General features: G+C 38.3%; 56 protein-coding genes and 1 pseudogene (1 of these 57 running past the window's edge). 34 read left to right on the forward strand and 23 right to left on the reverse strand.

What is annotated here, in order from left to right:
- Positions 1 to 68 precede the first annotated feature (68 nt).
- Positions 69 to 326: a hypothetical protein gene (locus tag DSM106972_RS37615; RefSeq protein WP_127085477.1), complete on the reverse strand. Its 258-nt coding sequence runs from the start codon at positions 324 to 326 to the stop codon at positions 69 to 71.
- A gap of 241 nt (positions 327 to 567) precedes the next feature.
- On the opposite strand from DSM106972_RS37615, the pseudogene cobA reads away from it, so the two are divergent.
- Together cobA and coaE are read left to right on the forward strand one after the other, a co-directional pair.
- Positions 568 to 2173, forward strand: a pseudogene (gene cobA, locus DSM106972_RS56000) (uroporphyrinogen-III C-methyltransferase).
- Positions 2174 to 2226: 53 nt separating this feature from the next.
- Positions 2227 to 2826: a dephospho-CoA kinase gene (coaE, locus tag DSM106972_RS37625; protein ID WP_127085478.1), complete on the forward strand. Its 600-nt coding sequence runs from the start codon at positions 2227 to 2229 to the stop codon at positions 2824 to 2826.
- A gap of 17 nt (positions 2827 to 2843) precedes the next feature.
- On the opposite strand, the gene DSM106972_RS37630 is transcribed toward coaE, so the two are convergent.
- The 3 genes from DSM106972_RS37630 to rppA form a co-directional block, all read right to left on the reverse strand.
- Positions 2844 to 3803 (reverse strand): DUF8692 domain-containing protein, encoded by a 960-nt coding sequence (locus DSM106972_RS37630; protein ID WP_127085479.1) that lies wholly within the window; start codon positions 3801 to 3803, stop codon positions 2844 to 2846.
- A 501-nt stretch (positions 3804 to 4304) separates the two neighbouring features.
- Positions 4305 to 5696, reverse strand: coding sequence for a two-component system sensor histidine kinase RppB (gene rppB, locus DSM106972_RS37635; RefSeq protein ID WP_127085480.1), 1392 nt, complete (start codon positions 5694 to 5696; stop codon positions 4305 to 4307).
- Positions 5697 to 5701: 5 nt separating this feature from the next.
- Positions 5702 to 6388, reverse strand: a complete 687-nt coding sequence (gene rppA, locus DSM106972_RS37640) for a two-component system response regulator RppA (protein WP_127085481.1) — start codon at positions 6386 to 6388, stop codon at positions 5702 to 5704.
- A 133-nt stretch (positions 6389 to 6521) separates the two neighbouring features.
- Between rppA and DSM106972_RS37645 the strand changes: the two genes are divergently transcribed.
- The 4 genes from DSM106972_RS37645 (at position 6522) to DSM106972_RS37660 (ending at position 10209) form a co-directional block, all read left to right on the forward strand.
- Positions 6522 to 6716 carry a heavy-metal-associated domain-containing protein gene (locus DSM106972_RS37645; RefSeq protein WP_127085482.1) on the forward strand — a complete coding sequence of 65 codons (195 nt, stop codon included), beginning with the start codon at positions 6522 to 6524 and terminating at the stop codon, positions 6714 to 6716.
- Between the two features lie 157 nt (positions 6717 to 6873).
- Positions 6874 to 9138 (forward strand): heavy metal translocating P-type ATPase, encoded by a 2265-nt coding sequence (locus DSM106972_RS37650; RefSeq protein ID WP_127085483.1) that lies wholly within the window; start codon positions 6874 to 6876, stop codon positions 9136 to 9138.
- Positions 9139 to 9150: 12 nt separating this feature from the next.
- The gene (locus tag DSM106972_RS37655) at positions 9151 to 9669 is read left to right on the forward strand and encodes a cupredoxin domain-containing protein (RefSeq protein ID WP_186538450.1); all 519 of its coding nucleotides are present in this window, start codon (positions 9151 to 9153) and stop codon (positions 9667 to 9669) included.
- A 126-nt stretch (positions 9670 to 9795) separates the two neighbouring features.
- The gene (locus DSM106972_RS37660) at positions 9796 to 10209 is read left to right on the forward strand and encodes a heavy metal-responsive transcriptional regulator (RefSeq protein ID WP_127085484.1); all 414 of its coding nucleotides are present in this window, start codon (positions 9796 to 9798) and stop codon (positions 10207 to 10209) included.
- A gap of 57 nt (positions 10210 to 10266) precedes the next feature.
- Here the strand turns inward: DSM106972_RS37660 and DSM106972_RS37665 are convergent, their stop codons facing one another.
- Positions 10267 to 10752, reverse strand: coding sequence for a hypothetical protein (locus DSM106972_RS37665; RefSeq protein ID WP_127085485.1), 486 nt, complete (start codon positions 10750 to 10752; stop codon positions 10267 to 10269).
- 83 nt (positions 10753 to 10835) lie between these two features.
- Complete coding sequence (locus tag DSM106972_RS37670) at positions 10836 to 13973, reverse strand: efflux RND transporter permease subunit (protein WP_127085486.1); 3138 nt, start codon at positions 13971 to 13973, stop codon at positions 10836 to 10838.
- Positions 13974 to 14083: 110 nt separating this feature from the next.
- Between DSM106972_RS37670 and DSM106972_RS37675 the strand changes: the two genes are divergently transcribed.
- Positions 14084 to 14353, forward strand: coding sequence for a hypothetical protein (locus DSM106972_RS37675; RefSeq protein WP_127085487.1), 270 nt, complete (start codon positions 14084 to 14086; stop codon positions 14351 to 14353).
- 199 nt (positions 14354 to 14552) lie between these two features.
- Here DSM106972_RS37675 and DSM106972_RS37680 read toward each other — a convergent pair whose 3' ends face one another.
- Complete coding sequence (locus tag DSM106972_RS37680; RefSeq protein ID WP_127085488.1) at positions 14553 to 16154, reverse strand: efflux RND transporter periplasmic adaptor subunit; 1602 nt, start codon at positions 16152 to 16154, stop codon at positions 14553 to 14555.
- A 214-nt stretch (positions 16155 to 16368) separates the two neighbouring features.
- Here DSM106972_RS37680 and DSM106972_RS37685 point away from each other — a divergent pair, with 214 nt between their 5' ends.
- Both DSM106972_RS37685 and DSM106972_RS37690 read left to right on the forward strand, forming a co-directional pair.
- The gene (locus DSM106972_RS37685; RefSeq protein ID WP_127085489.1) at positions 16369 to 16611 is read left to right on the forward strand and encodes a type II toxin-antitoxin system RelN family antitoxin; all 243 of its coding nucleotides are present in this window, start codon (positions 16369 to 16371) and stop codon (positions 16609 to 16611) included.
- Positions 16601 to 16966 (forward strand): type II toxin-antitoxin system RelE family toxin, encoded by a 366-nt coding sequence (locus DSM106972_RS37690; RefSeq protein WP_127085490.1) that lies wholly within the window; start codon positions 16601 to 16603, stop codon positions 16964 to 16966. The genes DSM106972_RS37685 and DSM106972_RS37690 overlap by 11 nt, the downstream gene beginning before the upstream one ends.
- A gap of 46 nt (positions 16967 to 17012) precedes the next feature.
- On the opposite strand, the gene DSM106972_RS37695 is transcribed toward DSM106972_RS37690, so the two are convergent.
- Positions 17013 to 17735, reverse strand: coding sequence for a DUF305 domain-containing protein (locus tag DSM106972_RS37695; protein ID WP_127085531.1), 723 nt, complete (start codon positions 17733 to 17735; stop codon positions 17013 to 17015).
- A gap of 285 nt (positions 17736 to 18020) precedes the next feature.
- On the opposite strand from DSM106972_RS37695, the gene DSM106972_RS52795 reads away from it, so the two are divergent.
- Together DSM106972_RS52795 and DSM106972_RS37700 are read left to right on the forward strand one after the other, a co-directional pair.
- Complete coding sequence (locus tag DSM106972_RS52795; RefSeq protein ID WP_186538378.1) at positions 18021 to 18161, forward strand: hypothetical protein; 141 nt, start codon at positions 18021 to 18023, stop codon at positions 18159 to 18161.
- A 132-nt stretch (positions 18162 to 18293) separates the two neighbouring features.
- Entirely contained in the window at positions 18294 to 20552 is a 2259-nt protein-coding gene (locus tag DSM106972_RS37700; RefSeq protein WP_127085491.1) for a PhoX family protein, read from the forward strand.
- 189 nt (positions 20553 to 20741) lie between these two features.
- On the opposite strand, the gene DSM106972_RS37705 is transcribed toward DSM106972_RS37700, so the two are convergent.
- Complete coding sequence (locus DSM106972_RS37705) at positions 20742 to 21575, reverse strand: hypothetical protein (protein ID WP_127085492.1); 834 nt, start codon at positions 21573 to 21575, stop codon at positions 20742 to 20744.
- Positions 21576 to 21912: 337 nt separating this feature from the next.
- Between DSM106972_RS37705 and DSM106972_RS54180 the strand changes: the two genes are divergently transcribed.
- Both DSM106972_RS54180 and DSM106972_RS54185 read left to right on the forward strand, forming a co-directional pair.
- Positions 21913 to 22161: a DUF1206 domain-containing protein gene (locus tag DSM106972_RS54180; protein ID WP_233787012.1), complete on the forward strand. Its 249-nt coding sequence runs from the start codon at positions 21913 to 21915 to the stop codon at positions 22159 to 22161.
- A 69-nt stretch (positions 22162 to 22230) separates the two neighbouring features.
- Positions 22231 to 22446, forward strand: a complete 216-nt coding sequence (locus DSM106972_RS54185; RefSeq protein ID WP_267901206.1) for a DUF1206 domain-containing protein — start codon at positions 22231 to 22233, stop codon at positions 22444 to 22446.
- Between the two features lie 62 nt (positions 22447 to 22508).
- Here DSM106972_RS54185 and DSM106972_RS37715 read toward each other — a convergent pair whose 3' ends face one another.
- Positions 22509 to 23447, reverse strand: a complete 939-nt coding sequence (locus DSM106972_RS37715) for an S-layer homology domain-containing protein (protein WP_127085493.1) — start codon at positions 23445 to 23447, stop codon at positions 22509 to 22511.
- Between the two features lie 310 nt (positions 23448 to 23757).
- Here DSM106972_RS37715 and DSM106972_RS37720 point away from each other — a divergent pair, with 310 nt between their 5' ends.
- Positions 23758 to 24756 (forward strand): DUF2382 domain-containing protein, encoded by a 999-nt coding sequence (locus DSM106972_RS37720; RefSeq protein ID WP_127085494.1) that lies wholly within the window; start codon positions 23758 to 23760, stop codon positions 24754 to 24756.
- Positions 24757 to 24862: 106 nt separating this feature from the next.
- Here the strand turns inward: DSM106972_RS37720 and DSM106972_RS37725 are convergent, their stop codons facing one another.
- Positions 24863 to 25495 carry a hypothetical protein gene (locus DSM106972_RS37725; protein ID WP_127085495.1) on the reverse strand — a complete coding sequence of 211 codons (633 nt, stop codon included), beginning with the start codon at positions 25493 to 25495 and terminating at the stop codon, positions 24863 to 24865.
- Positions 25496 to 26141: 646 nt separating this feature from the next.
- Between DSM106972_RS37725 and DSM106972_RS37730 the strand changes: the two genes are divergently transcribed.
- The 3 genes from DSM106972_RS37730 to DSM106972_RS37740 all read left to right on the forward strand — a co-directional run bounded on the left by DSM106972_RS37730 (position 26142) and on the right by DSM106972_RS37740 (position 28557).
- Positions 26142 to 26792: a peptidoglycan-binding domain-containing protein gene (locus DSM106972_RS37730; protein ID WP_127085496.1), complete on the forward strand. Its 651-nt coding sequence runs from the start codon at positions 26142 to 26144 to the stop codon at positions 26790 to 26792.
- A 367-nt stretch (positions 26793 to 27159) separates the two neighbouring features.
- Complete coding sequence (locus DSM106972_RS37735; RefSeq protein ID WP_127085497.1) at positions 27160 to 27765, forward strand: YdcF family protein; 606 nt, start codon at positions 27160 to 27162, stop codon at positions 27763 to 27765.
- A gap of 270 nt (positions 27766 to 28035) precedes the next feature.
- A complete protein-coding gene (locus DSM106972_RS37740; protein WP_127085498.1) occupies positions 28036 to 28557 on the forward strand; it encodes a PRC-barrel domain-containing protein in 522 nt (173 codons plus the stop codon).
- A gap of 128 nt (positions 28558 to 28685) precedes the next feature.
- Here the strand turns inward: DSM106972_RS37740 and DSM106972_RS37745 are convergent, their stop codons facing one another.
- Positions 28686 to 30296 (reverse strand): mechanosensitive ion channel family protein, encoded by a 1611-nt coding sequence (locus DSM106972_RS37745; protein ID WP_325052255.1) that lies wholly within the window; start codon positions 30294 to 30296, stop codon positions 28686 to 28688.
- Between the two features lie 177 nt (positions 30297 to 30473).
- Positions 30474 to 30845: a response regulator gene (locus DSM106972_RS37750; protein ID WP_127085500.1), complete on the reverse strand. Its 372-nt coding sequence runs from the start codon at positions 30843 to 30845 to the stop codon at positions 30474 to 30476.
- A gap of 263 nt (positions 30846 to 31108) precedes the next feature.
- Between DSM106972_RS37750 and DSM106972_RS37755 the strand changes: the two genes are divergently transcribed.
- Together DSM106972_RS37755 and DSM106972_RS37760 are read left to right on the forward strand one after the other, a co-directional pair.
- Positions 31109 to 33115 (forward strand): ATP-binding response regulator, encoded by a 2007-nt coding sequence (locus DSM106972_RS37755; RefSeq protein WP_127085532.1) that lies wholly within the window; start codon positions 31109 to 31111, stop codon positions 33113 to 33115.
- 123 nt (positions 33116 to 33238) lie between these two features.
- A complete protein-coding gene (locus DSM106972_RS37760) occupies positions 33239 to 35077 on the forward strand; it encodes a response regulator (RefSeq protein WP_127085501.1) in 1839 nt (612 codons plus the stop codon).
- Here DSM106972_RS37760 and DSM106972_RS37765 read toward each other — a convergent pair.
- The 3 genes from DSM106972_RS37765 to DSM106972_RS37775 are packed head-to-tail and all read right to left on the reverse strand — an operon-like array spanning position 35056 to position 37112.
- Positions 35056 to 35691: a cysteine dioxygenase family protein gene (locus DSM106972_RS37765; protein WP_233787213.1), complete on the reverse strand. Its 636-nt coding sequence runs from the start codon at positions 35689 to 35691 to the stop codon at positions 35056 to 35058. The genes DSM106972_RS37760 and DSM106972_RS37765 overlap by 22 nt on opposite strands.
- A 7-nt stretch (positions 35692 to 35698) precedes the next feature.
- On the reverse strand, positions 35699 to 36517 hold the full coding sequence (locus tag DSM106972_RS37770) for an anti-sigma factor (RefSeq protein ID WP_127085502.1): 819 nt from the start codon (positions 36515 to 36517) through the stop codon (positions 35699 to 35701).
- Positions 36510 to 37112 (reverse strand): sigma-70 family RNA polymerase sigma factor, encoded by a 603-nt coding sequence (locus DSM106972_RS37775; RefSeq protein WP_127085503.1) that lies wholly within the window; start codon positions 37110 to 37112, stop codon positions 36510 to 36512. The genes DSM106972_RS37770 and DSM106972_RS37775 overlap by 8 nt, the downstream gene beginning before the upstream one ends.
- Before the next feature lie 309 nt (positions 37113 to 37421).
- On the opposite strand from DSM106972_RS37775, the gene DSM106972_RS37780 reads away from it, so the two are divergent.
- The 4 genes from DSM106972_RS37780 to DSM106972_RS52800 all read left to right on the forward strand — a co-directional run bounded on the left by DSM106972_RS37780 (position 37422) and on the right by DSM106972_RS52800 (position 40987).
- The gene (locus DSM106972_RS37780) at positions 37422 to 37955 is read left to right on the forward strand and encodes a TlpA family protein disulfide reductase (RefSeq protein ID WP_127085504.1); all 534 of its coding nucleotides are present in this window, start codon (positions 37422 to 37424) and stop codon (positions 37953 to 37955) included.
- A 32-nt stretch (positions 37956 to 37987) separates the two neighbouring features.
- Positions 37988 to 38836: a cytochrome c biogenesis CcdA family protein gene (locus DSM106972_RS37785; RefSeq protein WP_127085505.1), complete on the forward strand. Its 849-nt coding sequence runs from the start codon at positions 37988 to 37990 to the stop codon at positions 38834 to 38836.
- A gap of 28 nt (positions 38837 to 38864) precedes the next feature.
- Positions 38865 to 39206, forward strand: coding sequence for a thioredoxin family protein (locus tag DSM106972_RS37790; protein ID WP_127085506.1), 342 nt, complete (start codon positions 38865 to 38867; stop codon positions 39204 to 39206).
- Positions 39207 to 39457: 251 nt separating this feature from the next.
- Complete coding sequence (locus DSM106972_RS52800; RefSeq protein WP_201800840.1) at positions 39458 to 40987, forward strand: spondin domain-containing protein; 1530 nt, start codon at positions 39458 to 39460, stop codon at positions 40985 to 40987.
- A 211-nt stretch (positions 40988 to 41198) separates the two neighbouring features.
- On the opposite strand, the gene DSM106972_RS37800 is transcribed toward DSM106972_RS52800, so the two are convergent.
- From DSM106972_RS37800 to DSM106972_RS37825, 6 genes are all read right to left on the reverse strand, one after another.
- Positions 41199 to 42395 carry an HhoA/HhoB/HtrA family serine endopeptidase gene (locus tag DSM106972_RS37800; RefSeq protein ID WP_127085507.1) on the reverse strand — a complete coding sequence of 399 codons (1197 nt, stop codon included), beginning with the start codon at positions 42393 to 42395 and terminating at the stop codon, positions 41199 to 41201.
- Positions 42396 to 42428: 33 nt separating this feature from the next.
- Positions 42429 to 43004 carry an HdeD family acid-resistance protein gene (locus DSM106972_RS37805; RefSeq protein ID WP_127085508.1) on the reverse strand — a complete coding sequence of 192 codons (576 nt, stop codon included), beginning with the start codon at positions 43002 to 43004 and terminating at the stop codon, positions 42429 to 42431.
- 30 nt (positions 43005 to 43034) lie between these two features.
- Positions 43035 to 43823 (reverse strand): M48 family metallopeptidase, encoded by a 789-nt coding sequence (locus tag DSM106972_RS37810; protein WP_127085509.1) that lies wholly within the window; start codon positions 43821 to 43823, stop codon positions 43035 to 43037.
- Between the two features lie 3 nt (positions 43824 to 43826).
- Positions 43827 to 45470 (reverse strand): AsmA family protein, encoded by a 1644-nt coding sequence (locus tag DSM106972_RS37815; protein ID WP_127085510.1) that lies wholly within the window; start codon positions 45468 to 45470, stop codon positions 43827 to 43829.
- Positions 45471 to 45522: 52 nt separating this feature from the next.
- The gene (locus tag DSM106972_RS37820) at positions 45523 to 46734 is read right to left on the reverse strand and encodes a fasciclin domain-containing protein (protein WP_127085511.1); all 1212 of its coding nucleotides are present in this window, start codon (positions 46732 to 46734) and stop codon (positions 45523 to 45525) included.
- A gap of 509 nt (positions 46735 to 47243) precedes the next feature.
- A complete protein-coding gene (locus DSM106972_RS37825) occupies positions 47244 to 47651 on the reverse strand; it encodes a BON domain-containing protein (RefSeq protein ID WP_127085512.1) in 408 nt (135 codons plus the stop codon).
- Between the two features lie 298 nt (positions 47652 to 47949).
- Here DSM106972_RS37825 and DSM106972_RS37830 point away from each other — a divergent pair, with 298 nt between their 5' ends.
- Positions 47950 to 48966 (forward strand): mechanosensitive ion channel family protein, encoded by a 1017-nt coding sequence (locus DSM106972_RS37830; protein ID WP_127085513.1) that lies wholly within the window; start codon positions 47950 to 47952, stop codon positions 48964 to 48966.
- 115 nt (positions 48967 to 49081) lie between these two features.
- Positions 49082 to 49258 carry a hypothetical protein gene (locus tag DSM106972_RS37835; RefSeq protein ID WP_186538487.1) on the forward strand — a complete coding sequence of 59 codons (177 nt, stop codon included), beginning with the start codon at positions 49082 to 49084 and terminating at the stop codon, positions 49256 to 49258.
- Positions 49259 to 49455: 197 nt separating this feature from the next.
- Here the strand turns inward: DSM106972_RS37835 and DSM106972_RS37840 are convergent, their stop codons facing one another.
- Positions 49456 to 50550, reverse strand: a complete 1095-nt coding sequence (locus tag DSM106972_RS37840) for an AI-2E family transporter (RefSeq protein ID WP_127085514.1) — start codon at positions 50548 to 50550, stop codon at positions 49456 to 49458.
- A gap of 283 nt (positions 50551 to 50833) precedes the next feature.
- Here DSM106972_RS37840 and DSM106972_RS37845 point away from each other — a divergent pair, with 283 nt between their 5' ends.
- The 9 genes from DSM106972_RS37845 to DSM106972_RS37885 form a co-directional block, all read left to right on the forward strand.
- Positions 50834 to 52111 (forward strand): TIGR00341 family protein, encoded by a 1278-nt coding sequence (locus tag DSM106972_RS37845; protein ID WP_127085515.1) that lies wholly within the window; start codon positions 50834 to 50836, stop codon positions 52109 to 52111.
- A gap of 11 nt (positions 52112 to 52122) precedes the next feature.
- Positions 52123 to 52944 carry a potassium channel family protein gene (locus tag DSM106972_RS37850; protein WP_127085516.1) on the forward strand — a complete coding sequence of 274 codons (822 nt, stop codon included), beginning with the start codon at positions 52123 to 52125 and terminating at the stop codon, positions 52942 to 52944.
- Positions 52945 to 53098: 154 nt separating this feature from the next.
- Positions 53099 to 53452 carry a hypothetical protein gene (locus DSM106972_RS37855; protein WP_127085517.1) on the forward strand — a complete coding sequence of 118 codons (354 nt, stop codon included), beginning with the start codon at positions 53099 to 53101 and terminating at the stop codon, positions 53450 to 53452.
- 401 nt (positions 53453 to 53853) lie between these two features.
- The gene (locus tag DSM106972_RS37860; RefSeq protein WP_127085518.1) at positions 53854 to 54672 is read left to right on the forward strand and encodes a hypothetical protein; all 819 of its coding nucleotides are present in this window, start codon (positions 53854 to 53856) and stop codon (positions 54670 to 54672) included.
- A gap of 15 nt (positions 54673 to 54687) precedes the next feature.
- Positions 54688 to 55356 carry a signal transduction histidine kinase LytS gene (locus DSM106972_RS37865; RefSeq protein WP_127085519.1) on the forward strand — a complete coding sequence of 223 codons (669 nt, stop codon included), beginning with the start codon at positions 54688 to 54690 and terminating at the stop codon, positions 55354 to 55356.
- Positions 55357 to 55476: 120 nt separating this feature from the next.
- Positions 55477 to 56046, forward strand: a complete 570-nt coding sequence (locus DSM106972_RS37870; protein WP_233787214.1) for an alpha-glucosidase domain-containing protein — start codon at positions 55477 to 55479, stop codon at positions 56044 to 56046.
- The gene (locus DSM106972_RS37875; RefSeq protein ID WP_233787215.1) at positions 55997 to 56272 is read left to right on the forward strand and encodes a hypothetical protein; all 276 of its coding nucleotides are present in this window, start codon (positions 55997 to 55999) and stop codon (positions 56270 to 56272) included. Before DSM106972_RS37870 ends, DSM106972_RS37875 begins: the two co-directional genes overlap by 50 nt.
- A gap of 14 nt (positions 56273 to 56286) precedes the next feature.
- Entirely contained in the window at positions 56287 to 56895 is a 609-nt protein-coding gene (locus tag DSM106972_RS37880; RefSeq protein ID WP_127085520.1) for a hypothetical protein, read from the forward strand.
- Between the two features lie 162 nt (positions 56896 to 57057).
- Positions 57058 to 57671, forward strand: the 5' portion of a protein-coding gene (locus DSM106972_RS37885) for a patatin-like phospholipase family protein (RefSeq protein WP_127085521.1). The gene runs 568 nt beyond the window's last position; only the first 614 of its 1182 coding nucleotides appear in the window; its start codon is at positions 57058 to 57060; the stop codon falls past the right edge of the window.

A 57671-nucleotide genomic window follows, 5' to 3' on the forward strand; every position in this document is an offset into this window, starting at 1 on the left:
CCGGTTTCTTTTGGTAAAAATTTAAGATTGTCGTGTTTAGTGTTAAAGAAACCGGGTTTCAGGGGTTTTTAAACAAAGCTAGGTATAATCGATTTACACTCACCAACAATAAGAGTAGGTAAACTATCAAGACTATCATTTGGACATAAATAGCCATCAACCTCGGTACCAATTTCTAAAACTTGGTTAGCACGACACCAACAGTATTCGACGATCATTGTCTCAAAGTCTTTCAAATACTGAACATAATAGCTTTTGTCACTACTATATTTCACTAATACTTTGCAACGTTTATACGGTAAAGAAAATTTAATTTGTGCCAACATACCAATATACCTGCCAGTTATTGATTCGCTACTAAACTTATCTAATGGGAGCAAATTAAATCGCTTAAAAAATCAGCAATATCAAGTTTGATCTAAACTCGTGACATTAATAGTTTTATTAAGCCGAGATAAAGGGAACACATTTCAAAGTTATAAGACAAAAGTTTATGAACAGCACTAGTATATATACTGAATTTAAGTAAAGGCGGATATTTGTAAACCCGCCCTACGGTAATATCAAATGGGTAAAGTTTATCTTGTCGGCGCCGGACCTGGAGATGTGGCATATTTAACGGTAAAAGCTTATAAACTTTTACAACATACAGAAGTACTAATTTATGATGCCCTTGTTGACGCGGAGTTATTAGAGTTGGTACCATCAGATTGTTTAAAACTTGATGTTGGTAAACGTGGAGGAAAGCCGAGTACAGCGCAAGCTTCCATCAACGAGTTGTTAGTGCAATATTGTCAACAGGGAAAACAAGTAGTACGGTTAAAATCTGGTGACCCGTTTATATTTGGACGGTGTACTTCTGAAATTGAAGCATTGAAAGCAGCAAATTGCGAGTTTGAAGTTATACCAGGTCTTTCTTCCGCGCTAGCGGCGCCGACCTTAGCAGGCATACCTTTAACCGACCCAGTACTGAGTAGATGTTTTACAGTTTTTACAGCGCATGAACCAGATGCACTGAACTGGGAGGCATTAGCGGCAATTGAAACACTAGTTGTGCTGATGGGTGGTAGTACTCTACCAGAAGTAATATATCGGCTTATAAAATATGGGAAGTCGCGCAAAACACCTATTGCTGTGATACGTTATTGTGGGACACCCCAACAGCAAATCTGGACGGGAACGCTCGAAACAATTCTCGAAATAACAGCAAATATTTCACTCTCACCAGTAGTAATTACAATTGGTGAAGTAGTTCAACTCAGGAAGTATCTTCAAACAGACAATGTAGAGACCGACCAAGCGATAGGTAAGTAGCACTCACCAATTTATGCCTACCAACATCTCTCCCCTTCCACCAACACAAACTCTCCCTCTTGCTGGCAAAACTATTTTAGTAACACGTGCAGCAGGACAATCAAGTCAATTTGCCCAAATGCTGATTGACTGTGGCGCCAATGTTATAGAAATGCCAGCACTTGAAATTTGTCAACCATCTTCTTGGCATTCCTTAGATAATGCGATAGCTAATATAACAAGCTTTGATTGGCTAATCTTAACTTCCACCAACGGAGTAGAATATTTCTTAGAGAGATTATTTGCTACTGGTGGGGATGCACGTTCATTAAGAAATGTAAAAATTGCTGTTGTTGGAGAAAAAACGGCTCAATGTTTACAAACGCGAGGACTACGTGCGGATTACATTCCCCCTAACTTCGTTGCAGACTCATTAATTGAAAACTTTCCAGAAGAACTTACAAATAAAAAGATTTTATTTCCGCGTGTTGAAAGCGGTGGACGTGAAGTCTTAGTAAAAGAATTGGGTGCAAAGGGTGCAGAAGTCATCGAAGTAAGTGCTTATCAGTCATGCTGTCCTAAAAGCATCCCCCCTTCGGCAGAAGTTGCACTCCAAAGTGGTACAGTAGACATTATTACGTTTGCTAGCTCCAAAACAGTGCAATATTTCTGTGAACTAGCAAAACAAGTATTCGGCGATAATTCCATCGAGAATTATTTAGAGAGTGTATGTATTGCCTCAATCGGTCCACAAACATCAAAAAGTTGTCGTACACTTATCGGACACGTAAACATTGAAGCAGTCGAATACACCTTACCCGGATTAACACAAGCCCTTATTCAATGGGGTGTAGAGACGCAACATGTCGTGTCTCCGTAACAGGAGTAAAGACCGTATATGTACGGTCTCTACAATTCATAACCTTTAACTAAATGAAACGCATAATTGGACTAACAGGTGGAATCGCGACAGGAAAGAGTACAGTAGCAAACTATTTAGAAAAAACTTATAAATTTCCTATATTAGACGCTGACATGTACGCACGCGAAGCAGTTGCCGCTAATTCTTTCATATTAAATAAAATCGCACAACGTTACGGTCAAGATATATTATTGAACAATGAATTAAACCGTGCAAAATTAGGCGAAATTATATTTAATAATGGATCAGAACGCCTTTGGGTTGAAAGTCTAATTCATCCTTATGTAAAAGAAAGATTTAATCAAGAAATAATTGTATGTTCTAGTAATATATTAGTTTTAGTCATTCCATTATTATTTGAAGTAGGAATGACTGACTTAACTACAGAAATTTGGGTTGTAAGCTGTTTAGAGTCGCAGCAGCTAGAACGATTAATACAACGTAACAATTTAACTTTAGAGCAAGCGCAAGCTAGAATTAAGAGTCAAATGCCACTTGCTGAAAAAATCGCGCGCGCAGATGTGGTACTAGATAATTCGCATTCTTTAGATACGCTCTTGAAACAAGTGGACATTGTAATTAAAACAGGTGAATACAAGACTTACGCATAAAATCTTATAAACTCGGTTTATGCAACGTAAGTTCTATTTCGATGGGGAATTTGAATTTTCAAAAATGCGTCTTTAGTATAAAAACTAATATGTGATAAAAGTCCGTATATAAATATAGCTACTCCTAACTGTTCTAACAACTCTTCTAAAGTAACCTCAAATATATAAAAGATAGACTGTTTCGTGTACACGCTAACAATATAGCCCCCTACTAATTCACAACCTATTGCACCAGCAATGAATGTTGCACCAGCTATCAAAAATAAGTTTCTGGTGTTTGCATTCAGATTAGTTATAAATTTCAAGAATACTAGTAAAAAGATTAATACACCAATGCCTGCGGGAATGACCCAAGCGAAATATAAAAAGCCACTAGTTCCAAGGGCTGTCCGTACTGGTCCTACCATGCGTTCATGCAGACTAGCTATTTCATCGAAAGACAGGAAAGCAAATATAAATGATAGTCCTCCCCAGTAAAGAGTGTACGAATCATGTCTATTCTTTTTAATGTAAGTTATGAAACTTAAAATGATTGAGCAAAAGAGTAATGCCGATGCTGAGTAGAAAGCGGGTATGTTCATTTCTCCATCAAGATCAAAGGCAATAGCAAAAGCATCACGTAAGAAAAAGTCGGGAAGATACCGCTGACTTAAGCTTCCAATCAGACCTGCAGATACAAGAAAAGATATTATGGTTACAAAAACTCTGAAAGCAAGTTTAGGAGAAAGATTAATAGTTATATTTTCAGGCTCTAAAATAGTTTGTTGCTCGAAGCTATTTTTTAAATTTTCTTTGAAATATGTAATTGTTTGTGGTTTAACCCAGCCTCGTTCAACTAAAATGGTTTCGAGACTTTTTTTGCTTATCTGCTGCTGCTTAACTACAGAACATAATTGTTTTTTGTCAATCAGACCTGCTTTGGTCAAACTCTCTGCAAGTAACTTTTCCACATCAATGTTATTTTCTGCCCTCTTCATTAAAGTCTTCCTTCGTAAGTAAGATGTTTGGGACAGATGCAATTTAAAACTCATATTGATAAATGTCTTATTGAATACTTCAACTATTATCACACTGAATAACTAATTAATAATGAAGCCTTAATAAGCTCTTAACCCTTTAGTGTAAAGATATCATGTAATTAATATTATGTCTACTTACATACCGCACTTAGCAATGAATTTACTTGTATCTCTGACTGAGAAATAGTACTTACTTGGTCATACCACCGAGAAAAAAAGTATCAATTATAACCTAAAAATACTAAGGTACTATTCGCAAGGGTAATATTATTGGTGCTGGTTTAGTTGTAGCGAAAGATATTGCACCTCATTGCAGTTGCAGCTCGGAATGCACCAGGTTTAGAAACCGGGCTTCTTTACGATAAATTAGGGATTTATAGCAAAATTTTATTAAGAAGCCCGGTTTCTTTTGGCTTGTTGATAATGCTGCATTCCCGTGAGGTAGTGAGTCTTGTAATATTAACCTTTGAATAAAGGAATAGAATTTTTGTTCTTAAAGTTCGTATTATCCAAAGGTAATTGAACTGTAAAAGTGGTACCCTTACACAATTCACTTTCTACATTTAGCTTTCCTTTATGTACACTAACTATAGCTTCAACAATAGATAAACCTAAACCTGAACCACCAGTGCTGCGAGAACGGTCACTCGAAACACGGTAAAAACGGTCAAAAATGTGAGGAAGTTCCTGAAGTGGAATACCAATACCTGTATCCTGAACTTTAATTACAGCATAATAGTCACTTCTATTTAATAAAATTTTTACATCTCCTCCTGTCGGCGTGTATTGAATTGCATTAACAATTAAATTAGAAAACAAACGATAAAGCTGGTCGGTATTGCCAATAATATTTAAGGGTTGATGCGCGGAGTCTACAGATGTTAATGTTATTCCTGCGGCAGTTGCCATTGCTTGAAATTCTTCTATTAAATCGCTAATTATGTCGTTTAAACAGCCTTTTTCATGTTGCTTAAGTTCTTTAATAGACTGTTTCTCTAAACGTGCTAACATTAATAAATCAACAACTAAATTTGTCAGTCGCTGATTTTGACGGTGGATAGTTTGCAAAATATCGCGCGTTTCTTCTTCATCTAATTGTGGCGATAACAGCGCGGACTCTACAGTGGCGCCCGTAGCAGCTAAAGGAGTCCGTAATTCATGTGCGGCATCGGCGGTAAACTGTTGAATTTGTCTGTAGGATTTATAAATAGGCTGCATTGCTAATCCAGATAACCACCAGCTAGCAGCAGTAATTATACCCATCGCTATTGGCAAACCTAATACTAAAACTAATTTTACACTATCAAGATAATGATTAAATTCTTCTAAACTTCGCCCAATTTGCAAGTAACCCCAATCACCATTATATCGAGTGTGTAAATGCATTGTTAATTGATGAAATTCATTGCCTTGTCTATCTTTAACAAATTGCCAAGTTTTTTTATTAAAATTAGTAGATATGAGTTCTGGGTAGTTGCCTGCCGTCGCAATTAAACGTCCAGAAATATCAAAAAAACGAATATAGTAATTACTTTTGTCAAAAGCACCAACAACATGACGTTTAGTGTCTGGTTGCTGTTGAATACAGTTGGCGCCCACACACATACTAAAATTTGGAAATAACTGCTGTACAGCAGGTTCTAAACGTCCAGGTGTTGGTAACTTTGGTTCAATAGTATCATGTATAGTTCCAGCGATTGATTCTATTTCATTGTCTAAAGCTACTACATGAGCATGAAATACTGAAGAGTAAAAACCGAAGGCACATAAGCTTAAAATTAAACCCATGACAACGGCATAATATAAAGCTAGACGAATGCGAGTAAGTCGGAACAATCTATTTTGATTCATTGCGCTCAATTAAGCCGATATCCCATACCGTGTAAAGTTTCAATTGGGTTATCGCAGCCACTATTTAATAGTTTACGACGCAATAAACGTATTTGTGCTGCTACCACATTACTTCCTGCTTCTGCACTAACTTCCCATACTGCCGAGCGAATTTGTTCAGTAGTAACAATTTGGTTTTGATGTTTCATTAAATATTCTAGAATTTGAAATTCTTTATTAGTCAGAGGTATTACTTGTTGATTAGCTGTTGCGTCACTACTAGCAACTGAATTATTCGCATAATCTAAAGTTAAATTACCAACAGTAAGCTTTGGAGGTTGAAATAGGGGAGAGCGACGCTGCAATGCCCGTAACCTTGCCAGTAATTCTCCCATACCAAACGGTTTTACTAAGTAATCATCGGCGCCTGCATCTAAACCAGCAATTTTATCTTCCATCCTATCCTTAGCTGTTAGCATCAAGATAGGTAGAGAATTTCCTTTTAAACGTAGTCTTTTACACAATTGTAAACCACTAATACCTGGAAGCATCCAATCGATAATAGCTACAGTATACTCTGCCGAGCTATTTTCTAAATATGCCCATGCATCTGTACCATCTATGACCCAATCAACCAAGTACTTATGCTGGTTGAGAGTGCGCTTGATAGCAGTTCCTAAATCTGGCTCATCTTCGACTAGCAACACCCGCATATCAAAAAAATACAACTATATTTATTAGTTTGGCTCTTAACAATGAAATCAAGATGAAATTTTTATTTACCCCTTGACTCTCCAGTAGACGGGAGAATTCACAATAAAATTAGTTATTTAAAGGGTGATTTATATGACACTTCAACTAAAAGTTCCGAACATGGCTTGTTCTGCTTGTGGCGCCACTATTACAGAGGCGATAAAAGCTGTTGACCCTAGTGCGACGGTGCAAGCTGACCCGAAGACGAAGTTGGTTAATGTTGAGACTCAAGAAGAGGAAGTGGTAATTAAAGAGGCTGTTATTGCTGCTGGTTATTCGGTTGGGTAATACCTGTTATTTAAGGGCGGGCAAGGATGCCCACCCCACAAGATTTTTATCCTACAAGATTTTTATCCTACAAGATTTTTATCCTACAAGATTTTTATCCTACAAGATTTTTATCCTATAAGATTTTTATCCCACAAGATTTTTAGTGGAGGAAGATATGGAGAATGCTGCTTTAAAGCTACGCGGTATGAGTTGTGCTTCTTGCGCGCGAAGTGTTGAGGAAGCAATTAGTTCTGTAAATGGTGTGTCGGAGTGTATTGTGAATTATGGCGCCGAACTGGCAACAGTGAAATATGACCCTCAACAAACGAATGTAACGGTTATTCAAAAAGCTGTGGATGAGGCTGGTTATTCTGCTGTACCATTGCAACAGCAAAACCCGGCAGCACAACAGGATGAAAGCGAAAAGCGTAGACTGTCAAGAGAAACTAATGAACTAACCCGCAAGGTAGCTGTTGCAATTATTCTCAGTGGGATAATTGTTATTGGTTCTATACCAATGATGACTGGGTTGCATGTACCTTTTATCCCTATGTGGTTACATAACCCTTGGTTGCAACTAGTGCTAACAATTCCTATCCAGTTTTGGTGCGGCTTATCTTTCTATAGTAATGCGTGGAAGGCTTTTAAACGCCATGCGGCAACTATGGATACTCTTGTTGCATTAGGCACTAGTACGGCATTTATTTATTCGCTATTTCCTACATTTTTTCCAAGTTTTTTTATCTCTCAGGGTCTTAGACCAGATGTATATTATGAAGCTTCCTCTGTTATCATCGCTTTGATATTATTGGGAAGACTCTTAGAAAGCCGTGCGAAAAAACAAACTGGCGAAGCTATCCGTAAATTAATTGGTTTACAAGCAAAAACCGCGCGTTTAATTCGTAACGGACAAGAAATTGATATTCCTATTGAAGAGGTGCAAATTGAAGATGTAATATTAGTTCGTCCTGGTGAGAAAATTCCTGTTGATGGTGAAGTAGTTGATGGCACATCAAGTATTGATGAATCTATGGTGACTGGTGAAAGTGTAGCAGTGAAAAAACAACCAGGTGATGAAGTAATTGGCGCCACCATCAACAAAACTGGTAGCTTTAAGTTTAGAGCAACACGAGTAGGAAAAGATACCGTTCTCGCCCAAATAGTTCAGCTTGTTCAACAGGCTCAAGGTAGTAGGGCGCCTATCCAAAGATTAGCAGACTCTGTAACAGGGTGGTTTGTACCTGCGGTAATTGCAATTGCACTCCTTACCTTCGTGATTTGGTTTAATATCATGGGTAATCTCACCCTTGCTTTAATTACCACAGTAGGAGTATTGATTATCGCTTGTCCTTGTGCATTAGGTTTAGCGACTCCAACATCAGTAATGGTAGGAACGGGTAAAGGCGCCGAAAACGGTATTTTAATAAAAGGCGCCGAGAGTTTAGAACTAGCACACAAAATCAAAACAATAGTCCTAGATAAAACCGGAACCATCACCCAAGGAAAACCCACAGTCACCGACTTTATAACCGTCAACGGAACTGCAAACAACAATGAAATAAAATTATTGCAACTAGCCGCATCACTCGAACGCAACTCAGAACACCCACTAGCCGAAGCAATAGTCAGATACGCCCAAACCCAAAATGTAAACAATAATGTAGAGACGCAAAATTTTGCGTCTTTAACAGGTAGTGGTGTACAAGGTGTTGCTAATAACCACCTAGTACAAATTGGTACACAACGCTGGATGGAAGAATTGGGTATAAAAACTCAAGCTTTGTCTAAGGAGAAAGAACGTCTAGAATATCTCGGTAAAACAGCCATATACATCGCAGTAGACAGCAAAATAGAAGGATTAATGGGTATTTCTGATGCAGTTAAACCCACTTCCACCCAAGCTGTAAAAGCATTGCAAAAATTGGGTTTAGAAGTAGTAATGCTCACAGGAGACAATCGTCGTACCGCAGAAACAATTGCCAAAGAAGTTGGTATCAACCGTGTTTTAGCAGAAGTTCGACCCGACCAAAAAGCAGAGACTGTGAGAAAATTACAAAGCGAAGGAAAAATTGTTGCAATGGTGGGTGATGGTATCAATGATGCACCTGCACTAGCTCAAGCTGATGTGGGTATAGCTATTGGTACAGGAACAGATGTAGCAATTGCTGCTAGTGACATTACGCTTATCTCTGGTGATTTACAAGGTGTAGTGACGGCAATTCAACTTAGCCATGCAACAATTCGCAACATTCGCCAAAATTTATTCTTCGCCTTTATTTACAACGTTGCAGGAATTCCAATTGCTGCTGGTATTCTCTTTCCTATTTTTGGCTGGTTGCTTAATCCAATTATTGCAGGCGCCGCGATGGCGTTCAGTTCAGTATCAGTATTAACAAATGCATTGCGTCTGCGTAACTTCCGACCCAAAGTAATTGCATAGGGGGCATATATGATGTTGATTAAAAAGCTAATTATTGGCATTGCTTCTTTAGGATTATTATTTGGTGGCGCCAGCAATAGAACAGTAGCCCAAATGCCCCATCAAACCCATAATTCTGCCACATCACAGACAAGTGAATTTCAACGTATTGAACAACCGCTATGGGTAAAAGGAGTAGTTACAGCTTCAGGTTTAGGGTTAATAGGTTTAGAAGTATGGTGGTTTTTGTTTAGTAAACCGAAGTCACGAAACGCAGAAGCTCATGATGGCATTCAAGAAGTTACAATTACAGTAGATGGAGGTTACGAGCCAAGTCGAGTGGTGGTTAATGCAGGCAAACCAGTACGTTTAAACTTCCTGCGTCGTGACAAAAGTAGCTGCTTAGAACAAGTTGTATTTCCCGACTTTCATATTGCTCAAGACTTAGGTTTAAATCAAGTTACACCAATTGAGTTTACACCTCAACAACCAGGTCAATACACCTTTGCCTGTGGAATGAATATGTTTCGCGGTATCGTGGAAGCAAAATAGCGCGAATAATAACGGATTTTCCGATGATTTGTCAAAAATTATACCAGTGTAGAGACGCGATTAATCGCGTCTCTACAGCACGGGTTTAAAATTAAGATTAGGAAATTATTGTAGAGGTGTGCGCGTATGTTATTGCAAGAAAATACAAAACAAATAGGCGCCGTTGCCAAAGAAAGTGGTGTACCAATCAAAACTATCCGTTACTACGAAGAATTAGGCTTGCTCAAAGCATCGGGTAGAACTGAAGGCGGGTTTAGATTGTTCGACTCTGATGTTTTTTCTCGCTTACATTTTATCAAGCGCGCGCAGAGTCTTGGGTTAAGTTTATCAGAAATTAAAGATTTTTTGTCAGTTCATGACCAAGGTGATTTACCTTGCGACCATATCAAAGCTAGACTGCAAGATAAGGTGCTAATGATTAATAAACAAATTCAAGAACTTATGATGTTTAAGCAAGAGTTAGAGAGTCTTCTTTCAGGATGGGAAGCGGTGACAGAAAATCCGGAACAAACAATTTGTCCAATTATTGAAAAAAATTAATTTAAGCACTCATATTCCCGACTTCGCGCGCATTTGTCGGGAATCTGGTTCGACTATTTACTGATTAAAATTAAATCGACCGTTTACTTTATCACCACTAATATCCGCATTAATTCTTACTTGATATTGACCAGCGGCGCCTTTATCTAACTTCACAGCATAATGTTTACCTTTAGCATCATAAGTCAGTGGAACAGTTTGAATTTTCCCATCCGGCGCCTGAATATCAGCCGTAACTTTTGCGTTTGAAACAGTTTCGTGTTTATCACCTTTTAGCACGTATAAATCTAAATGAGTGGCACCATATTCTTTTTCAGGGACTAACTCTAAGTGATATTTTCCAGTCTCCACAACTTGACCGCCTTTGCTGCTTTGAGAATGGTCAGTATTTTTATTGCTACTTGCTACGGTTTCTGTCTTACCTGTAGTTTCTGTAGTACTACTATTTGTATTGCTGCTCTCTGAAGTTTGGTTGTTGCAGGCGCCTAAAAAAAATAATCCTGCACTAGCTATAACTACAAAGCTTAGTTTAAATGATTTCATTAATTTACTCCTATCAATTGTTAATTGTGTAAAAGGTACTGCAATATTTCGTTGTTATTTAGAGGTGCATTCCGGTGAGGTAGCTACATATGCATCAAAAACTGCTCCTCTTTAGGTTCGTCTGCTTTCTTTGGAAACAAATGTTTACCAAAGGTTGCATATAAAGCAGGCAAGACCACTAAAGTTATGGCTGTCGAAGTAAACAACCCACCAAAAACAACTATAGAAAGTGGTTGTAAAAGTTCTTGTCCTGGGCCACCTTGTAGTACCATCGGCGCCAAACCCAAAGCGGAAGTCAAAGCTGTCATCAAAATCGCATTTAATCTTTCCATCGACCCTTTAACTATAATATCTTTCAACGGCATTCCTTCAGCATATTTACTATTGTAATTATCTACCAGTAATAAACCGTTGCGAGTTGCTACCCCAAATAAAGAAACAAACCCAACCAAAGAAGCAACAGAAATAACTCCTCCAGTTAAAGCTACTGCAATTACACCTCCTACCAAGCCAATTGGTAAGTTAATCATAATCATGATGGTAGAAGGGATAGATTGAACTGACATGTACATGAGTACAGTGATAGCAACAAACGCGATGATACTGAAAACAAGAATATTTTGTGTAGCACGTTCTTCTGCTTCAAATTGCCCTGCGTATTGAATAAAATACCCTGCCGGAATTTGAACATTGCGTTTTACTTTAGCTTCGATATCATTGACTATTGAGCGTAAGTCTCGACCTTTAGCATTCGCTGAAACTACAATTAAACGAGAAACATTTTCACGATTGATTGTATTTGGTCCAGTACCGTCTTGAATTCTTGCAACATTTCCTAAAGGAATTTTTTGCCCATTCGGAGTGTCAATCAATAAAGTACGAATCGTTTCTAAATTTTGCCGCGCGTCTGGTTTCAACCACACTACTAGGTCAAACGATTGTTGATTTTCTAAAACTTGAGAAACAACTTGTCCGTTGAGTGCAGTTTCAATAATACTAGAAATATCTCCAACTGAAAATCCATAGCGACTTGCTGCGTCTCTATCAAATTTGATTTGAATTTGCGGTACGGGAATTTGAGGTTCAAGCAATAAATCAACAACTCCATCAACAGTTTTCATTTGTGCTTCTACTTGTTCGCCAATTTTGCGAAGTTCTGCTAAGTCGGAACCAAAAATCTTTACCGCTATAGCACTGCGAACGCCAGATAAGACTTCATCCATCCGGTGAGAAATAAATCCGCCAACGTTAGGCGCCGCACCTGGTATTTTATTAAACTCTTGACGCAGTTTTTCTAAAGTTTTCGAGCGATTTTTCATTCCTTCTTGGCTTAGTTCAATATCCACATGCGCCAAATTAACACCTGCTGCATCTGCATCTCCTGCCGCGCGTCCCGAACGTGTTTGAATAAACTTAAATCTACGGTCATTTTTTAACGCTTCTTCAACTACATGACCAGCTTTTGTAGTTGCTTCTAAAGACACACCAGGATATAAACTTAAAGTATTTACCATTGTTTGCTCTTGAAACTCTGGCAAAAACGCTCTACCAAAAGTAGGAATTATTGCAATCGAAGCCACAGTTAAAGCTAATGCAATACCAATAATTAATAATGAATTACGAAAAGAAAAATTTAGACAGTTACTATAAATCCTCTTACATAATCTTGCTAACCAAGGTTCTCGCTTTGTTACCTTGATGTTGGGTAATAAAATTGCACATAATGCTGGGGAAACTAGAAGTGATTCTAAACTAGAAATTACTACCACCACTAAGTAAGAAATACCCATCGGTGTAAAAATTCGTCCTTCCACACCTGGTAAGGTGAAAATTGGTGAGAAAACAATAATCCCGATAATCGTGGCGCCAATTAAAGATTCTCGTACTTCTTCAGAACCTTCAAAAATAATTTCTAACGGTGGTAATGGGTTAGAAGCAGTTTTATTTTCTCGTAATCGTCTATAAGTATTTTCACCATAAACAATTGCATCATCTATTGCTGTACCAATTGCTACTGCTAAACCACCTAAAGTCATAGTATTAAGCCCAATACCTAACCATGAAAGCGCTAATAGTCCAAACAGTAATGTTAAGAAAAAATCTAGTAAACATACTGTCAGAGTACGCCAATTCATGAGAAAAGGAATTAGAATTACTCCCGCAATAATGCTACCTTGAATCAAAGATGATCGGACATTTTGAACCGAAGACTCAATATAACTATCTTGACGAAATGTAGTAGTTATTTTGATATATGAGGGTAAACCAGCTTTAATTTCTTGCATTGCCGCTTCTACCGCACGCGATACAGTAGGAGTATCAGCAAGCGGCTGTTTGTTAACCATTAAAATAATTGCTGGTTTACCGTTGAAACTGCCATCACCGCGTTTAATGGCGCCTCCAATTTGCACAACAGCAACATCTTCTAGTCTAACAGGTACACCATTACGAGAAGTGATAGTTGATTTTTGTAAATCTTCTATAGATTCAATTCGTCCAATACCACGAATTAATTTTTCTGAATCTGGTGTAATTAAATAACCACCCGGAGCATTAACATTAGCGGCTTTTGCAGCGTTAGTAACTTGCTCTAACGAAACATTAAAAGCTGCTAATTTTGCTGGGTCAACTAATACCTGATATTGCCGAGTATCTCCACCAAAAACTAATACCTGACTTACACCTGGAACAGCTAGCAAACGATTTGTAACTTGCCAATCAACAATTCGCCTAATTTCCATTGTAGAGACGCGATTAATCGCGTCTCTACGAGTGCTGTGTATGGTAAAAGCGTATTGGACAACCAAACCAACTGGTGAAGTGGTGGGGGAAATTTGGGGTGTTTCTACTCCTGGTGGTAGTTTGCTTGTAGTTTGTTGTAATCGTTCCGTAACTAGCTGACGTGCAGTATAAATTTCTGTACCCCAATTAAATATTACCCTGACCGCAGAAATTCCCGGCGCCGAGGATGAGCGAACTGCTGTGACTCCTGGTGTACCATTAATTGCGCTCTCAATTGGTAAAGTTACTAAAGACTCTACTTCTTCCGGCGCCAGTCCTGGTGCTTCGGTTTGAATTTCAACTTGTGGCGGTGCAAACGGTGGTAACACATCCAACGGCATCTGAGGAATGACGTAAAATGTCCACAGTGAAACTATAACTGTAGCTAAAACGACCAACCAGCGTCTGTCAATCACCCACCTGACAATGTTACTGAGCATTTTAGATTTTTGTAATTTGCACTTGCCACCAGAAAATAACAGGTGGCGCCTATCTATAGTTTTCCAGATGGTAATGAAATTAGGATGAAATTTTGAGAGGCTTTATGACTATGGATAAACCAAGAGTTTTTGCTGATTTCCACAACGCCAATACTCAAGGACGCTTACGTCTCAATTGTACTGGAACGATTGAGGATTTAGCTCGCCAAAAAATTTGGCTGCGAGATGCTCAAGAATTAACACTATACAGTGAAGATTTAGAAGTTGATGGAATTGTTAGGTACTCTACCGAAGAAAATGTTTGGGTCGCTGTAATTAATTGGGATGAGATTCGAGAGCAAGAAAATTACTTAATTCAAGAAAGCAAGCTCAATCGATAATTTCGTTTTGTAAAGTTTGTTTCAAAAATCAATTTGTTTGATTCAAAGCTTTACTAACGAGTAGCTAATACCATTTCTATATGAAGATGCACTTTATTACTCTTACTCCCCCCTTATTAAGGGGGGCTGGGGGGGATTTAATTATTGGCAGCTTCATATTAAATTGGTATAAGTTGGGTTCCGCTGCGCTCCACCCAACCTACTGCTTGTGGTTATCTATGTAAACTTCGCTTTCAAGATTTAAAATTTTTTCACTAGCACTGTGTATTGTAACTAATGAATCGCGCGTTCGACGACTCGACCAATAACTACCTGCAGCAAATGCGACGCCAACTACTCCTATTCCCCCAACTCCTAATAACCACAAGGGTATTGGTGAATTATTAGTTTTAACTTGAGTTTCTTTTGCGTGGGAATGTTCGTCTGTTGTACCACCGCGTAAAGATTGTGCATACAGTTGCGGCGCCCGTTGTATAACTATTACATCGCCATTGAACAAACCGCTTTTGATTTCTACCATGTCACCAGATGTTTGTCCTAAAGTCACTTCGCTAGCTTGGTATGCGTTGCCATTTTGTATATAAACAAGTTTTTTACCGTTTGCATCAACTACTGCTGCTGTGGGGATAGCAGTAACAGGTGTGCTAGTTTTATCTGTGAGGACTTCGAGTTCGGCAAACATTCCTGGTTTAAGTTGTCCAGCAGCGTTTTCTATTTCGGCTTGCACTGGTAATACTTGCGTTTCTCCAGATACTAATGTTCCAACGCGCGATATTCTGCCAGAAAAGGTAGTGTTTGGTAAACTTGCAACTTTTACTTTTATTCTTTGACCGACTTTGACTTTACCTAAATCTTTCTCATAAATATTTGCCGTAGCAAACACTCTACTATCATTAATAATCGTCATTAATTTGCCACCTGCATCGTTAAAAGTTTGACCGAGAGTAACTTCGCGGTCGGCAACTTTACCCGATATCGGCGCCGTAACTGTCACCAAACCCTTTGAATTAGGCGCATTGCCGATTTGTTGCAGTCTCGTTTGGTAAGTGCTATCACTGAGGCGTAAACGTTCTTGGGCTACTTGTAATGCTGATTGTGCCCGTTTGATTTGAGCTTCTGATTCAATCACATCTCGTCTACTTCTAGCTGTGGTTAATTTAGCGCGTGCTTCTGCTAATTGAGTTTGAGACTCTAAAGCGTTACGACGAGGTAAGGCGCCTGCATCCGCTAACTGTTTATCTTTACTATATTTTTCAGTAGCAAATGAGACTTGGCTTTGTGCTTCAGCAATTTCAGCATTAGCTATTTGCACATAGCGTTGATAATTTTGTTGAGCTAATTTTAAATCTGTTTGTGCTTGTTGTAATGAAGCCGTCGCGTCTGCACGTTTTTCTTGAGATTCTACGCGCAATGTCACTAAATCAGGACTTGTTAACACAGCAACGGGTTGCCCTTTTGTAACCGTGGCGCCGGGTTCCACTAGTAACTCAACCACTTTGGCGCCATTTGAAGGGGTAGTAACTTCTACTTTTTGGCTGGGTAATGTTTCAATTTGTCCGGTAGTTTTGATACCTACTGCTAATAGTTGACGTTTGACTGATTGGGTTTTAATACCTAGTCGGTTAGCTGTATCAGTGTCAACTTGTACAGAACTGGGGGTTGCTGTATCACCACCGCTTTTAAATTCATTCCCATGTCCACCATGTGCCAAAACAACTGCTGGACTTGCTAGTAATAACAAGTTGATGAGCGTGCCAGAAAGACGATAAATTGCTTTTTGTGTACGGTTAGAGAGTCCCATCGCGCGTTTGCAGTGTCCTTTGGTTATTAGGGGGGTGCTTAGTTGGGGAACTCGCACCTACTCTACAGCTTTGCAGATAGATATGAAATCAAGATGAAATTGCTCCCTACCTTGGATATGAGGTAAACAGAAAGATTCTTCGCTTTTATAGTATATAATTATTACAATCTTCAATATAAACAAACAAATCACTGTATACCCTACCCGCACGCATATGAGAAAGCAAGAAGTTATGGGAAGTGTTGACGAAAATGGTTTGCTGTACCTGGATGAACCATTAGCAGTTACAAAGCATAGTCGTGTCAAAGTAATTGTGCAGTTTGTAGAAGATGAAATAGATTCTGACCTGGAGTCAAAAGAATCTATATTAAATAGTCTTCGTACTTCATTGCAGCAAGCTAAAGTTGGAAAAACCAGACCGATTTCAAAACTTTGGGATGATATAGATGCAGAGTAAGCAGCCCCCAGTTCAAGTTAAATTTACAGATGAGTTTAAGCGTCGTCTACGTATTTTATCTAAAAAGTATCGTAGTGTTCGTTCTGATATTCAACCAACAATAGCACAATTAGAAATAGGAGACTTTGTTGGTAATCAAATTGCTGGAACAGGAAATACTGTTTTTAAAGTAAGAATTCGTAACAGTGATATTCAAAAAGGGAAAAGTGGCGGTTATCGCCTTATCTATCAGCTTGAATCAAATACAATTGTTATACTTTTACTAATATATTCTAAGAGTGATCAAGAGGATGTTACAGCAGAGGAAATTAAATTAGCTATAAATGAATTTCAAAAAGAAGATGACAAAGAGTAGAATTTATCCCCCGAAGTTAGGGGGATTCTTGGTAAAGTGCTATAACTTACTTTTTGTACCAAGCTTGGCGCCACTGTTTCATTTGATTAATTTCTGCTTGCTGTGAGGAAATTATATCTTGGGCAAGTTTTTTGATTTGCGGACGCTTGGACTTACTCGCAGCATCTTGTGCCATCACTAGGGCGCCTTCGTGGTGAGGAATCATTGCATCGATAAAGCGTAAGTCAAACTCGTTATCTGCTGCGCCCAAGTCCATGTTCATCATCATCGCTTGCATTTGTTGAGATGACATATCAACAGTTTTCTTTTGTTGAGTATCGTAAGCTACAGGTTTACTTCCAGCTTTAGGATACCAAGCTTGGCGCCACTGCTTTAGTTCGGCAATTTCTTTATTTTGAGCCTTAATAATATCGTTTGCCAGCTTTTTAATTTCTGGACGTTTGGATTTTTGCAGTACTTCTTTTGCCATTATTACGGCGCCTTCATGGTGCGGAATCATAGAGTCGATGAACCGTAAATTGTAATTTGCATCGGCTGGTCCTAAATCCATTGCCATACTATGATTCATTCCACCATGATGATGCATACCATCGTGATTCATGCCACCTTGAGCAGTCTGCTTGTCGGTAGCTTCTGTTGCAGTGGTATTATTTGATTGAACCTGATTTTGGGATGCAGTTGTAGAACAAGCAGTTAACAAACCCGCAGAGGTAGCAGCTATTGTAAGGCTAAACGCTATCAAGCCAGTTTTCAATTGATTAATTCGCATAAATGTTTGATTGAGTTTATCTAAAGTTTTGTATATGCCGATTATCAACTCTCCAGTTAGCTGGAGAGTCAAGTCTTTGTTCGGTAATTACTGCTTTATAAGCGCGATATATAGCAAATTTTAGGTATATGAGGTACATACATAATACCCAAAACCCTGTAGAGACCGTATTAACCTGGTCTCTACATGCACCGTATTGACACGCAATCTGCTGTATATAAGTGTCGCAGTGTCTATAATACTTAGTCTGCCTTCTAAATATGAAATTAGGATGAAATATTAAGGTTGATTGTTCGTAGCGGTAGTCAATCTATATTACTCGACCGATGCTCTGGGGTTGCTTGTAGAAACAGCTTCAAACCAAGGCGCCGATTCTCCTACTGTCAAAAACTTTCTAGTCATCGTCTCGAAACCCGAAATTTATAATATATTATACGTAAACTACAGTTGAGAGTACATATAACCCATATATAGCCACAGTAAATATTTAACCTTTTCTTAAAATAAAACAATTAAACTAGTACAGTTAAAATTATTTATCCACTTTAATACAACCAAATGAATATTAAACGTCGTGAATTTTTGCTGTTGATGGGAGGAAGTGCCGGTGCGGTAGCTTTGGGTTCACTAAGTGGATGCGAACGAAAAGTAGGAATTAGCCCTCAAGTGACCAAACCTGTTGTTCAAGCATCATTCTCATTCAACCCAATCAAAGGTCCAATTCCTCTAGAAACTGATGGATTTAAATCAGAACAGCAAAAGGAAAACTATAGCAGTTTTGAGATAACTGATGATTTGACGTTGCCAGATGGGTATCAGTATCAAGTAATAGCAGCTTGGGGAGATAAAGTGGGTGATTCCCGTTTCGGTTACAATAATGATTATTTATCTTTTATCCCAATAAGCGAAAACGAAGGGTATCTGGTAATTAATTTTGAATATGTTAGTGCCATTCCCTGGATGCAAACTTACCAACAAGTTATTGGAAAATCGCTGCCATTTGATGAGGTAAAAGCATCTCTCAAAGAGAAAGCATCAACAAAAAATGAAATCAATGCTTTTGGTTTGGCAGATAAAGACTCTATTAAGTTGAAAATTAGAGAAATATCTTTTGAAGCGCTATTAGACCAAGGATTAGGTGTTATTTCGATTCGCAGAAATAGTAATGGTAGCTGGGAAAGAACTAATTCGAGTGCAGATAGACGAATTAGCGGTATTTCTGGTTTGGAGGATAAACGCTATCTGAAAGCGACTGGTCCTGCTGTTGCGGTATTTCGTAAAAAACAAGGGATAGGTTACATCGATAAACTTGGGGAGCGCATTATTGGAACTTTTGGTAACTGTGCGGGTGGAACTACACCTTGGGGTACTGTTCTGAGTGCCGAAGAAAACTTTCAAGCCCAAGTACCAGAACCTGTATATGCTGATGGTACGCCTTTCGACCCAGGTAAACGACCTTTTGCCCTTGATGATGAAGAACTTTATGGGCAGGGTAATGTATTTGGATTAGGCGCCCATAAATATGGTTGGATTGTGGAAGTAGACCCAGCAAATGCTAAAGACTATGGTGTCAAACATACTTGGTTGGGACGCTATCGTCACGAAGCTGTAGGTGTTCGCGCAGAAGCGGGAAAACCTCTAGCATTTTATTCTGGGTGCGACCGTAGAGGAGGGCACATTTACAAATTTGTTAGCAGTAAAAAAGTAAATAACCCAAAAGATAAAGCCAATTCTAAGCTTTTACAGCAAGGAATGCTCTACGCAGCCAAATTTAACGCAGACGGTACAGGTCGCTGGATACCTCTAAAAGCAGATACACCTGTTAACCCAGACCTTCCTGGTAATATCGCTGGTAATTTGATTCGTTTGCCAAAAGGTCTCGAAAGCAAAACATCAAAACAAACAAATCAAAAAAGTTTACTGAGACTTCCAGACCCTATCCCTGGTGGATATTTAGAAGTCAATAAAGACGAGCAAATAGCACAGTACAAGCAAAAATTCAAAAAACTCAACGACCTTTATACGGGCAACCCAGAAGAAAAACAGGGTGCTATTTTGATTGACGCACACTATGCGGCTAATGCAGTAGGCGCCACTTGTACAGCTCGTCCAGAGGACACAGAAATTGGACAAAATGGTGATTTATTTATCAGCTTCACCTCTGGCTCTACTGATAAAGAAGGGGGACCCGACACCAGGATATTCAAAAGTCCCAAAGGTGAAGCTCCCTACGAATATGGTTGGATAATGCGTCTAACAGAAGATGGAAACAACCCCGCAGCAAATACTTTTCGCTGGAAAATGATGGCAACAGGTGGTGAACCAGCAGCAGGTGGTCTTGGTTTTGCCAACCCAGATAATTTGCTGATAGACCGCAGTGGCAATGTATGGATGGTAACGGATATATCTACAACCAGACTTAATAAAGAGCTAAAAAGTCGTATTAGTGATGATGGCAAGCCAGTTGGTGTATCTGGTATATTCGGCAACAATGGTTTATGGTATATTCCGACAAGCGGCGATTATGCGGGTAAAGCTTTTCTTTTTGGAACAGGACCAATGGAGTGTGAAACTACAGGGCCTTGCTTTACCCCTGACGAGGAAACAATGTTTCTTGCAATACAACATCCCGGAGAAGCAAATGGCATTCGTAAAAATCAAGCCTTGGAAACAAGAGAATTTATGGTAACAACAACCACGGGCGAAGAATTTGTGCAAACTCGTAAAGTTCCAGTTGGCTCTAACTGGCCTAGCAAAAATCCTGATGCTCCACCTAAACCAGCAGTTGTAGCTATTACCAAATCTACAACTAGTTGACACAAGAAACTTTAGCAACGGATACGTATGTAAAGACGTGACATGTCACGTCTCTACAGGGGTTTCAGGTTTCGCAATTGGCTTAACCGAGCAGTATTGACACCACCTCTGTGTAAATTTGCTTTCCCATAAATTTTAAATAAAGAGCCGCAATCTGAAACAAATTAGCGTTTTTATTACGAAGGTATCCTAAGGATATACATTATCAGCGATTAATACTGGAGTATTAGTAAATTCAGCTTCAAGTTCTTTTTTCTCATTCAAATCCCAATCCAGCTTATAATCTCGTTCAATATCAGCAACAATAAATGGACGAACTTCCCCCATAATTGCTACAGTCTGACCTTTATTTATTGCAACTCTTGGTGGTTGTTTGAATAAAACTAGTAAATCTTCTCCACCAATTAATTGGTCTTCATCTAGCTTCATTAGAACTCGGTTTTTAATATTTTTGACTTCACCTACTACTGCAACCGTTCGACCATAATACTGGTTTGGTTGTTTAGTGACTTGACCGGGTTTGGGAGCTAACGCGATATAGCGCCCGATAATTGCAGGTTGGTTGATATAATCTGTATAGTATTTATCTTGTATATTCAATTTATAATCGCGCTCAATTTTTTGAATATCGAGGTTGCGAACCTGACCTGTCACTTGAACTTCTATATTTTGAGATGACGGTAAATCAAAAGGTACATCTGAAGCATTAATAACTACGATAGGTTTGCCACCAAAAAACCGTCTATCATTAACAGTAAAGGAGCTTACACCAACACGGCGAATGACTTTACTTCTAATTGTTACATTTCTACCAGTAAAGTCATCGCTATCACCTATAATTTCGGTTGTATTAGTAATTTTTGAGGTTATATTTTTGTCGCCATCAAAAAAACCGCAGCCTCTGGTTAGCATCGCTAATACAACGAGTAGAGCCAATATTGCTGCGTCTCTAATTCCTTGAGGTGTGATATCGTGTTCGGAAGCATCGTTAACTTTGTTATCTGTTTTTGGAATCTGGTTCATGAGTCAAGCCATATTATAAAGAATTTATTTAATCTATTTGTTTTGTATACTAATATGCTTCATTGCTGTTTCTATCTTAAGAGTGGTTCTATGCTAATATCTGATAAAAATTAAGATGTCAATGCTTATCATCCTGAAAAAAAAAACTGAATTTTTACAAAGATTTTAAGAAGGCAGTAACCAAAAAGTTAAACGTTTTATGACACTGTATAAAACTTATTTACTATTTTTTCAAAATCAAATTAGTAACAATTGCTAACATAAAATATAGCCGCAATAGTACTTCAATAGTCACAAATAATATTAAGATAATTAAATAACAAATTATTTAAAACCTATGAAGAAACCAAATTCACCGATAGAGCCAATCAAGCAGGTAACTTCTCATCTTTGGTTCGAGCGATTGGCAAGACTAGGATATCCAGCAAAAGGTTTAGTTTACCTGATTGTTGGTTTACTCGCTTCGGCAGCAGCTATTGGTTCTGGTGGTAGAACTACAGATACTAGTGGCGCCTTGAAAGCAATTGTTACGCAACATGAAGGAAAGCTTTTATTGAGTATGGTAACACTTGGAATTGCTGGGTAGGTACTTTGGCGCCTAGTTCAAACTTTTTTTGACCCAGAAAATCGTGGACTACCAATCAATGCCGAGCGAATTGCACGGCGCCTTGGTTATGCTTGTAGTGCTATAGGTTATACAGGTTTGGCATTGACGGCAGTGAAACTAATTATGGGTTTAGGAGGTGCATTGGCTATTTTGGCGCAGCAACCTTTTGGTGCTTGGCTTTTAAGTGCAGTTGCCTTGGGTTTGACTGCTTACGGTATTTATTCATTATTAGAAAGTCGTTACCGACGAATTGCTAATCTGTAACTGTTTGATTTTCCGACCAAATTGGTAGTTGGTTTACTTTTTGTACCTTTAACAGTATTCCGTTATTTATTGTTTGGATTTGTGTTATTAGTCCGAACAATATATTTAGCCGCAGGTAAATTACTGGCAAGTGGTTCTGCTCTTCCTTGAGCAACCAATGTTTGATAAACTAAAGCCGCAGTTTCAGCACGGGTCGCAGGTTTAGTTGGATTGAGAACTTTGGGATTGGGATAATTAACTACTATATTTGATTGAGTAGCTGCTGCGACATTAGCAACAGCGTATTGTGGAATCTTGTTAGCATCAGCGTAAGCATTGGTAATGATGAATGATGCTGCACGATTGAGATTTGCTGCTTGATTATTAGTTGTTGATGTTGATGGGGCAGGTGTTGCAGGGGCAGGTGTTGCGGCTGAGGCTTTGGACTGTAATATTGGTTGCATCAAGCTAGTTATTGCAATTGGAACGAATATAGGTCTTCTAGCAGTTCTACGTCTAGTTGGTTGATTTGTTGGTACTGTAACTGCTGATGTACCACCCGTTATATTTAAACCTTTTGTTAACGACGTTATCGCCTCAACTTTAGAGACAGGTTGTTGTGGACGAAAATAACCACCAGGGTAGCCAGTCATAAATCCTTGTTGGTAAGCTTCTTCGATCGGACGAGAAGCCCAATAACCCACAGGTACATCTTTATATACGGCGCCACTTTGAATCTGACGAATTGGCTCAACATCAAAAGCTTTGCGAACTATTGCGGCAAATTCATCTCTATCAACCGACTTCTCAGGTCGAAACGTACCATCAGGATAACCAGTTATGATATTTCTTTCAGCTAAACGTTGAATATATGGTTGTGCCCAGTAGTTGGAGGCAACATCAGGAAAGGTGGTTTGGCTTGAAGTTTGGGCATGACTTTCTAATGCTCCTGCTGCTAGTACAATCATACATAAAGCAGGCAAAGGGGCGCCTAATGACAAAGTTTTAAGTAGATTAGTCATTTAATTTTCTCCACACATTCAGATTTTAATTAATAGTAAAATGTTTCGTTCATTTATTTATCCACCTGTAGTGAGATAAGTCTAACCATAAGCGCTACCTACACTTTCATCTCTTGACTTATAAAAATCTTTATTGAGTTAAAAGGTTTAATTATATGAAAAATCCCCGACTTTTCCACTATTGAGACTTATAGTATAAAGTTATTTTATGATATTTAACTAACAGTAATATTTCATTTGGAAGATGAATGTAACTAGAATAATTGTTTAAATAAAGGAAGTTGGAATATAGAATACAAGGAGTCTTAATATGGTTTTGTTCAGATTAAATGATTTTGATACAACTTTTCACAAGGATGTTGGCGGACATAGTATTGAAAACTATGATGTCTACTCGGATATTAGAAATGATAAGGTTGGCAGTATTAAAGACCTTTTAGTAGACGAATCTGGCAATCTTCGCTATCTAGTTATAGATACAGGCTTTTGGGTTACTGGTAAGCAAGTATTACTTCCAATTGGTCGCTGTCGTATAGATGATAGTAGTCGTCGCATTTATGCTAAAGGGTTGACGAAGGAGCAAGTTGAGTATCTACCAGAATTCGATGAGCTTGAGCGCGTAAATTACGATTATGAGGAAAAAGTACGTGGAGTGTATCGTACTTCTTTGGTAGAAGCACCTTTGGAAAGTGTCGTATCATTAGATACAGAAATACCATTAGAAGCATCGGCGCCTTTGGAACTTCCTCCTATGAATAATCAAATAGAGCGAGAAAGAACTATCCACAGGGAAGTCTCTGCTTACGCCGAGCCGTCTTTTAGACCTATTCCAGAACCAGTGGTGGCGCCGAAACCTGTTTACAACTATGATACTTACACCTATCACCAAGAGCCAGATTTGTATCAAATGAATCAGCAGGAACATAATACGCTCAAATTGTACGAGGAACGGTTAATTGCGAATAAACAACGTGTCAAAACAGGAGAGGTGACGGTTGGTAAACACGTTGAAACTGAGACTGCACGAATTAGTGTACCTGTCGAAAAAGAACGAGTTATTGTTGAACGCACTATACCTACCGATACTAGTAAAGTAGTTTCTAACAAAGAAGCAATTTTCGAGAACACAGAAGTCATACGGATGCCTATCTATGAAGAAACTCCTGATATTCAAAAGCAAGCAGTTGTTCGAGAAGAAGTGAAAGTCACAAAAGTTGTAGAACAAAGTACGGTAGAAGCTCAAGAACAAGTTCGTCGAGAGGAGTTGGACATTGACACCGATGGAGAAGTTAGGAATAGAAGAAGTTAATTAAGTCATATAAAAATCTAACCCCCTTCCCTTTGAAGGAAGGGGGAAAAATATTGAGCTTTTGTTGTAGAAGACAGCCTTTTGATATATGGTGACAAGTCAGGTACTAGTTTAAAAAAACTTGACCATCTTTCTGAATTCTCAGCACTCCTTGATTGTCATCAAAAGTTGTTGTTTCATCCAATAAAACTGCTAGCATTCCCTCAGAAGATGTAGGCATAACACGCAGTAATCCACCATCATCACGTACTACTGTAATAGTAACAGGCGTTGGTACATTTTTTAGGATATACTCTTCTCCACCTAAAAGAATTCTAGGTCTGGTATGTCCAATTGCTTGATAAGTTATGCGAGCATTGGTATTGTTTTTCAATTTTACATCTACCGTGCTTGCTGGTGTAATAGTAGCAATTGGATTTTGCCGACTTTCTGGGTAAGGTATTGGTTGACGATTAACAGGTAGACCTTGGGGTTTAACCAAAATTCTTGGTTGTACAACCGCTGATCCCCCTTGTCCTACTTGTCTATTAGTAAACGCATTTGGCGGACATCCATTAGGTACCAAAAGTTGATTGTTATATGGTTCTTCGTAGAAAATGCTGGGACAGGGGTTTACTTTGGAAGTTCTCTGCTGTGCTTGGGCAGTTTGAGTATATGCAAGCGCGCTCATAACCAAGCTTCCACAAATTATTCCTAATATCCGAATCTTTTTTGGGTGAGTTACAGACAGTTTATCCATAAGTATTAACTTCAACTTAAATTTTTGTTTAATTAGTTATAATTAAAACTAATTATTTCAACTTTATGTAATTAATTTGCATATTTTCAATGCAAATTAAATAGAGTAAGAGAATTGAGCGCTCAACTCATAAACCATAAATGGAGTTATGAAAACTACAGACTGTTGTTATAAGTTAAGATTAAACAATAATGGTGGAAAACTCGTGGATAATTGCAGATATTATAAAAATATATTACCAAAAGTACAACTTTAGAAATATTATGAGTATCTTCGCTATAAAAAATTGTAAGTTGTAAATCTAACCGATGGGTGACGTTGTAGTCGAATCATTAGCCTATAATATTTTATATATCGAAAGCAAAAAATCTAATAATCAGCTTTCAACAAGAGATATTTACAGATGTGTATCTAACACTGTCTAAAAATAATTCGCTTTTCTTAGGGACTTCCAAATAAAAAAATCTCCAATATCTTCTTGTGGAACGGGCATCCTGCCCGTTCATTTAAAGAAGGCGGGCAAGGATGCCCACCCCACAAGATGGAGAATTAAATTTTTGGAAGTCCCTTAGTCGAATCACAATATTAGCTCTGTTTGATATATAACGAATATCTCTGACTTTTTTATTTTTCAAAGGAGGAATCTATGAATAATAAATTTATTTCATCAAGTCTTAAGTTAATTGGGCTTGTTTCTGCAATGTCTTTAGCTGCTTTGCCCCTGAGTAGTAAACTAGCTTATGCACAAACTCCTTTAATTATAACTGTTGATGGTTATCTGAATGAATATTCGCCTTCTAATGCACCACTTCTAAGACGCGGTATCGTATCGTCAACTGTTCAAGATGTTCAAATTTTGTTGCGACGACTTGGATTTTACTATGGACCGATTGATGGTATTTACGGCGCCCAAACTGCTTCTGGAGTTATTACTTTTCAGCGTTCTAGAAATCTGATTGCAAATGGTGCAGTTGACTCGCGAACTTGGGAAGCGTTAATTAAAGCTGATAATCGCACATCTCCAACACCTGTTAGTAATTTAAACAAATACTCACCACAAACGGCGCCAGTATTACGTATTGGTAGTAGAGGACAAGCTGTGCGAGATATCCAAGGGTTTTTGAAACAGAAAGGATTTTACACTGGTGCTGTTGATGGCATTTACGGTAATGCTACCGCTACAGCAGTTGAAGCATTTCAACGACGTGATGCGCGCGTTGGAAATGACGGAATAGTTGGACAAAGCACTTGGGCTGCTATTATTAACGCTGCTGGCAATCCTCTTGCAATTAACTAATAAATAATTCAACCAAAAAAAGAGTGCATTTACCATACAATTCGGTAAAACAAGAGTAAAATCTGATTATTTTTGCTAACAAACAAAAGCAGGTAAAGGGGTTTAATATTTTTATAGCCCCTTTTATAGTTAATAAATAATAGGGCTTACGCAAATAAAGCTGGTTTCTAAGGTTTTGGCGCTCACCTACTTACTTGATATAATGACAATAATTAGATATAATTTTACTATTAGATGAAAAATAAACGTTTAAAATCAATGCTTGCTTATCTATGAGTTGAATTAATTACACCTGCATACGGTTTGATTACATAAGCAAGCATATTTATTCTTGTAGAAGATAGTAAAACTCGGTAATTCATAGCTTATGCTTATAAAATACTACATCAAACAACAATGCTCTGCGTTTGCTTTACTTGTTACTGCACTTGTCATTTTGCCTTCAGTAGTAGCCGCATTTAACATATATTTCTATAATACTAAAAACAAGCTAAAATCGGCTGATGCGGCAATTGTACTAGGAGCAGAAGTTTGGCAAGACGAACCATCTCCTGTTTTTAGAGAACGAATTAACCATGCAATCAATCTATATAACAAAGGCAAGGTTAGTAGTATAATTTTTACTGGTGGAATTGGCGAAGATAAAGATTTTGCAGAGGCAACCGTTGGTAAGCGTTATGCGATAGCGCACGGAGTCAAAGAATCAGATATTTTAATTGAAACTAAATCTCAAACAACTCTCCAAAACCTCAAAAATGCAAAAAAAGTTGCGTCGAGGCAAGATTTGTCTAAGTTTATCATTGTCAGCGACCCCTTGCATTTAAAACGAGCCACATTAATGGCACGAGATTTAGGTATGAATGCATATCCGTCTGCTACACCTACTACCCGCTACCAAAGTATGGAAAGTAAGCTGAAGTTTTTGGTACGAGAAACCTCTGCCTACTTTTTTTACTTGATGTCTAAAATTTAGTTATTCGCGCATTATAATTTGGGATGTAGCCAAATAAACAACCCAGCCGAGGCGCCTGTACTAAATTGTTACCCCTTGAGGTTGGGTAATAGATTTTGACAACAACACACTTAAACTGCTTACCAATGTATTTCCACCAGTTTTCCACTTTTAAGATATATCCTTAAACTTAAAGTAGTTTGGTTTGTTAAATAACCCTTACAAGTTACATTTTAACATCATTTCTCATAAAGTCTATAGTTATAATTTACAGATATTATAGGAGTAAAAATGGTTTTGTATAAATTAGATAAATACTATCCTGAATATCGCGACGAAACTTTAGCTTATTTTGATATCAAAGATTTTTATGTTTATGCCAATAATGAGTTAATCGGTTCTGTTACCAATATATTAATTGATGGAGATAATGGTCGTTTCCGTTATTTTGTCATTGATACGGGCTTTTGGATTTTCAGCATCAAAGTATTGTTGCCTGTAGGTTTGGCAAGTGTAGACTATGACTATAAACGCTTATTTGTTCCAGGATTGAGACAAGAGCAAATTGATAATTTACCTGAATTTAAAGAGAATTTTGTAATTGATAATGATTATGAGGAGCGAGTCAGAGATGTTTATCGTCCGTTAGTAACAATCACTGATTTAAGTGCCTTTTATAACGCTTCTACTTATAATTATACGCTGGAGCCTTATTTTTATGAAGTGAGCGACCGTAATCTCAAAATGTACGAGGAAAAATTGATGAGTAGAAAAAATAGTCATCAAGTAACTCACATCTTACACCAGGCTTAGAAACCGCGTAAAGAAGCCCGGTTTCTTTTGGCTTGTTGAGAATGCTGCATTCCGGTGAGGTAATAAAAACATTAATACAATAGTCTACCATTCGCTCTTTTGTATCCTTAAAGGAAAAGGGGTTAGGTTTATTCGTCTTTCTTTTTATGATTTAATAATGAATTGCTAGAACCATTAAAACTATCACTCTGTGCTTGTTTATTCAATAAAGAAGCTAAAATAGCGGAAATTTTCAATAAAGAATCTTCTAACTTAGGTGAAAGTTCTAAAGGTAAACTTCCTGAATTGAGATGAAGCGAACGTTGAGGAAAAGGAATTAGAATTTTATCGCGTCGGAAATTTTCATCTATTTGAAAGTAGAGGTCACTTTTTATTTGAAATTGCCTTCGAGGTTTAGATATCCAAACTAGTAACTGAAAATCTAAATAATCCTCACCAAATGCTTTGACCCAAACCTTTGGTGCTGGTTTGTGTAAAACTTCCGAATGACTTTTTGCTGCTTCTAGTAATGCAGAACGAACTTGATTCATATTTGAACCATAACCTACACGGATAGGTAACACCAGTCGAGATGCTTGGTTATGACTATTCCAATTTTTAACTTCTTTTTCTAACAGGCGAGAATTTGGCACAATTACCAAAATATCATCAAGGGTGCGAATATGGGTGCTACGAGCATTCAAACGCTCTACTGTTCCCATATGTTCGCCAATATCTATAAAATCTCCAACAGTGATTGAGCGTTCAAAAGTAATGACTAAACCACTTACTAATTCTCTGGCAACTCCCTGTAATCCAAAACCAATTGCAACACCCAGAATACTGGCAAAAATAGCTAGAGAACTGATATCTAAGCCCCAAATTTGCAACAGGATAACAGTACCAATAAATATAAAACTATAATTGAAAATAACTGCAATAGATTCTTGAACACCTCTACTAACGCTCGTAATTCGTAAAATGCGCGAGCGCAGTAAGTTTGTCACTGCTCCTGCAACACCCAGTAATCCAAAAAATAAACCAATTAAAATAAGTATATTGATGACTGAGTAAGATTTAGTACCTAAAGAAACTAGGGGAGATGTTAAACTCATCTCTAGGATGCTTATTATGCGCTGACTCCACTCTCGTGTTAATGGAAGTAAGTCTGTAATGTAAATAATTATTCCTACCCATAACCCTGTACGAATTAAGAAAAGTGTCAAGTACAAAAGCAATTCTATACCCTTCGGTTGCGCTCCTGTTTCGGGGTCGTTAGCAGCTCTTGGCACTAGCCTTCGTAACCAATATCGCCAAACCCAGCCTAGAAGTTTATGTATAAATAATGCACTTAATATTGATAAGAAACCAAGTAATATTGCCTGAGTTATATAACTAGCCTTTCGTTCTTCTTGACCTTGCTGTATTGCCTCAGTAATTATTTGTGCCCAAATTCTCGCTTGTTCTTCTCTCGTTCTACCAGTTGGTATATCTTGTGAGGTAACAGTTAATAAGTGGCGCCCTTGAACTCTAATAACTGGTAATTGGTTATTTTGTATAATCTCAATTTTTACAGGTTCTCTCGAACGAACCGCCTGCTTCAAAATTAAATTGGCATCGGTAGCACGATTTTCTGCACTAACTTGACCTGTATCACTAACTTTAAATAACTGGCGCCCATCAAGTGTAATAGGAAAATTTTGTAAGGATTGCGCTTGTACAGGCATTACTAGCAGAAAACATCCTAATATTACTATCAAACAAATTCTTCTGATAGTAGAATGAATCTGAGAATGATTACAACGCATATAGCAATAATGTGTTACTAAAAAAAGCTACTCATTTAAATATTAACAAAAGTTAAAATTTTATATATCTACCAAAAAGGGGTATTTTTATGTATACTAATTGCTACTTTGGTTATAGATGTACACAGTTTATACCAAAGCTGCTTCTACTTGAGCGGCTAGTTTCTGAGAATTAAAGGGTTTACTAATTATACCTTTAATGCCCAGTGTGATAAACAAACCTTGTCTAGCAGTGCGTCCTCTAGCTGTTAGTAGAATCACAGGAATATGCTTAGTTATTGGATTTTCTTGTAGCTTTTGAAACGTGACTGTTCCGTCCATATCAGGCATCATTACATCTAAGAGGATGGCATCGGGTTGAGCAGTTTGAGCTAAAAGCAGTCCTTCACTACCACTCTTAGCAGTCAAAACTTGCCAACCCCCCATAATCTCCAAACAGGTCTGGATTAATTTACGGATGTCCGAGTCATCATCAATAACTAAAATTTGCTTGGCTGTCATCGTTCTATAATTTTGCTATGGCTCTGCAATTATTACTACCTATATAATAAAATATAGTCTGATTGTAATTGCTATACTACTTTTCCTAATATGACTTTAAACTTCAAAAGTGGAAAACTCGTGTAGAAAAGAATTTTCGCGCTCAAATCAGAAATGTGGCACTTTCAGACGATGGGAGGAAGCTATTTTTATATGTAGACAAGATAATAGCTCTGTCATTGTCTACTGTCGTAAAGATACCCGAAAGCACCCAACCCAAAAAAATGCAAAAGATAAAGCGCTTTCTGCTCAAAAGTTATATCGTTGCTGTAATAGCGGTTATATCGGCTCTACTGCTTACCAGGCTACTATGGCAGGTGTATGATTTGACAATTTACCCATTATTTTTGGCTGCTGTCATGGTTAGTTCATCGTATGGTGGCTTTAAACCAGGGTTGCTGGCAACTGTTTTATCTACATTAGTCTGCGCTTATTTCTTTTTACCTCCGATTTCTTTTATATCCATTAACGATAATAGTTTAGTAGGTTTAGTTCAGTTTATGCTAGCTTCATTGCTAATTTGCGTGCTAAATTCAAGGCTACGGCAAGCCCAAGCACAAGCTCAAATTAATGCACTTTCTTCACAGCAAAATTACGAACGCTTGCTTTTAAGCCAAGAAAATTTGCGCGCCTCGGAAGAACGCTACCGTTTGTTTGTTGAAGGAGTTAGAGAATACGCTATTTTTATGGTGGATGTAAACGGTTTGGTGACTGATTGGAACAAAGGGGCAGAAAGAATTTTAGGGTATAAAGAAGCGGAAATAATTGGTCAGCATTTTTCGTGTATTTTTATACCTGAAGATATTGAGCGAGGTAGACCCAAATTAGCACTGAATACTGCTGCAACCAATGGCATGTCTAGGGATGATCGTTGGCATCTTTGTAAAGATGGCACTAGGTTTTGGGCGAATGGTGTTATTATTCCTTTAAGAGATGAAATAAGAGGTAATAGACTACATGGTTTTGCAAAAATTCTGCAAGACTTAACGGAACGTAAGCAAGCAGAGGAAGAACGTGAGCAACTATTATTGCGTGAACAAGCCGCGCGCGCGGAGGCAGAAGCCGCAAATCGTTCTAAAGATGATTTCTTAGCTATAGTTTCTCATGAATTACGCACCCCAATGACCTCAATAGTCGGATGGGCTGGGATGTTGCAAACAGGTATGCTCGATGATTCCCAGATGAAAGAGGCACTTGAGACGTTAGAACGTAATGCTAACTCGCAATTGCAGCTAATCGAAGACCTTTTGGATATTTCACGTATTGTTCGGGGAGACCTTTCGCTATCTTTTGCAAGCATTGATTTGGTTGCGGTTATTAATGCAGCGATTGAAATTGTACAACATAAAGCTGATGCTAAATCTATTAAACTTAAATTTATTTTAGATACTTCACAAGAGGTTATTTGGGGTGACTTTGAGCGATTACAACAAGTTGTGTGTAATTTACTTTCTAACGCAATCAAGTTTACACCCAACGGTGGACGAGTTAAAATACGGTTGTTAGTAGAACCCCTTCCTCAAATTCAAGTCAGCGACACTGGTATTGGTATAAACCCTGAATTTATGCCGTATATTTTTGAACGTTTCCGTCAAGCAGATAATACAAGTACAAGGTCAAACAAAGGGTTAGGTTTAGGGTTGGCTATCGCGCGTCATATAGTAGAACTACATGGTGGTAGTATCGAAGCAGAGAGTCGAGGAGTAGGGCGAGGGGCGACATTTACAGTTAAACTGCCAATTAGAACAAATGATGACGCAGAAAATACTCAAGTTAGTAGTACTCTATTACAACCATCGGCGCCTATTGAAGATGCAATATCATCAAATAATTCTTTAAGGTTAGAGGGGTTGCGTGTCTTAGTTGTAGATGACGAAGCGGATACACTACAGTGGATTACTGTAGTGCTTACTCAGTGTGGAGCAGAAGTCTTTGCTGCCAACTCAACTGCTAAAGCCTTGGATGCTCTCGATCAATTAAGACCAGATGTATTAGTAAGTGATATCGGAATGCCAGATGAAGATGGTTACGCTTTAATGCGTAAAATTAGAGAGCTTGAACCTGATATGGGCGGACGCATTCCCGCTGTGGCACTAACGGGCTATGCTAGAGTTGAGGATTATAAAGAAGCTTTGTTAGCAGGTTTTCAGCTACACGTAGCTAAACCAGTTAGGGCAACCGAGTTAATAGCTGTTGTCGCTAGCCTAGGACAAATGTCTGGCAAACTTTAATTTAATACTTTTGGCATATACCTTTTTCCTTACATTGATAGATGTAGAGTCAATATAAAAAATAAGATTAATAGAAAAGCATTGATATAGCGTTGAGGATGCTTTCAAAAGCAAGTCTTTTGTATGAAAATTTTGATAGTTGAAGATGATAATTCGCTTGCTCAAGCTATTGCAGCGGTTCTTACCAAGCTACATTATGTAGTTGATATTGCTTCGGATGGTCAAGATGGTTGGGAGTTAGCGATAGCTTGTAATTATGACTTAATTTTACTAGATGTATTATTACCAAAGTTTGATGGCATCAGCATTTGTCGGCAATTACGTCAAGAGGGTTATCAAATGCCTATTTTGCTTTTAACATCACTTGATACTAAAAGTGACAAGGTAATTGGTTTAGATGCAGGAGCAGATGATTATGTCGTCAAACCTTTCGACTTTCAGGAGTTAACAGCGCGCATTCGTGCTTTAGGGCGCCGAGGCAGTTCTTTTTTACCTCCTATTTTAGAATGGGGAAGTTTGCATCTTGACCCTAGTAGTTGTGAGGTAACTTATGCAAATGAAGTGCTACATTTAACAGCAAAAGAGTTCAGTATATTAAAGCTTTTTTTACGTAATAGCCAGCGCATCTTCAACCGAGGTGCAATTATAGACAACCTTTGGGGCGCCGAAAAAGACCCACCAGAGGAAGACACGATTAAATCTCATATCAAAAGTTTACGGCGAAAAGTCAAAGCAGCAGGCGGCGATTATAATTTTATTGAAACAGTTTACGGAATGGGTTATCGTCTAAAGCCTTTACCTGAAGAGAAAAGTACTGACAGTGAGTCAAATTCAGAACTTACGAAAGTATTGTTGGCAGAAATTGCACTTCAGCAAAAAGCCTTTAAAGCTAAAGTTGGAGAGCGCATTGCTGTGTTAAAGCAACTAACACATGCAATTTGTGAAGGTGATTTTGACAAACATATATGGCAAGATGCTTCACAAGAAGCTCATAAGCTAGTTGGTTCGTTAGGTAGTTTCGGTTTCGCGCGCGCTTCGCAAATCGCTGAAAAAATAGATAATATGTTTCAAGATGTGGCGCCAATTAACCAAGCACAGTCATTACACCTATACAAGCTAGTGGTGGACTTGCAACACGAGTTAGAGCAACCTGATATCCAAACAAGTAATGAACTTCTCTCGAACAAGCCAACTCAAGATGTACTTTTAGTAATAAGCGACTCGGAACAAATAGCCCAGCAGTTGGTAGAAGCTGCAACTGGGGTAGTCGCTGTAAATATTGTTGCTACTAGCTCCATTGCTAAAAGCGGAGTAATATCTGCAAACGCTGATGTAGTAATTATCGACCTTGATTCAGATTATGGTATAAGAGATAGCCTGAAACTAGTAACAGAATTTTCCAACCGCACACCACCAGTACCAGCGCTAGTTTTTACTAACAGCAATAATTTTGATGACCGCATAGAAGTAGCGCGCGCTGGTGGACGTGGTTTTTTACACAAGTCAATGTCGAACGAACAAATATTACACCATGTTACTAAAGTGCTGCAAACTGTTCATATGCCGTCAGCCAAAGTCATGATTGTAAATAATGACTCAAATGTACTAAATACAATTAAAAACTTATTAGAACCAAGGGGAATAAAGCTAAAAACTCTCCAAGACCCTCGCCAGTTTTGGGATACCTTGACAGAATTTTTACCTGATGTACTCATCTTAGGTTTAAAAATGCCTTATATAGATGGAACTGAACTTTGCCAAGTAGTGCGTAATGACCCTTATTTTTGCTCACTGCCTATAATCTTTTTTACTGATATCCCACAAGTAGATATTTCAATGCAGTTATTTAATAAAGGCGCCGATGATTGTATTACTGAGCCTATTCAAGAATCAGAATTACTTACTTGCATTTTTAACAGATTTAGGACGAACCTATATTATCAAAAGTTTTTAACACTATGATTGATAGTGTCGAATTCAAAACGTTCGTGATATGCCGTAACTCCGTAAAGATTAAATGTAATAATTGGCTCTTGACCTAACGCTTCAATACTGTGGATAGCATCGGGTGTAAAAGCAATAATATCACCCGGAACCAAAATTTTCTCACCAATATATTTGATTCCTGATAGATTTTCTGGGGTCGAAGAACGGCGCCAAAACTGATTTTTTTCTTGCCCACTGACAATAGCTACAATTCCCCAAGTTGCGTGGTTATGAATGGGAGAAACATGACCAGGTAGCCAAGCAACCATTTGTACTGTGAGAGGAAATTCATACTCATCATATAGAAATTGCACAGACCAACCTGGGTCAGTTGGTGGTTCTGTAAACTCCATTTGCAGCCAATAGGAACTAGCAAGCAACTTCCGTACCAGTGGTATAATCGCCTGGATACGAAGAGAATCATCGGTGATAGTATCAAGAATATCCTCCAGTTCCGTAAGAAATCGGTATAGGCGATAAGGTTTTTCTGGTAAAGCGAGTTCCTCAAGGTTAAGGGCAACGCAGTCACCACCATCTGTTACTAGCCAGTCTTGACACTCAGTACAGTCATTTTTTTCTGTGAACATCATAAATCTACTAAATCTGTGAGCTTTGCATTACCACTGTTCCTGTCGGACGAGGAACGTTTGCATCTGTTTCCAAGGTGACAATTAACCCAGAAAATTGTGGGTGACTGAATTCGTTATACATTTGATTTGTAAATGGTAACTCATAAGAGGCAGTTCCCCAGGAATAAGGTGCAACTTGACCACAGGGTAACTTTTGGTCAGCCACAATTGTCCATAGTAAATAAACATATCCAGGGGGTGGAGCGGGAAGATTTTGGAAAACCATCACCGCTTTCTGTTTTTGAGGATTTATAACTATACTTCCCGAACTGTTTTTTGTGGAATTGACCGCTTGAAAGGTAAATAATCGTGTTTGTGAATTTTGCAGCAGACTTTTAACCTCTTGAGCTTGGGCAAAATCGTGGCGTAATTTTTGGTTGTCTGTAGCGGCAACACTTAGACTTTGGCGCAATCTATAGTTATCAACTCCCAGAATTACTATAAACAATGCGGCGATACTACCAGCAATTTTTGTCCATCTTTGAGATATTCCTGCTCTTCTTAAGTTGTCAGTTTGCTTAATTTGAATATTATTTACATTTACTTGGTAAGTCTCGGCTTCAGCTTGAGAAAGAATTTTCGGTAACAAGTCAGCTGGTGCTTCTACCTCAGTAAAGCCATCTAATACTTGTCGTAGTACTTCTTGCAAATCGTCAATTTCCGCAATTAGTTCTGGATGCTCATCAAGTAACAGACGAAATTCCTCAGCTTCTTCCGGGGTGAGGTCATCAACAACAAATCCTGCTGCCAAGTTTTTTATATGTTCGGAATCGAAAGATTTATTCATATATTAATATATCTACATCAAGTAAAATCCCTTTTAGTTTTAATAATCCTTGACGAGTGCAGGTTTTAACTGTACCGAGGGGAATATCGAGTTGTTTGGCTATTTCCGATTGGCTTAATCCTTGGTTATAAGCTAGTTCGATTACCTGGCGTTGTTTTTCTGAGAGTTGCTGCAAAGCATGACTAATTCGTTGCGCTCGCTCGGCAAAACTCGCCTGTTCGACGGGTGTTGGTTCTGGTGTTACGTCATTACTCATTGTTTGCATTTTTTCCACAAGTTTGAGTTGCCTACTTCGAGCGCGAATTTTATCAATTGCGCGCGTTCGCGTTATCGTCACCAAATAGCGCACAAAAAAGCGACAATCAGGATTAGTAGATGCTTTGCGCCACAACGTGAGAAAAATTTCCTGGGTTAAATCTTCGGCTTCTTGGGAGTTACCTAGAATTTTTAGTGCTAATCCATACACCAGGCGCCCATGACGCTGGAACAAAACGCTTAATGCCGCAGCATCACCATTTTTAAGCGCCACAAACAAAGCTTCATCGGTAACATCGGAAGCTAAGAACAAATTTGACTGAGGTAGTTTAGGCTCCATGCTATTTTTAAACCATGTCTAAACTGATACAGTCACAAGTTAAGGGTAAATTGTGTACCATCACCTCTCTCCATAACGCGCGCTAAGAGACATTACCTCTTAAGGGTGTCATCTACATTTATATGACGACTGGTGCTATGGAATTGGATTGGATGATCAATGTGCTTTTCTGCGCGTTTGAATTTATTTAAATCCAATTTTGATGGTCAGTCGTCTTAGTCAATAGATGCAACACAATTCACAATTTGAGTTGAAGAGCGAAGACTGTGCCGACATCGTGTAATACAAGCTTGAGGATAAGAAGAAATCATGTACAAACATACCAAATTTTTGCTTAGTCTACTGTGTTTAAGCAGCCTAGTTTTGACGGTATCATGCGGCGCCGCGAAATCAGATAATGTTGGGCAAAATCAAGCATCATCAGCTAAAGAAGTAGCTCAGGCAGATCCCTGTGCAGGTAAAAACCCCTGTGCTGGTAAATTAACCTCTGTCGGAGGACCCTTAGCAAAAGAACTTCAAGGTAAACCAGTTGTAGTAGATGTCTTCGCTACCTGGTGTGCTGGCTGTAAAAATATTGCTCCCACATTGTCGCAGTTGAAACAAGAATATTCTGGCAAAGTCAACTTTGTAGTCTTGGATGTCACTGACAAAGCCAAAGTGAAAGAAACAGAGGTGATGGCAGAAAAGCTTGGTCTAAGTAAATTCCTAGAAGCTAACAAGAGTAAAACCAGCACAGTAGCCATCGTTGACCCGGCGACTGGCAAAATTTTAACGATGTTCAAAAATAATCCTAATAAGGCTGACTATACCAAAATACTCGACACTGCTCTAGCACAAAATTAGTCTTTATCTTTTCATCGCTTCAGGAGAATTTCATGAAACCAATACCCCAATCCTCAACTAAACAAACCACTTACCGGCGTTTTAAAATCTCAAAAAAATGGCTATTTTACAGTGGATTGGGATTACTATCATTGATTCTGGTTCTCACCCTTGCATCTGTAATTAGTCATCCAATTGAACGGGTAATTTCGATTGTCGAAAACCGCTATCAACGATGGTTTGACCAGCAGGATACAGCTAATCCTTTTGTGTTGTTACCATTGGCATTTGCTGGTGGCGCCATCGCAAGTGTATCTCCTTGTATTCTGGCACTTTTACCTGTTAACCTCAGTTATATCGGCACACTGAATATTAAATCCCGTTGGGATGCTGTTACTAAAGCTGGTTTATTTGTTCTAGGAGCAGTGACAATTTTAAGTCTGTTTGGCTTAGTTTCTTCATTTGCTGGGGCAGTAATGGTGGAGTACCGAGGCTATATCAATATAGTAGTGGGCTTAATTATGACTGTGATGGGTTTGTGGTTGATGGGAATAGTAAACATCCCCTTACCGCAGATGAATGTCAATCTTCCTAAAGCAGGGCCTTATGGAGTTGGTTTAACTTTTGCTTTGGTGAGTTCCCCCTGTGCAAGTCCAGTTTTATTCGCGGTACTAGCATCAGCTGCTGCAACTGGTTCCCAGATATTAGGTACTCTAACGATGGTTAGTTATGCTTTGGGTTATACGCTGTTAATTTTTCTGGCAAGTTTATTTACGGGACTAGCAAAACAAAGCAATAAGCTGCTGAAACATTCCGAGGGAATTATCCGCTTTGGTAGCGTAGCTCTGATTTTGACTGGGGGTTATTACCTACTTTCTGGGACTCGATGGTTTTTTGGATGATTTTAGATTTTGGATTGAGGAGATAAATATGCCAGATACTTTTTCTGTTGAGCAAACTTTCTTTGCTGGAAAAGCAGCTTTCGATTGGTTGATACATGAATCAGATCGATTAATCATTGTCAAATTTGTCGCACCTTATTGCCCTTCTTGCAAAACTCTCCAACCTGTACTTCACCAAATCGCTAATGATAATACAGGTAAATTACATCTGGTTGAACTGGATATGGCTGAAGAACCAGAACTGGCAATCAACTTTGAAGTCCGAAGTGCGCCAACAGTGGTATTACTAAAACAACAGCAAAAAATCGGACAAATTGTAGGTTTAAAGCCGAAAAAAGAGTACACAGGAATGATTCAATCCGCATTATAAGAATGGTGCGTGAAAGCAGCTATATTTTACGAGTCTAATGCTTTAGCACAAAATTAGTCTTTTTCTTCATCGTCAAACAGATTGAACTGATGGTAGTTAGCTTTTAATATTCATTTCTCAGCAAATTCTTATTTAGCTATCAACCAATTTTAATACTTATCAGTAATATTAAGGTGTACTTGGCTGATACGAGAATATTTTAATACTCGATAAAGCTATAAGTTTTGATATCAAAATTTAAGGCAGTATTTATGGAATCAACAAAAATTATCATCAGTGTTGAAAATCTAGCTCCCCAAAATGGGACTTTAGTAACACCACTATGGTTTGGCTTTCATGATGGCAACTTTGATATCTACGACAGGGGTAGACCAGTTTCTCCAGGGCTAGAAAGTGTTGCAGAAGATGGTGCGACAAATCTGATTTCCCAAGAATTTGACCTGTCTGGATTTGGTTCTGTCCAAGGTACTATTCCTGGTTTAGCTGTGACACCAGGTCCGATTGACTCAGGGGAAATAGCACAAACAACAATTACACTCAATGGAAGTGACCTTAACAGTCGTTACTTTAGCTACGCAGCAATGCTGATCCCTAGTAATGACTTCTTTATTGCCAATGGAAATGAGCGCCAAAATCGCATTTTTGACGATTTCGGTAATTTTCTTGGGGTTGATTTCACCCTTTTAGGTAGGCAAGTCCTAGATGCTGGTTCAGAAGTGAATGATGAAATTCCCGCTAATACTGCCTTTTTTGGGCAGCAAAATCCTAACACTGGCGCCAGTGAAAATAGTGTTGTGCAAATAGCTAAAGGCTTTATTCCCGGTGGAGCAATTTTGAGCGACCCTAGATTTAGCAATGCTGACTTTACAAATCCAGGTTATCAGGTAGCGCGAATTCGAGTTTTAGCTGATGCTAGCGGTGGACAAAATACCTTTGCAGTCGAACCTGGTAGTACCGTTAACATTGCTAACTTTGGTGGTGTGGGCAGAGGAGCGAATTCAACACCAGAAGCAATTGCGGAAGCGGACATCTTGAAATTTGCAGGAGATGGTCTAACTGCCGAAAATCTAATTTTGCTACAAAATGGCAAAGACTTAGAAATTTCCTTCGACGGTGTTGCAAATACAAAAGTAGTTCTTGCTGACTTTGCAATTGAGAATTTTGATAATTTAAATAACGGTATCGGTAATGTTTTATTTAATGGTGATACCTCGATTCAAGATAGCTTTGATGTAATTAATGTTGATGCAAATCCAGACAGAGTTGCTCGTCCCAATACAGTAACGTTTCTAAATGGTTTCGATAATCAAGTACGCGGTTTTAATAATTCCGATGATGTCATTAATGGTCAGCGTGGGAATGATACTCTGTGGGGACTTAGTGGTAATGACATTCTCCGGGGTGGGCTTGGTGATGATACTCTTTACGGTGGTAGGGGTGCAGATACTCTAACAGGTGGATTGGGTAACGATACTTTATATTTAGGTAGAGATTTTCAACAAGATACTGTAATTTATCGTAATGGTGGTGGTACAGATGTTGTCTCTGAATTCCGTCGTGGTAGAAATGGAGATTTACTCAGTTTTGAAGGCATTTCTGTGATTGATGTTGTGTCGAGTGGTAGTAGTACTTCCTTCCGCTTGAGTGATGGAATTACAGGAAATAGTGGTTTTGGTTCTGGAGAGTTATTGCTGACACTTCAAAGAACAACTGGTTTTAATTTCAATAATATTGGTTTAAATTTGGCTGGCACTAACACTAGTCAGTTATTATTTGCATAAATGGTTTACAGAAAAACGTCTTACAAAGATTTAGAGGGTGTTTCAAAAGTATCGGTCTCTTATTTAAAGACCGATGAATGAATATGGAAAAATTGGACAGCCTATCAGCCAGTCAGCCTTGTAGCACCCATAACTGACGGAAATAAGGCTGCCCAATTTTTAGTAATTGAAGTAGAGAGTGAAGTCGGATTTAAGGGAATGTAATCACAAGTTATTGATTATTAGTTGGAGATGGTAGCGGTTGAGGTTGGACTGTAAATTCTAAATTTTGTCCATTGCGTAGTACTTGAATTTGTAAGTTGTTATTTAAACCATTCTTTTCTACTGCTTGCTGAATTTGCTCTGCATTATTTACGGGTTGATTGTTGATTTGCTGTATCACATCTCCTGCGCGTATTCCAACTCTGGCAGCAGGAGAACCGGGAACAACGCGAACTACAAGAATTCCTTGGTCTGCCACAATGCGAATATTACTATTTGGATAATTATTTATCTTTTGCTTAACTTCGGGTGTCAAAGTAAGTGTTTGAACACCTAAGTAAGGGTATTCAACTTTACCCTCTGTAATTAATTGTTGGGCTATACGTTGTGCTGTATCTATAGGAATTGCAAAACCGATACCTTGGGGGCCTTGAATAATAGCAGTATTTACACCTATGACTTGACCGCGAGCATTTAAAAGTGGTCCACCTGAATTTCCCGGATTAATTGCCGCATCAGCTTGAATATAATTACTTGGTCGAGTCGAAAGATTTAAAGAGCGTTCAATTGCACTAATCACACCTACTGTTACTGTTTGTTGCAAACCCAAGGGATTACCAATTGCAACTGCCCATTGTCCTGGTTTAATAGAATCAGAACTTGCTACTTCCACTGTTGGAAAATTATTACCTTCTATTTGCACAACTGCTACATCACTTACAGGGTCTTTCCCCAAAACTTTTCCTTCATAGGTACGACCGCTAGAAAATGTTACCGTTACTCTATCCGCATCGCTAACTACGTGGGCGTTAGTCAGTATTTGACCGTTAGGGTTGATGACAAAACCAGAACCAAGTCCTCGCACAACTCTTTCAGTAGGTTGTGTTGGTACTGCTTCACCAAAAAACCGCTCAAAGAACGGGTTGTCAAATGTACCCGGTAATTGAGGCGCCTCAGTTCTAACTGTTCTCTGGGTGTTAATTTGAACAACTGCTGGTTCTACCTTTTCGACAACTGCGACTACAAAATTATCGTCTTCTTGTGTCGGCGCCAAAGGACGATTAGCTTGATTTTGCGTTTCTGCAACTGTTGGTATTGGAGAAGTTGTAGGTAAAGAAGTTTGCCTGGATAAGTCTCTTGAACAGCTACTTAAAAGTCCCACTGTTACGGGAATTAGCATCAGGTAACTTGTTCTTTTTATCTTCATACAAATGTATATCTATATAACTTTATTATTTAGCTAAACGCTACTTCTTTGATTCCAACTGCGTAGCCGGAAGGCAAGAATTAATAGGAGAATGCCAAAGAAAATTGCGTAGGCGCCAATAGCCCACAGAATTGCTAATGCTCCAGCTCCAGGCCAAATTGCCAACGATATGCCAAAGATTACCGACCCAATACCAACCAATAAGAGTAACCATTCATTCTCTATCTCTTTTCTCATTCCAATGGCAGCAATAATCTCTAAGATGCCTATCATAATTGCCCAAGCAGCGATAAAGTAAAGTACTACTAGAGCAGTAATAGCTGGCAAGGCAAACACAAATACACCTAGTATGATGCTAATTGCTCCTTCGAGTAAAAGTATCCATCCGTGGGCATTGTTCAGACGGTCTCTAAACGCCATCATTACCAGTAAAATCCCACTTCCCATCACAAAGGCGGCAAACAAAAATACTAATGTAGCCAAGGTAATTCCTGGCCAAAGCAATGTAGCTAAACCAAAAATAATGGCAATTACTCCTCGCAATGCGACTGTCCACCAATTTCGTGCTAACCGGGTTCCTATTTTTACTGGGTCAAAATTTTGTGTCATAACCAAGAGTGTTAGTTGAATATTTTATGTTTACCTAGTATTATTTCTACTAATCGCGCGTAATAGAGCCGAAATACGGTCATCAGGCGCCGGGTGGGTACTTAAAAATGTTGGAGGAGTAGGTTGATTGCGTAACTTTTGTAAAAATGCAATCATGGCTCTTTGGTCGTAACCAGCGCGCGCTAAAGTTTGAATTCCCCTGCGGTCTGCTTCGTATTCATCTTCACGACTTCTCGGACGTTGCAACGCTAATTCTACTCCTAATTGAACTGCAGTACTTCTATCTAAACCTGCTGCACTTACAAGACCACGAGTAATAGCTGTTTGCCGCATTTGTTCAATTGAATGCTGGCTAGCGATATGACCAATTTCGTGAGCTAAAACAGCAGCTAATTGAGCTTCATTATCGACTGCTCCTAATAAACCAGTTGTTACATAAACATAACCTCCCGCAGTTGCAAAGGCATTAATACTGTTATCTCGAACTACTTGGAATGTATAGGGAATATTAGGACGAGTACTATTTGCAGCCAAACGTTGACCAATTTGATTCACATAACGATTAGTTTTTTGATTTGAGTAAAGTTGAATTTGACCGCTGCTAATTAATTGTTGATTAATCTGTTTACCCAGTTGAATTTCTTCTTGATCAGAAATACTATACAATTGAAAGACTTGGGCGCCTCGCAACAATAATTCTAACCAAGGAATTGCTAGAGATGTTTCGGGTGAACCAGTAACAATACCAAATGTCATCAACAGCGATAACAAAGGGTAAGAAAAATGACGGTATTTTATTTTCTTTAGATAATTGAACATACATTAAAACCTCGATTCATATTGAATTAACGCTCGACTTTCATCATCAAAATTTGTCGAACCTCGTAAAATAATTTGGTCGTTAATACGGTAAAGAGCGTTATATCTGAAAGATTCATTTGTCGCAAAAACTCGTGATAAAGAAACATAAAAATCTTCAGAAACATCAAACATCCTCTTAGGCGCCTGCACTTGTGCTACTGTTTGCAAATTGCCAGGAGTACCAGAAATTTTGGCAGTTGCTAAGACGTTGTTAATATTTATATTATTAGGTAAAGAAAAATTATAGGTTTGTGCTAAGGTATCTCCTGGTATATTTTCGGCTTGGAAATTTAAAGTAATCTGTCTTTGATTTCCTAAGCCAATTTGACCACTACCTGTAATTTGCCCGCCGATAACAGGAGCAGCTTGAATTTGCGTTAAAGTCAACTCTTGAGGAGTAAGTTGGAAGCGACTGCTGATATTTTTAAGGTTAATACTATCTATTTGAGCAGTTTTTATTGTACTAATATTTCCAGTCAAAACTGGTTTTTGCAGCGCTCCTTTGACTTGTAGATTTGCTTGTAATTCTCCAGATGTTGCAAACGGTAAATTTACATTTAATGTATTTAACAAGTTTTTCGCACTAACAGCTTGTACTTGAGCAGAAAGGTTGTAACCTGTTTGTGTATTAATTGTACCTTTGGCTTTGACTGGAATATTACCATAGCGTCCGGTTACATTTTCAAATACAATATTATTTCCTTGGAATTGTAATTGTCCTGTAGTATTAATAAATTTCCTGGGCAGGTTGGCAACTTGGACAGTAACTTTATTTGCTGTAACTGTTCCTGCAAAAGTAGTTTTCGGCGCCATTTGTTGCAAATTCACAGTTAAATTACCATCCACTCGACCTGCTTGGAGGTCAACAGGTAACTCTAATAAGCGAGAAATATCATCCGCAAATAAATTCGTCGCCTTAATTTTGAGGTTTGTATGTTGTGCTTTGAGCCGCGTTTCTCCAGCAATCTTTAAATTTCCACCACTTACAGGTTGAGCATTGATATCAAAATTAATTCGCTGATTTTGTTCTAGAAGGCTTGCAATACCATTCACCTGTTTAAACCCAACCAAAGTTTTAGCTTTACTAGGTTGAGGGTTATCTTGAGGAAATGGCACCAAAACTACATCCGCATTGGTAACTTTAATCGTTTCCAATTCGATTTTGAACAAATCTCCCCCTTCAGACGGTCTGTCTTGAATTGTTGTGTCCACCCAACGCCCATTTTTATCTTGTTCGATGTAAACATTTGGCTGGACTAAGGTGACATTAAGTTCCAAAGTTCGATTGAAAAGTATTTCCAACGGTTCAAAATCCACTTTCACTGCTTTTGCTGCTAAACGGTCTGAGTCAGTTGGCGTTGCAGGAATACTGGAGGCGCCAAACCGTAAGCTGTTGAGAGAAAAACGTTCGACTTCTCCTAATTCAACAGGGCGCCCAAGCAACTGTTGAAGATTTCTTTCAACTAACGGTGTTAATCGTTGCTGGATAAAAACCCAAACCCACCAACTACCTCCAATAATTCCCACAAGTAAAATTGCACCGAACACAAGACTAGTGCGACTTAATAACAACAGCCAAAAATGTCGATTAGGAACGCGGCTCATTTTTTTGACAAAAGAATTATGGTGTTACGGTGTTAGTCTGTGCCTGTTGCAGTTACTGGCGTAGGGTAAGATTGGGTGGTATTAGCACCGTGTTAATTGCGTGAATAACACCATTACTTGCTTGAATATTCGGTTGAACGACTTGAGCATTATTGACACTAATTTGATTGGCGCCTGTATTTACTTGAATATTTACAGGGTTATCGCCAAGCGTTTTGATTTCACCAGATGAAAGTTCATTTGCAGTTAATTGTTTCAAAACTACGTGATATCTCAAAATACGAATCAGCGTTTCTCGGTTTTCTGGTAGCTGTAACTGTCGTAAAGTTTCCGGTGATAATGTAGCAAAAGCTTGGTCTGTAGGAGCAAAAATTGTAAACGAGCCAGGAGTTTCTAAAATACCAGCAAGACCAGAGGTTTTTAATAATGAAGTAAAAGTTGTGAATGAATTATTCGACGCGGTAACTGAAAAAACGTTATTCGCAGCTTGAGTACCACCAATCGTGCCAACAATATAATTCGCTGCTGGAACATTACTCGCTAAAGGCTGTAATTTTCCTTGTCTGACTAACGCTTGATACAAATGTGCTGCTGCTTCTGCACGAGTTAGAGGTTGTAAAGGATTAAGTTGTCGCACTTCTGGATAGTTGACAATTAGATTTGCTCTAGTTGCAGCCGCGACTTGCGAAGCTGCATAATTAGGAATAGCGTTCACATCAGTATAATAGCTAGCGAGACTTGCAGTATCATTTGCCGTCAAATTCAAGCCATTCGTTAATGCTACAATTGCTTGAACTTTAGGAATTTGCTGATTAGGAAAAAAGAAATTCCCAGGATACCCAGACATAAATCCAGTTTCATAAGCTTCTTGAATTGCAGAAATAGCCCAGTAGTCAGCAGGTACATCTCTAAATCCTCCTGTACTTAACTGCCGAACCGAATTTTGATTAAAAGCTTTTTGAATCATAGCTGCAAATTCAGCACGACTTACAGGTTGTTCGGGTCTAAAAGTGCCATTAGGAAAACCTGTAATTATATTTCTCTCGGTTAAAGCAGAAATAAATGGACGTGCCCAATAATCTGTTTTAACGTCAGAGAAATAACGCGCGATAGCTATATTTTTGCTTGGGTTTGCACTTGGAATGACTTGAGCTTTAGCTGGTTGATTAATAATTGTGGAAACGGCAGTAGTTGTTACTGCTCCAAAAACTCCAAAAGCGAAGAATGTAGATTTTAATCTAGACCAATTTAAAGAACTACGCATGATAAATTCCTTGTAAAAAATTTGAATAATTGGTATGTATAAACTAAAAACTATTAAGCAATAAATACGCTCGTCATATACAATAGAAACATCTCAATTGTTTATGAGCATATCAGAGTGAACTATATACAAAGCTTATTAAGTGCTTAAAATGAAGCAAATTTCAGGTTCGAGAAGTACAAACCTAATATAAAAAATCCCGTAGAGACTAAACATGTTTAGCCTCTACAATAAACGATAAACTGTAAACTATGAACACGCAATATGCTGTATGTCTAATCATAGTTTAAATATCAATTGTGGAAAACTCGTGGATAAATTGACTATATTTACTTAAAAAACATGTTTAATAATATATATCTTTTGGCATAAAAGGTTTTAACCTAAGATGGATGCCAATGAATAAAAATTTTATTATGAATTATATTTATTAATAGTTAATTATATCTAAAAGTCAAATATATAGGACTTACGCACAGAAACCAGGTTTCTGTGCGTAAGTCCATTTATTAACTTGCTTGAATTATCACTTGTGAAGTTTCCACAGCTTTGGTACCATCTACCTTGCTAGCCACATCTATCATGTGGTCGAGAATAGACTGATTGGGTACTGAGCCTTTAAGGATGATTGTACAATCATCTTGGAAGATTTCTAAAGTTTCAACATCCTCAATATCTGGATTTTTATCAAAAGCAGCAGCTACTCGCTTTGCTAAACCATTGGCATCGTACTCACCCTCAAGCCCCATATTTTTCGGCAAGACTGGAGGTTGACGCATTCCTGCCTTTTCACGTAATTCCCAGTCATATTCGCCCGTTAGTCCAGGACTCATAGATTCCTCAACAGCGCTTTTGTTTTTAGTACTTTCGTCCAGAGTTTCTTGTAAATTTCCAAACTGTCTCTTTAACCAACTCATACATTTTTCTCCTCAGTTTAATCTCTAATCTTTTATCAATAAAATTATTATTAATATTTTTTGATTTTTTTAAGTATGCTTTCAGTATAAATTTTGAATTAAGTTCTACTCTTAATTTATTCCATATATATTTTAATTATTGATGTTTTATGAAACATCTATCAGAAGAAAGAGTAAAGTTCTTATGTTCGCAAAAACATTGTTTCTTTAACTGTATCGCTATAAATACCTTTCCAGATAGATTTAAATCTCACTGTTTTTTACTATTATCGGCATTGCTAGTAAGTAAGTAAATGACATGAATGCAGAGATATCCGCAGTTTGGAATAAGATTCAGGGCATGATTAACGGGTTTATTATCCTGCTGCCTAATATCGTGCTAGCATTAATTGTTTTTGCCATTTTCTTTTTCGTTGCTAGGGCAATTAAGCGGTTAGTCAAACGTTTAACTCGTAACCGTCGGCAAGCTAGGAATTTGGGATTAGTGCTGGGACGGTTGGCACAGGGTATAACAATTTTGGTGGGTCTATTTGTCGCTCTATCGATTGTGATTCCGACATTCAAGGCAGGCGATTTGGTACAGCTGCTAGGAATTAGTGGGGTCGCGATTGGTTTTGCTTTCCGCGATATCCTACAAAATTTCTTATCTGGCATCTTAATTCTTTTAACTGAACCGTTTCAAATTGATGACCAAATTGTGTTTAATAATTTTGAAGGAACGGTAGAAAATATTGAGACCAGGGCAACTACAATCAGAACTTATGATGGGCGCCGCATAGTAATTCCCAATTCTCAATTATTTACCAATTCTGTTACCGTCAACACCGCTTTCGATAACCGCCGTCTTGAATACGACGTTGGCATTGGTTACGGTGATGATATCGACTTGGCAAAACAGTTAATGCTCGAAGCCATGCATAATGTAGACGAGGTTTTGAAAGACCCGGCGCCTGATGTGCTAGTGATGGAACTAGCAGAAAGTACTGTCAATATCCGCGCGCGTTGGTGGATTACACCGCCACGACGCATAGATTCTCTTAGATCACGGGATAAAGTAATTTCTGCAATCAAGCAAAAGTTGTACGTCGAAAACGGTATAGACTTGCCTTATCCAACCAGACAAATTTTGTTTCACGACCAAACAGAAGAAACAGATGGAAATCGTTCGCGACAGCGTGAAGGATGGCCAGCAGGTAAAAGTGAAGTTCCAAAACCTCGTCGCATCAGTGATTCGCTGCGGTTGCTCGCTCAAGTGCGCTCAGAAAATAACAACAACGGTAAAGCAGATTCTCAAACCGTGAATGATGAAATATGAAAAACGCCAAGTTAAGTCAGCTTTGGGATTCGCTCCACTCTAGTTATTGGTTTTTACCATCAATCATGGCAGTGCTGGCTACGATTTTGGCATTTACTCAGATGCAGCAGTAACTATGAGATTATTAGAAGCCATAACTCGAATCAGCAGTTACACCGACAATCCTGAATATCAAAGAGTTTTGCGCCATCATGCTGACATGATTTTACAAGATAGTCGTGATGGACTTTCCCAAGAACAAGACTTAAAAAATGTCCAAAAACGCTATCAAGCATTAATCAAATCTTTATAAGACAGTAGCATAATTAAGAATGTGTATGTTTAAATGAGATTAATCAGATTCTAATAGTGCGTAGGTTTTGCTTTTTATAACATAACTGATCCCCCCTATCCCCCCTTAATAAGGGGGGAAAAAAACAGAGCTTAAGCCCCCCTTATTAAGGGGGGTTGGGGGGATTTAATTTGTTACCCTTTTATCTTAAGTTACTATTATTTTTCAACATCTAAATTCGATTTGCTATTTGCTGTAGTCAAGACTTTCTGTCTACCATTATATATTTTGTTGCGCTGCCAGTTGTTAAGTACATCTTTGACCAAAAGTTCTTGTATCCAAATTTGCAATACAATTACCAACGGAACAGCCAGGAACACACCTAAGAATCCAAAAAATTTACCAAATATGACCACCGCTACCAAAGTAACTGCTGGCTGTAAAGATGCCTGACTTTTCATTACCAAAGGCACTAAAATTAAACTTTCAACCTGCTGAATTCCAAAATATAAAGCAACAACTGCGGCTGCTTTCCAAGGCGCCTCACTTAATGCTAATATAGTTGGTGGAATAACACTCAAGGTTGGCCCAACATTTGGAATAAACTCTAATATTCCCGCTAGCAACGCATTTACTAATGGTAATGGCACCTTTAAAAAGAATAATCCAATATAGCTTAAAACTCCAATAACTGCCATCGTTAATAGTGTACCTTTGAACCAGCCAGTCAAAGAAGCTGTACATTTATTGAGAATTTCATCTATTCTCTGACGGTAAAAGGCAGGAAATAGAAGTATAAACCCTTGTCGATATGGTGATGGATTTGCTAAAAGCATTATACTAAGAGCAATAAATAGCAATATACCTAAAGCAATAGAAAGTGAGCTACTAACTAGTAAGAAAAAGTTGTTAATAAGTTGATTTAGCCAAGTTTGTAAACCTTGAGTTAAATATCTTAGTCCACGAATATTTTCTAACAGTTGCTCTGGAATAACACCTTGTAGCCAATTATTCCAAGTACGCAATCGTTCTAATGCCATTGGCATGATGTTACCAAATTGCTGTAATTGGTCAACGATACGTGGTACAATTAATGCGAAAAAGCTAAGTAAAATCACAAGTACAAGAATAACTGATACACCAATAGCAATGCCTCGCTTTATACGAAATTTTTGCAATATTTGCACAAGCTGATTGAGAACTGTCGCCAAAACTATTGCCGCAAATATAACCAAAACTATTTGCCGAATTTGCCATATTATGTAAAGAGATATGACAAGAGCGAGAAAGCCTGTTAGTTGCCCAAAGCGCACAATGCACCCTCCACCTGTTTTTTATATTTAATAACTTTAATTATTTAAAATTAGCTGCACTATAATTGTAAAAAAGCCTCTGAAAGAAGGATTATTGGCAAAATTATTATCTCTATCTTTTGATATAGGTAAGAGCTACTGTGTCGGTTATGGCTGTAGTAGGTTGGGTTCCGTTCCTCCACCCAACCTACAGTTAAAATTGCTTTTGTTGATAACAAATATATCTCTGGCTAGAGACATAGTTTGCCTGCAATACGACATGGTTAGCAGCAGGAGGATTAATATGCGTCAACTTATTATTCAAGTACCGCGCGGACAAGGGAAAGAAGTTCTTGAGATTGCGAAGTCACTTGACGGTACAAACCTTGCTCAGTTTGAGGCAATGGGTAGTGAGGATTTAATCGACTTAGTGCTAGTTCATATTTCTAATCGCCAAGTTGAAAAGTTATTAACGAAACTCGAAGACATAAATAAAGTACATATTACATTACTACCAACTGGTATAATTGCATTACGCCCTCCAGCATCTCAAGCCCCAGAACAGGTTAAAAATGTAGAGGAACGTAGCCCGCTGGAAATTTTTCTAGGTGGATTACAAAGCATTGGTTCTTGGAAGGGATTTCTGGGATATGCGGCAGCTGCTGGTTTCGTTGTTTGGATTGGTTTATATACCAACACCACTTACTTGCTAACTGCAGCGATGCTAATTGCACCATTTGCTGGTCCGGCAATGAATGTTGCAATTGCTACTGCTAGGGGAGATAAGCAACTTCTCTGGCGCAGTATTCTGCGTTATTTTTCTGCACTCGGAGTTACCATTGCCGTTACCGCAATCCTGAGTTTAATTTTGCAACAAGATATCGCCACTAGCTCAATGATTGATACAAGCCAGATTTCTTCTGTTGCGGTGTTGATCCCTTTAGCAGCAGGAGCAGCAGGCGCCTTAAATTTAGTTCAATCAGAACGAAGTAGTTTGGTATCTGGAGCCGCAACAGGAATGTTAGTTGCTGCATCGTTGGCGCCACCTGCGGGAATTGTAGGTATGGCAGGCGCCATCGGTAGGTGGGATATGGTAATAAGCGGGTTGTTTCTGCTGTTATTACAATTGGTGGGAATTAATTTTACTGCCGCTTTGGTATTTCGATTTTATGGGTTGTCATCACAAGGAGTGCGCTACAAAAGAGGAAAACGTTGGTTGTTTCCTGTGACATTAGCATTAACTGTTGCAGTGCTGGTTAGTTTATTAACTTGGCAATTTGCCCAAACCCCGAATTTACAACGTTCGACTCTGGCTCAAAGAGCGAACGCAGAAGTTCAAAAAGTTGTGAGTCAAAATGCTTCAGTTGATTTAGTAGAAGCAAACGTTCGATTTACTGGTACTAATATTAAAGGTCAAAATACATTACTTTCTGTTGTTTATGTTCAACCACGACAAGGAGTTAGCGTATCAAAAGAGGAAATTAGCTCTCGTTTAAAGCGAGAAATTCAAACTCGTCTACAACAACAAAACTTAAATATCACACCTTTGGTCGATGTCAACGTTCTAGAGCCGACAAAGTAAAATAGTTAGCTATGAGAAATCTAAATCCGTCTGACAAACAAGCTTTGGAACAAGAGCGCAATCAAATACTCCAACTGTTAGAAGATTGGCTAGAAACCCCAATGCTAGTACTTGCCTTTGTATGGTTGGGGTTATTTATTATTGAGCTAATTTGGGGAGTCTCTCCACTCTTAGACATCGCCAGCAATACAATATGGATAATTTTTATACTTGATTTTATAGTTAAATTTGCCGTTGCTCCCCATAAACGTTTTTATCTTCAGCGTAATTGGTTGACCGCAATTTCTTTATTGTTACCAGCCCTGAGAACTTTACGTATAGTACGATTTGTGAAAGTACTACGAACAGCGCGCGCTGTTCGAGGATTACAACTGTTGCGTGTGTTCACTCGTGCAAACCAAGGAATGCGGGCATTAGGCGCCAGTTTTAACCGTCGTGGTTTTGGTTATATAGTGGTGTTAACAGTGATTGTAACGCTTGTTGGAGCAGCAGGAATGTATACATTTGAACGCGGACTTCCTGACGGTTCTGGATTGAACAATTACGGTGCAGCTTTATGGTGGACAGCAATGTTGGTAACAACTATGGGTTCGGAATACTGGCCCAAAACACTTGAAGGTCGGGTTCTATGCTTTATACTGGCGCTGTACGCTTCTGCTGTTTTTGGCTACCTTACAGCTACCCTTGCTACATTTTTCATTGGTCGAGATGCAGATGATGACCAAGCTGAGTTAGCAGGAGCTAAATCGATTACACAACTGCATGATGAAATTACTGCTTTGCGCGGTGAAATTCAAGAATTATTACGGCAGAATTCTAATGATTGTTTATAGTAAAATTCCACTAGTTTTCCACTATTTTTGTCTAACATTAAAGTATTCTAATTGTTTTTTTTAAAGTTTAATCTAAGTTGATAGGCAACGTTAACGTCTTTGAACGCTTGTAAACATTTAAACATTGTTGTAACAGAACTTAAGCGAATACGAAATGGAACCCAAAATTATAAGACACGGCAAGGAAAGAATTCAACTGAATTCGCTAGCAGATTTAGACCAGATTTTATCTGAAAAGTTTAATTTACCAGTACGCCCGTATTCAACAGATACTAGAGCAGCTTTAGAACTAGTTGTACATGCTTTGGAAAAGACCGCATTTCCCCACTTTCACATATCTTACTCCGAATCAAATGCCTTTCCGGGTTTACCTTACGTAGTTGGCTTTGATAAAGAAAAAAGAACTCATGCTAAGACGGCGCCTTTAGCAATTTGCCATGATGCTCTCCATCGACTGCGAGGTGTTGTAGTAACAATACCAGGTTGTTACTATTGGGATATAGAATAAGCTACAAAGCCAAAACTCGCCGCTGCTAGTAAGCAGCGGTATTTTTGTGAATAAAATATAACATATTTGAATATTAAGAATAAAAACTATAATGTACTTTTATAACTTCATAATATCTATCTTTATGCAGAAGATTTTTTATTTATGTAGTTGGGTATCAACAATTAGTTAAACCTTAGTCTGTCTTGAGTAGTATATTATCGAATAAGAGATGTTTTTCACCAGTTTTCCACTATTCAAGATTAAACTTAAAACAATGTAATTCTGCTACCCAAAACTTTTAAAGTCAGTAGGTTAAGTAGCATTTTTAGAATTTAATTACATAATTTTGTATGAAACTAAAATACAAAAAGTAACCTAGATTAGAATTGACAATAAAATTTGAGGAGTTTGAACTAAACATGAATAAACTTAATCAAAGCAGTAACTTTATACAAAAGCTGTTAAATCCAAAGGGTTTTATTACTTTAGCACTGTTTGCAATTGTCCTTCCTGCTTGTAACAACAGTTTAGAGCCAAGAGCGGCAGCACCAGAAACTAATGTCACTGCTGAAGAAGTTGCAGATAATACAGCCCAGCTAGTTGGTAAAACTGTGACTGTTAGGAGCCAACCCATTAAAAAGTTAGGCCCATCAAGTTTTACAGTTAGCGACAAGCAATTCTTTGGCAGTGAACCTATTTTAGTTGTAAATGCCTCTGGTAAAGTTTTCAACATACCGGCTGACCCGAATACAGCAATTCAAGCTACAGGTCAAGTTCGTAATTTTGTGATTGCAGATATTAACCGAGATTACAATTTAGGTTTAGACCCTAACTTATACCGAGAATATGAAAGCCGACCTGCAATTATTGCACAGTCACTCGCACAGGCGCCTAAACCCGGTGAAATTACTACAAACCCTAAGCAGTATTACGGTAAAACACTAGCTGTGACAGGTGAAGTTGAAGACATTACAAGTCCTAACTCGTTTACGTTAGATGAAGATAAGTTATTTGGCGGACAAGATTTGTTAGTTTTGCGGGCGACTCCAAAAGCCGCAGTAAAAGAAGGTGAAAAAGTTGCCGTAACAGGTGTTCTACGTCCGTTTGTTGTTGCAGAGTTTGAACGAGATTATGATTTGAAATGGGATTTGACGGTGCAAAGAAAATTAGAAGCAGAGTACACCAATAAACCTGTATTAGTCGCGACAGATGTTTACCCTTCAGCAATTCCACAATAAAAATAAGGAGAAATCATGATTAGTTCAAATTCAAAATATATGCGTGCTGTTGGTACATTTAAGAACCATTCGGAGGCAGAAAAAGCTCTGAATGAACTGAGAAATTCTGGTTTCTCTATGGATAGAGTATCCATATTGGCTCAAAATACAGATAGTAATGAAATTGCAGGCGCCCAGGTAAAAGATAGAGGAGACGATGAATCTCAAGAGGGTGCTGGTATTGGTGCAGTTACGGGTTCAGTTTTAGGAGGTATTGGAGGTTTACTCGTAGGTCTTGAAGCTTTAATTATTCCTGGTGTCGGGCCGTTTCTTGCTGCTGGAACTATTGCCACAACTTTAGCTGGTGCTGGTATTGGTGCCGCTTCTGGTGCATTAGTAGGAGCGTTAACTGGCGCAGGCATTCCCGAAGAAGATGCTCAAGCTTATAGTGATAGTATATCCCACGGGAACTATTTGGTAATCCTAGAAGGTCAGGAGGATGAAATTGAGCGCGCAGGTTCTATATTGAAGAAGCATAATATTAGTAATTGGAAGACCTACAATATTTCTAATTCTTCTGATTACAATCGCAATACTACTTTTGTTGAAAATCGAAATACACAAAGCTATGTCGATAGAACCGATATTGATGACGATACCGTAGTGGAAATTGTTGATAAACGTTCGGGAAATCGTTTGTCTTAATGAGTAAAGCGAAATTATCCTCTATGGCTCAAAAACTTTAATATTTAGCTTTGATTTTTGATGAGTCATTTTCTCCCATACCATGTGCGGTATGGGTTTCTGTATACAGTGTGAGGTTACATGAATCTCCAGAGGCAACTATTATTAACATTACGTTTTGTTAAACTGCGACGATTTTTGGGGTCGTTATTTTATCCGCTTCAGCGCGACTGGTTGGAACTGAGGTCACGCAGTCACAACATGGAAGTAACTGAAGAAACAGGAGGTGCCGAGAAGGCCAAACCAATACAAAGTGGTGGACATTTTTACTTTAAGCATCTAGAACTTGAAGTTACTTTTTTGACTACGGACTTAATTCGAGTTGATTGGCAACCAGGTAAAGTACCTCTTCCTTACGGTATTGCTCGTAAGGATTGGGAAGAAGTGGAGATAGACTTTCAAGATAAAGAAAATTGTTGGATAATATCGAGTAGCGCGCTCAAGGTTATTATTAATGCTGATGGTAGTTTACAATTTCAGAACTCTCTTGGACAAGTAATACGAGAAGAACTACCTCCACAACGACGAATAGAACTATCAGATGCCGCTAAAGGTGGGGGTTGGACGACAACAGCGAAACTACGACCATCGGAATGCATTTATGGTTTGGGAGAACGAGCGGCGCCTAGATTACTTGCGGATGATATTTGATTCCAAAACTTTGCAGCTAGTTAGAGAAGAACAAGGAAACTTTACTTTTCCTTATACAACTATTCAGTTACACCTGCATGGAGTCGAGATAAGGCAAGTATGGATAGACGGCAAAGAATCTAATTATCAGGGAAACCTGTTGCAGTGCAATTACTTTCAAGAAATTCGCGTTCAAGGAGATTTTGACTCTATTAAACCTCAAAACCAAATTTTAGCAAACCATTAAGGAGACTTTTTTTCATGATTAACAAATTGACTAACATTTCTTTTGGTAATTTCCTTTCTTTGCGACATAATCGCTTATTTTTAGCTATACCAAAGTTAAATGCTGCAATTGCCATCGCTTTTTTGACTTCGCTAGTTTCTGCCTGCCAAAATCAAAATGAGCCAGGAGCGGTAATATCACCTGTTCCGGAAGTCGCCGCAACACCAGTTGTAACACCAACAGTGGTAGTCACAACTACACCACTTGTGACACCAACGGTGGTAGTAACAGCAACACCAACTATAACACCAACGGTGGTAGTAACAGCCACACCACAAGCGGGTTTACCTAATGCTGAACTTATTGGTGAAAACGTGACTGTAAGTACAAAAGTTCAAAGAGTTATAAATCAAAATCTCTTTACCGTCTACGACAAGGAATCACTTCGTGGGCAAGAAGTTTTGGTTGTGAGTAAGCAAAAAGCTCCTCCAGTAGGTACAAATATTGAGTTGACAGGTGTAGTTCGCAACTTTGTTGTCGCTGATGTAAACAAGAACTATAGCTTAAATCTTTCTCCTACTACAGTTCAGCCATATGTAAATAAGCCTTACATTGATGCTAAGGCAATTGAAAAAGTTGATTAATTGTAGAGACCGTAAATTTACGGTCTTTACATTTCTGATTGTAATGATAGGTATTATTAATTCTGTTGATTAATCTTGAAGTTCCCTTACACCATTATAAAATCCAAGCTTTTTTAAAACTTTGCCCTACAATAATAATTATTTTGAAGGAAGATAATTAATATGTCTTTTCGCATTTTAAGTTTGGATGGTGGAGGTGTTCGAGGAGTAATTGGTGCAACAATACTAGCAGAAATTGAAAAGCAAATTAATCAACCATTAAATAAGTATTTTGACTTAATTGCTGGAACTTCTACCGGAGCAGTGTTAGGGGCTGCTATTGCTACAGGGCGTAGTAGTAACGAAATTATTGAGTTATATAAACAACAAAGCTCAATAATATTTCCTTACAGGAGTCGTTTTTCTTTAGCACGAATTCCACTAATTTTAAAGTATGGCTTGTCTGCTCCTAAATTCTCAGATGATGGTTTAATTCAAGTTGCTCAAAAAACTTTTGGTAATATTAGGCTTTTTGATGTTGCTTCACCGTTGCTGCTAATCATCTCCTACGATACAATTACTAGGCGACCAATTATTTTTAAGAATTGGCGTAAAGATAAAGACTACGAAAATTTACCTTTATGGGAAGTATGTGTATGTTCCGCATCAGCTCCTACTTATTTTCCTGCACATAAATTGGATAAAAAAGTAAGTGGCATAGTCCAAAATGCTTCTACTCGTACAATCCAACTAGATACAAATGCTTCTGTTATTGATGATGTTTATACTGATACAGA

The sequence above is a fragment of the Dulcicalothrix desertica PCC 7102 genome, from assembly GCF_003991905.1.
GTDB lineage: Bacteria > Cyanobacteriota > Cyanobacteriia > Cyanobacteriales > Nostocaceae > Dulcicalothrix > Dulcicalothrix desertica.

What these genes read in the sequence shown, in the direction of transcription:
- DSM106972_RS37615 (WP_127085477.1), bottom strand. Translation starts at nt 326, where the DNA reads ATGTTGGCACAAATTAAATTTTCTTTACCGTATAAACGTTGCAAAGTA.
- coaE (WP_127085478.1), top strand. Translation starts at nt 2,227, where the DNA reads ATGAAACGCATAATTGGACTAACAGGTGGAATCGCGACAGGAAAGAGT.
- DSM106972_RS37630 (WP_127085479.1), bottom strand. Translation starts at nt 3,803, where the DNA reads ATGAAGAGGGCAGAAAATAACATTGATGTGGAAAAGTTACTTGCAGAG.
- rppB (WP_127085480.1), bottom strand. Translation starts at nt 5,696, where the DNA reads ATGAATCAAAATAGATTGTTCCGACTTACTCGCATTCGTCTAGCTTTA.
- rppA (WP_127085481.1), bottom strand. Translation starts at nt 6,388, where the DNA reads ATGCGGGTGTTGCTAGTCGAAGATGAGCCAGATTTAGGAACTGCTATC.
- DSM106972_RS37645 (WP_127085482.1), top strand. Translation starts at nt 6,522, where the DNA reads ATGACACTTCAACTAAAAGTTCCGAACATGGCTTGTTCTGCTTGTGGC.
- DSM106972_RS37650 (WP_127085483.1), top strand. Translation starts at nt 6,874, where the DNA reads ATGGAGAATGCTGCTTTAAAGCTACGCGGTATGAGTTGTGCTTCTTGC.
- DSM106972_RS37655 (WP_186538450.1), top strand. Translation starts at nt 9,151, where the DNA reads ATGTTGATTAAAAAGCTAATTATTGGCATTGCTTCTTTAGGATTATTA.
- DSM106972_RS37660 (WP_127085484.1), top strand. Translation starts at nt 9,796, where the DNA reads ATGTTATTGCAAGAAAATACAAAACAAATAGGCGCCGTTGCCAAAGAA.
- DSM106972_RS37665 (WP_127085485.1), bottom strand. Translation starts at nt 10,752, where the DNA reads ATGAAATCATTTAAACTAAGCTTTGTAGTTATAGCTAGTGCAGGATTA.
- DSM106972_RS37670 (WP_127085486.1), bottom strand. Translation starts at nt 13,973, where the DNA reads ATGCTCAGTAACATTGTCAGGTGGGTGATTGACAGACGCTGGTTGGTC.
- DSM106972_RS37675 (WP_127085487.1), top strand. Translation starts at nt 14,084, where the DNA reads ATGGATAAACCAAGAGTTTTTGCTGATTTCCACAACGCCAATACTCAA.
- DSM106972_RS37680 (WP_127085488.1), bottom strand. Translation starts at nt 16,154, where the DNA reads ATGGGACTCTCTAACCGTACACAAAAAGCAATTTATCGTCTTTCTGGC.
- DSM106972_RS37685 (WP_127085489.1), top strand. Translation starts at nt 16,369, where the DNA reads ATGAGAAAGCAAGAAGTTATGGGAAGTGTTGACGAAAATGGTTTGCTG.
- DSM106972_RS37690 (WP_127085490.1), top strand. Translation starts at nt 16,601, where the DNA reads ATGCAGAGTAAGCAGCCCCCAGTTCAAGTTAAATTTACAGATGAGTTT.
- DSM106972_RS37695 (WP_127085531.1), bottom strand. Translation starts at nt 17,735, where the DNA reads ATGCGAATTAATCAATTGAAAACTGGCTTGATAGCGTTTAGCCTTACA.
- DSM106972_RS37700 (WP_127085491.1), top strand. Translation starts at nt 18,294, where the DNA reads ATGAATATTAAACGTCGTGAATTTTTGCTGTTGATGGGAGGAAGTGCC.
- DSM106972_RS37705 (WP_127085492.1), bottom strand. Translation starts at nt 21,575, where the DNA reads ATGAACCAGATTCCAAAAACAGATAACAAAGTTAACGATGCTTCCGAA.
- DSM106972_RS54180 (WP_233787012.1), top strand. Translation starts at nt 21,913, where the DNA reads ATGAAGAAACCAAATTCACCGATAGAGCCAATCAAGCAGGTAACTTCT.
- DSM106972_RS37715 (WP_127085493.1), bottom strand. Translation starts at nt 23,447, where the DNA reads ATGACTAATCTACTTAAAACTTTGTCATTAGGCGCCCCTTTGCCTGCT.
- DSM106972_RS37720 (WP_127085494.1), top strand. Translation starts at nt 23,758, where the DNA reads ATGGTTTTGTTCAGATTAAATGATTTTGATACAACTTTTCACAAGGAT.
- DSM106972_RS37725 (WP_127085495.1), bottom strand. Translation starts at nt 25,495, where the DNA reads ATGGATAAACTGTCTGTAACTCACCCAAAAAAGATTCGGATATTAGGA.
- DSM106972_RS37730 (WP_127085496.1), top strand. Translation starts at nt 26,142, where the DNA reads ATGAATAATAAATTTATTTCATCAAGTCTTAAGTTAATTGGGCTTGTT.
- DSM106972_RS37735 (WP_127085497.1), top strand. Translation starts at nt 27,160, where the DNA reads ATGCTTATAAAATACTACATCAAACAACAATGCTCTGCGTTTGCTTTA.
- DSM106972_RS37740 (WP_127085498.1), top strand. Translation starts at nt 28,036, where the DNA reads ATGGTTTTGTATAAATTAGATAAATACTATCCTGAATATCGCGACGAA.
- DSM106972_RS37750 (WP_127085500.1), bottom strand. Translation starts at nt 30,845, where the DNA reads ATGACAGCCAAGCAAATTTTAGTTATTGATGATGACTCGGACATCCGT.
- DSM106972_RS37755 (WP_127085532.1), top strand. Translation starts at nt 31,109, where the DNA reads ATGCAAAAGATAAAGCGCTTTCTGCTCAAAAGTTATATCGTTGCTGTA.
- DSM106972_RS37760 (WP_127085501.1), top strand. Translation starts at nt 33,239, where the DNA reads ATGAAAATTTTGATAGTTGAAGATGATAATTCGCTTGCTCAAGCTATT.
- DSM106972_RS37765 (WP_233787213.1), bottom strand. Translation starts at nt 35,691, where the DNA reads ATGATGTTCACAGAAAAAAATGACTGTACTGAGTGTCAAGACTGGCTA.
- DSM106972_RS37770 (WP_127085502.1), bottom strand. Translation starts at nt 36,517, where the DNA reads ATGAATAAATCTTTCGATTCCGAACATATAAAAAACTTGGCAGCAGGA.
- DSM106972_RS37775 (WP_127085503.1), bottom strand. Translation starts at nt 37,112, where the DNA reads ATGGAGCCTAAACTACCTCAGTCAAATTTGTTCTTAGCTTCCGATGTT.
- DSM106972_RS37780 (WP_127085504.1), top strand. Translation starts at nt 37,422, where the DNA reads ATGTACAAACATACCAAATTTTTGCTTAGTCTACTGTGTTTAAGCAGC.
- DSM106972_RS37785 (WP_127085505.1), top strand. Translation starts at nt 37,988, where the DNA reads ATGAAACCAATACCCCAATCCTCAACTAAACAAACCACTTACCGGCGT.
- DSM106972_RS37790 (WP_127085506.1), top strand. Translation starts at nt 38,865, where the DNA reads ATGCCAGATACTTTTTCTGTTGAGCAAACTTTCTTTGCTGGAAAAGCA.
- DSM106972_RS52800 (WP_201800840.1), top strand. Translation starts at nt 39,458, where the DNA reads ATGGAATCAACAAAAATTATCATCAGTGTTGAAAATCTAGCTCCCCAA.
- DSM106972_RS37800 (WP_127085507.1), bottom strand. Translation starts at nt 42,395, where the DNA reads ATGAAGATAAAAAGAACAAGTTACCTGATGCTAATTCCCGTAACAGTG.
- DSM106972_RS37805 (WP_127085508.1), bottom strand. Translation starts at nt 43,004, where the DNA reads ATGACACAAAATTTTGACCCAGTAAAAATAGGAACCCGGTTAGCACGA.
- DSM106972_RS37810 (WP_127085509.1), bottom strand. Translation starts at nt 43,823, where the DNA reads ATGTTCAATTATCTAAAGAAAATAAAATACCGTCATTTTTCTTACCCT.
- DSM106972_RS37815 (WP_127085510.1), bottom strand. Translation starts at nt 45,470, where the DNA reads ATGAGCCGCGTTCCTAATCGACATTTTTGGCTGTTGTTATTAAGTCGC.
- DSM106972_RS37820 (WP_127085511.1), bottom strand. Translation starts at nt 46,734, where the DNA reads ATGCGTAGTTCTTTAAATTGGTCTAGATTAAAATCTACATTCTTCGCT.
- DSM106972_RS37825 (WP_127085512.1), bottom strand. Translation starts at nt 47,651, where the DNA reads ATGAGTTGGTTAAAGAGACAGTTTGGAAATTTACAAGAAACTCTGGAC.
- DSM106972_RS37830 (WP_127085513.1), top strand. Translation starts at nt 47,950, where the DNA reads ATGAATGCAGAGATATCCGCAGTTTGGAATAAGATTCAGGGCATGATT.
- DSM106972_RS37835 (WP_186538487.1), top strand. Translation starts at nt 49,082, where the DNA reads ATGAGATTATTAGAAGCCATAACTCGAATCAGCAGTTACACCGACAAT.
- DSM106972_RS37845 (WP_127085515.1), top strand. Translation starts at nt 50,834, where the DNA reads ATGCGTCAACTTATTATTCAAGTACCGCGCGGACAAGGGAAAGAAGTT.
- DSM106972_RS37850 (WP_127085516.1), top strand. Translation starts at nt 52,123, where the DNA reads ATGAGAAATCTAAATCCGTCTGACAAACAAGCTTTGGAACAAGAGCGC.
- DSM106972_RS37855 (WP_127085517.1), top strand. Translation starts at nt 53,099, where the DNA reads ATGGAACCCAAAATTATAAGACACGGCAAGGAAAGAATTCAACTGAAT.
- DSM106972_RS37860 (WP_127085518.1), top strand. Translation starts at nt 53,854, where the DNA reads ATGAATAAACTTAATCAAAGCAGTAACTTTATACAAAAGCTGTTAAAT.
- DSM106972_RS37865 (WP_127085519.1), top strand. Translation starts at nt 54,688, where the DNA reads ATGATTAGTTCAAATTCAAAATATATGCGTGCTGTTGGTACATTTAAG.
- DSM106972_RS37870 (WP_233787214.1), top strand. Translation starts at nt 55,477, where the DNA reads ATGAATCTCCAGAGGCAACTATTATTAACATTACGTTTTGTTAAACTG.
- DSM106972_RS37875 (WP_233787215.1), top strand. Translation starts at nt 55,997, where the DNA reads ATGGTTTGGGAGAACGAGCGGCGCCTAGATTACTTGCGGATGATATTT.
- DSM106972_RS37880 (WP_127085520.1), top strand. Translation starts at nt 56,287, where the DNA reads ATGATTAACAAATTGACTAACATTTCTTTTGGTAATTTCCTTTCTTTG.